The organism is Gammaproteobacteria bacterium, from assembly GCA_013151035.1.
Lineage (GTDB): Bacteria > Pseudomonadota > Gammaproteobacteria > JAADJB01 > JAADJB01 > JAADJB01.
Window position 1 is genome coordinate 1 of sequence record JAADJB010000036.1, and the last position, 57,671, is coordinate 57,671.

At 47.1% G+C, this 57,671-nt stretch carries 58 protein-coding genes and 1 pseudogene (1 of these 59 running past the window's edge); 13 read left to right on the top strand and 46 right to left on the bottom strand.

Annotated elements, in window-relative coordinates; genetic code table 11:
- From dsrH to tusD, 3 genes are all read right to left on the bottom strand, one after another.
- A partial coding sequence (dsrH, locus tag GXP22_08050; protein NOX09420.1) for a sulfurtransferase complex subunit TusB occupies positions 1–262 on the bottom strand: 262 nt, incomplete at its 3' end.
- Between the two features lie 10 nt (positions 263–272).
- Positions 273–674, bottom strand: a complete 402-nt coding sequence (locus tag GXP22_08055) for a sulfurtransferase TusC (protein ID NOX09421.1) — start codon at positions 672–674, stop codon at positions 273–275.
- 2 nt (positions 675–676) lie between these two features.
- Complete coding sequence (gene tusD, locus GXP22_08060) at positions 677–1,033, bottom strand: sulfurtransferase complex subunit TusD (protein ID NOX09422.1); 357 nt, start codon at positions 1,031–1,033, stop codon at positions 677–679.
- Between the two features lie 106 nt (positions 1,034–1,139).
- On the opposite strand from tusD, the gene GXP22_08065 reads away from it, so the two are divergent.
- A complete protein-coding gene (locus tag GXP22_08065) occupies positions 1,140–2,348 on the top strand; it encodes a YeeE/YedE family protein (GenBank protein ID NOX09423.1) in 1,209 nt (402 codons plus the stop codon).
- Between the two features lie 97 nt (positions 2,349–2,445).
- Here GXP22_08065 and serS read toward each other — a convergent pair whose 3' ends face one another.
- The 8 genes from serS to GXP22_08105 all read right to left on the bottom strand — a co-directional run bounded on the left by serS (position 2,446) and on the right by GXP22_08105 (position 11,230).
- Complete coding sequence (gene serS / locus GXP22_08070; GenBank protein ID NOX09424.1) at positions 2,446–3,729, bottom strand: serine--tRNA ligase; 1,284 nt, start codon at positions 3,727–3,729, stop codon at positions 2,446–2,448.
- Between the two features lie 51 nt (positions 3,730–3,780).
- Positions 3,781–4,083 carry a DUF190 domain-containing protein gene (locus tag GXP22_08075; GenBank protein NOX09425.1) on the bottom strand — a complete coding sequence of 101 codons (303 nt, stop codon included), beginning with the start codon at positions 4,081–4,083 and terminating at the stop codon, positions 3,781–3,783.
- On the bottom strand, positions 4,080–4,454 hold the full coding sequence (crcB, locus tag GXP22_08080; protein NOX09426.1) for a fluoride efflux transporter CrcB: 375 nt from the start codon (positions 4,452–4,454) through the stop codon (positions 4,080–4,082). Before crcB ends, GXP22_08075 begins: the two co-directional genes overlap by 4 nt.
- 182 nt (positions 4,455–4,636) lie before the next feature.
- Positions 4,637–5,965, bottom strand: coding sequence for a replication-associated recombination protein A (locus tag GXP22_08085; protein ID NOX09427.1), 1,329 nt, complete (start codon positions 5,963–5,965; stop codon positions 4,637–4,639).
- Complete coding sequence (lolA, locus tag GXP22_08090; protein NOX09428.1) at positions 5,965–6,606, bottom strand: outer membrane lipoprotein chaperone LolA; 642 nt, start codon at positions 6,604–6,606, stop codon at positions 5,965–5,967. Before lolA ends, GXP22_08085 begins: the two co-directional genes overlap by 1 nt.
- A gap of 2 nt (positions 6,607–6,608) precedes the next feature.
- Complete coding sequence (locus tag GXP22_08095) at positions 6,609–8,882, bottom strand: DUF87 domain-containing protein (GenBank protein ID NOX09429.1); 2,274 nt, start codon at positions 8,880–8,882, stop codon at positions 6,609–6,611.
- A gap of 701 nt (positions 8,883–9,583) precedes the next feature.
- The gene (locus GXP22_08100) at positions 9,584–10,639 is read right to left on the bottom strand and encodes an alanine dehydrogenase (protein NOX09430.1); all 1,056 of its coding nucleotides are present in this window, start codon (positions 10,637–10,639) and stop codon (positions 9,584–9,586) included.
- A 48-nt stretch (positions 10,640–10,687) separates the two neighbouring features.
- Positions 10,688–11,230: a DUF2058 domain-containing protein gene (locus tag GXP22_08105; GenBank protein NOX09431.1), complete on the bottom strand. Its 543-nt coding sequence runs from the start codon at positions 11,228–11,230 to the stop codon at positions 10,688–10,690.
- 380 nt (positions 11,231–11,610) lie between these two features.
- Here GXP22_08105 and GXP22_08110 point away from each other — a divergent pair, with 380 nt between their 5' ends.
- The gene (locus tag GXP22_08110) at positions 11,611–12,222 is read left to right on the top strand and encodes a PEP-CTERM sorting domain-containing protein (GenBank protein NOX09432.1); all 612 of its coding nucleotides are present in this window, start codon (positions 11,611–11,613) and stop codon (positions 12,220–12,222) included.
- A gap of 12 nt (positions 12,223–12,234) precedes the next feature.
- Here the strand turns inward: GXP22_08110 and tsaB are convergent, their stop codons facing one another.
- From tsaB to cysM, 6 genes are all read right to left on the bottom strand, one after another.
- Entirely contained in the window at positions 12,235–12,918 is a 684-nt protein-coding gene (gene tsaB / locus GXP22_08115) for a tRNA (adenosine(37)-N6)-threonylcarbamoyltransferase complex dimerization subunit type 1 TsaB (GenBank protein NOX09433.1), read from the bottom strand.
- Complete coding sequence (locus tag GXP22_08120; protein ID NOX09434.1) at positions 12,915–14,888, bottom strand: ATP-dependent DNA helicase; 1,974 nt, start codon at positions 14,886–14,888, stop codon at positions 12,915–12,917. Before GXP22_08120 ends, tsaB begins: the two co-directional genes overlap by 4 nt.
- Positions 14,889–15,398, bottom strand: coding sequence for a hypothetical protein (locus tag GXP22_08125; protein NOX09435.1), 510 nt, complete (start codon positions 15,396–15,398; stop codon positions 14,889–14,891).
- Between the two features lie 240 nt (positions 15,399–15,638).
- On the bottom strand, positions 15,639–16,967 hold the full coding sequence (gene rlmD / locus GXP22_08130; GenBank protein NOX09436.1) for a 23S rRNA (uracil(1939)-C(5))-methyltransferase RlmD: 1,329 nt from the start codon (positions 16,965–16,967) through the stop codon (positions 15,639–15,641).
- A gap of 159 nt (positions 16,968–17,126) precedes the next feature.
- Positions 17,127–17,903, bottom strand: coding sequence for a 3'-5' exonuclease (locus GXP22_08135; GenBank protein ID NOX09437.1), 777 nt, complete (start codon positions 17,901–17,903; stop codon positions 17,127–17,129).
- Positions 17,900–18,790, bottom strand: a complete 891-nt coding sequence (gene cysM / locus GXP22_08140) for a cysteine synthase CysM (protein ID NOX09438.1) — start codon at positions 18,788–18,790, stop codon at positions 17,900–17,902. The genes GXP22_08135 and cysM overlap by 4 nt, the downstream gene beginning before the upstream one ends.
- A gap of 105 nt (positions 18,791–18,895) precedes the next feature.
- Here cysM and GXP22_08145 point away from each other — a divergent pair, with 105 nt between their 5' ends.
- From GXP22_08145 to GXP22_08155, 3 genes are all read left to right on the top strand, one after another.
- Positions 18,896–21,004: a TonB-dependent receptor gene (locus tag GXP22_08145; GenBank protein NOX09439.1), complete on the top strand. Its 2,109-nt coding sequence runs from the start codon at positions 18,896–18,898 to the stop codon at positions 21,002–21,004.
- Between the two features lie 66 nt (positions 21,005–21,070).
- Entirely contained in the window at positions 21,071–22,009 is a 939-nt protein-coding gene (locus GXP22_08150) for a hypothetical protein (protein NOX09440.1), read from the top strand.
- Entirely contained in the window at positions 22,006–24,699 is a 2,694-nt protein-coding gene (locus tag GXP22_08155) for a response regulator (protein ID NOX09441.1), read from the top strand. Before GXP22_08150 ends, GXP22_08155 begins: the two co-directional genes overlap by 4 nt.
- A gap of 11 nt (positions 24,700–24,710) precedes the next feature.
- Here the strand turns inward: GXP22_08155 and GXP22_08160 are convergent, their stop codons facing one another.
- From GXP22_08160 to rpoE, 15 genes are all read right to left on the bottom strand, one after another.
- Positions 24,711–25,082 carry a holo-ACP synthase gene (locus GXP22_08160; protein NOX09442.1) on the bottom strand — a complete coding sequence of 124 codons (372 nt, stop codon included), beginning with the start codon at positions 25,080–25,082 and terminating at the stop codon, positions 24,711–24,713.
- A gap of 2 nt (positions 25,083–25,084) precedes the next feature.
- Positions 25,085–25,828, bottom strand: a complete 744-nt coding sequence (pdxJ, locus tag GXP22_08165; GenBank protein ID NOX09443.1) for a pyridoxine 5'-phosphate synthase — start codon at positions 25,826–25,828, stop codon at positions 25,085–25,087.
- Between the two features lie 19 nt (positions 25,829–25,847).
- A complete protein-coding gene (gene recO, locus GXP22_08170; GenBank protein ID NOX09444.1) occupies positions 25,848–26,588 on the bottom strand; it encodes a DNA repair protein RecO in 741 nt (246 codons plus the stop codon).
- A complete protein-coding gene (locus tag GXP22_08175) occupies positions 26,585–26,722 on the bottom strand; it encodes a hypothetical protein (protein NOX09445.1) in 138 nt (45 codons plus the stop codon). The genes recO and GXP22_08175 overlap by 4 nt, the downstream gene beginning before the upstream one ends.
- Positions 26,723–26,740: 18 nt before the next feature.
- A complete protein-coding gene (locus tag GXP22_08180) occupies positions 26,741–27,628 on the bottom strand; it encodes a GTPase Era (GenBank protein ID NOX09446.1) in 888 nt (295 codons plus the stop codon).
- A 39-nt stretch (positions 27,629–27,667) separates the two neighbouring features.
- On the bottom strand, positions 27,668–28,339 hold the full coding sequence (gene rnc / locus GXP22_08185) for a ribonuclease III (GenBank protein ID NOX09447.1): 672 nt from the start codon (positions 28,337–28,339) through the stop codon (positions 27,668–27,670).
- Between the two features lie 2 nt (positions 28,340–28,341).
- A complete protein-coding gene (locus GXP22_08190) occupies positions 28,342–28,707 on the bottom strand; it encodes a DUF4845 domain-containing protein (GenBank protein NOX09448.1) in 366 nt (121 codons plus the stop codon).
- A gap of 9 nt (positions 28,708–28,716) precedes the next feature.
- Positions 28,717–29,502: a signal peptidase I gene (gene lepB, locus GXP22_08195; GenBank protein ID NOX09449.1), complete on the bottom strand. Its 786-nt coding sequence runs from the start codon at positions 29,500–29,502 to the stop codon at positions 28,717–28,719.
- Positions 29,503–29,512: 10 nt separating this feature from the next.
- Entirely contained in the window at positions 29,513–31,315 is a 1,803-nt protein-coding gene (lepA, locus tag GXP22_08200) for an elongation factor 4 (protein NOX09450.1), read from the bottom strand.
- A gap of 230 nt (positions 31,316–31,545) precedes the next feature.
- Entirely contained in the window at positions 31,546–31,794 is a 249-nt protein-coding gene (locus GXP22_08205) for a glutaredoxin family protein (GenBank protein NOX09451.1), read from the bottom strand.
- Positions 31,794–33,209: a DegQ family serine endoprotease gene (locus tag GXP22_08210; protein ID NOX09452.1), complete on the bottom strand. Its 1,416-nt coding sequence runs from the start codon at positions 33,207–33,209 to the stop codon at positions 31,794–31,796. Before GXP22_08210 ends, GXP22_08205 begins: the two co-directional genes overlap by 1 nt.
- A gap of 100 nt (positions 33,210–33,309) precedes the next feature.
- Positions 33,310–33,825 (bottom strand): SoxR reducing system RseC family protein, encoded by a 516-nt coding sequence (locus tag GXP22_08215; protein ID NOX09453.1) that lies wholly within the window; start codon positions 33,823–33,825, stop codon positions 33,310–33,312.
- Between the two features lie 2 nt (positions 33,826–33,827).
- Positions 33,828–34,799, bottom strand: a complete 972-nt coding sequence (locus tag GXP22_08220; GenBank protein NOX09454.1) for a hypothetical protein — start codon at positions 34,797–34,799, stop codon at positions 33,828–33,830.
- Positions 34,800–34,805: 6 nt separating this feature from the next.
- A complete protein-coding gene (locus GXP22_08225) occupies positions 34,806–35,372 on the bottom strand; it encodes a sigma-E factor negative regulatory protein (GenBank protein NOX09455.1) in 567 nt (188 codons plus the stop codon).
- 24 nt (positions 35,373–35,396) lie between these two features.
- Positions 35,397–35,972 (bottom strand): RNA polymerase sigma factor RpoE, encoded by a 576-nt coding sequence (gene rpoE, locus GXP22_08230; protein NOX09456.1) that lies wholly within the window; start codon positions 35,970–35,972, stop codon positions 35,397–35,399.
- A 122-nt stretch (positions 35,973–36,094) separates the two neighbouring features.
- On the opposite strand from rpoE, the gene nadB reads away from it, so the two are divergent.
- The gene (gene nadB, locus GXP22_08235) at positions 36,095–37,669 is read left to right on the top strand and encodes an L-aspartate oxidase (protein ID NOX09457.1); all 1,575 of its coding nucleotides are present in this window, start codon (positions 36,095–36,097) and stop codon (positions 37,667–37,669) included.
- A gap of 32 nt (positions 37,670–37,701) precedes the next feature.
- Here the strand turns inward: nadB and GXP22_08240 are convergent, their stop codons facing one another.
- Positions 37,702–42,222, bottom strand: a complete 4,521-nt coding sequence (locus GXP22_08240) for a DUF3883 domain-containing protein (GenBank protein NOX09458.1) — start codon at positions 42,220–42,222, stop codon at positions 37,702–37,704.
- Positions 42,223–42,379: 157 nt separating this feature from the next.
- Between GXP22_08240 and GXP22_08245 the strand changes: the two genes are divergently transcribed.
- Positions 42,380–42,874 (top strand): ORF6N domain-containing protein, encoded by a 495-nt coding sequence (locus GXP22_08245; protein NOX09459.1) that lies wholly within the window; start codon positions 42,380–42,382, stop codon positions 42,872–42,874.
- A gap of 21 nt (positions 42,875–42,895) precedes the next feature.
- Here GXP22_08245 and GXP22_08250 read toward each other — a convergent pair whose 3' ends face one another.
- The 4 genes from GXP22_08250 to GXP22_08265 form a co-directional block, all read right to left on the bottom strand.
- Positions 42,896–43,657: an efflux RND transporter periplasmic adaptor subunit gene (locus tag GXP22_08250; protein NOX09460.1), complete on the bottom strand. Its 762-nt coding sequence runs from the start codon at positions 43,655–43,657 to the stop codon at positions 42,896–42,898.
- Complete coding sequence (locus GXP22_08255; protein NOX09461.1) at positions 43,657–45,120, bottom strand: TolC family protein; 1,464 nt, start codon at positions 45,118–45,120, stop codon at positions 43,657–43,659. Before GXP22_08255 ends, GXP22_08250 begins: the two co-directional genes overlap by 1 nt.
- Positions 45,121–45,171: 51 nt before the next feature.
- Complete coding sequence (locus tag GXP22_08260; GenBank protein ID NOX09462.1) at positions 45,172–45,708, bottom strand: thioredoxin fold domain-containing protein; 537 nt, start codon at positions 45,706–45,708, stop codon at positions 45,172–45,174.
- Between the two features lie 147 nt (positions 45,709–45,855).
- The gene (locus GXP22_08265; protein ID NOX09463.1) at positions 45,856–46,323 is read right to left on the bottom strand and encodes a TlpA family protein disulfide reductase; all 468 of its coding nucleotides are present in this window, start codon (positions 46,321–46,323) and stop codon (positions 45,856–45,858) included.
- A 95-nt stretch (positions 46,324–46,418) separates the two neighbouring features.
- Between GXP22_08265 and GXP22_08270 the strand changes: the two genes are divergently transcribed.
- Positions 46,419–47,930 carry a fumarate hydratase gene (locus GXP22_08270; protein NOX09464.1) on the top strand — a complete coding sequence of 504 codons (1,512 nt, stop codon included), beginning with the start codon at positions 46,419–46,421 and terminating at the stop codon, positions 47,928–47,930.
- Between the two features lie 137 nt (positions 47,931–48,067).
- Here GXP22_08270 and GXP22_08275 read toward each other — a convergent pair whose 3' ends face one another.
- Both GXP22_08275 and GXP22_08280 read right to left on the bottom strand, forming a co-directional pair.
- Positions 48,068–48,499 carry a LysM peptidoglycan-binding domain-containing protein gene (locus GXP22_08275; GenBank protein ID NOX09465.1) on the bottom strand — a complete coding sequence of 144 codons (432 nt, stop codon included), beginning with the start codon at positions 48,497–48,499 and terminating at the stop codon, positions 48,068–48,070.
- A gap of 576 nt (positions 48,500–49,075) precedes the next feature.
- Positions 49,076–49,384, bottom strand: coding sequence for a DUF4398 domain-containing protein (locus GXP22_08280; GenBank protein ID NOX09466.1), 309 nt, complete (start codon positions 49,382–49,384; stop codon positions 49,076–49,078).
- Between the two features lie 114 nt (positions 49,385–49,498).
- Between GXP22_08280 and wrbA the strand changes: the two genes are divergently transcribed.
- On the top strand, positions 49,499–50,116 hold the full coding sequence (gene wrbA / locus GXP22_08285; GenBank protein ID NOX09467.1) for an NAD(P)H:quinone oxidoreductase: 618 nt from the start codon (positions 49,499–49,501) through the stop codon (positions 50,114–50,116).
- Positions 50,113–50,478: a DUF2069 domain-containing protein gene (locus GXP22_08290; protein NOX09468.1), complete on the top strand. Its 366-nt coding sequence runs from the start codon at positions 50,113–50,115 to the stop codon at positions 50,476–50,478. The genes wrbA and GXP22_08290 overlap by 4 nt, the downstream gene beginning before the upstream one ends.
- 17 nt (positions 50,479–50,495) lie before the next feature.
- Here GXP22_08290 and GXP22_08295 read toward each other — a convergent pair whose 3' ends face one another.
- Genes GXP22_08295 through GXP22_08315 form a run of 5 tightly spaced genes read right to left on the bottom strand, consistent with a single transcriptional unit; the run spans position 50,496 to position 54,325 of the window.
- Positions 50,496–50,927, bottom strand: coding sequence for an HIT family protein (locus tag GXP22_08295; protein NOX09469.1), 432 nt, complete (start codon positions 50,925–50,927; stop codon positions 50,496–50,498).
- Positions 50,924–51,649 carry a DnaA regulatory inactivator Hda gene (gene hda / locus GXP22_08300; protein NOX09470.1) on the bottom strand — a complete coding sequence of 242 codons (726 nt, stop codon included), beginning with the start codon at positions 51,647–51,649 and terminating at the stop codon, positions 50,924–50,926. Before hda ends, GXP22_08295 begins: the two co-directional genes overlap by 4 nt.
- Complete coding sequence (locus GXP22_08305) at positions 51,646–52,701, bottom strand: AI-2E family transporter (protein ID NOX09471.1); 1,056 nt, start codon at positions 52,699–52,701, stop codon at positions 51,646–51,648. Before GXP22_08305 ends, hda begins: the two co-directional genes overlap by 4 nt.
- On the bottom strand, positions 52,701–53,267 hold the full coding sequence (locus GXP22_08310; protein ID NOX09472.1) for a CDP-alcohol phosphatidyltransferase family protein: 567 nt from the start codon (positions 53,265–53,267) through the stop codon (positions 52,701–52,703). The genes GXP22_08305 and GXP22_08310 overlap by 1 nt, the downstream gene beginning before the upstream one ends.
- Positions 53,264–54,325: a DUF2066 domain-containing protein gene (locus tag GXP22_08315; GenBank protein NOX09473.1), complete on the bottom strand. Its 1,062-nt coding sequence runs from the start codon at positions 54,323–54,325 to the stop codon at positions 53,264–53,266. Before GXP22_08315 ends, GXP22_08310 begins: the two co-directional genes overlap by 4 nt.
- A 128-nt stretch (positions 54,326–54,453) precedes the next feature.
- Here GXP22_08315 and purM point away from each other — a divergent pair, with 128 nt between their 5' ends.
- The 3 genes from purM to GXP22_08330 are packed head-to-tail and all read left to right on the top strand — an operon-like array spanning position 54,454 to position 57,058.
- Positions 54,454–55,506, top strand: a complete 1,053-nt coding sequence (gene purM, locus GXP22_08320; protein NOX09474.1) for a phosphoribosylformylglycinamidine cyclo-ligase — start codon at positions 54,454–54,456, stop codon at positions 55,504–55,506.
- Positions 55,466–56,275, top strand: a complete 810-nt coding sequence (locus GXP22_08325; GenBank protein ID NOX09475.1) for a phosphoribosylglycinamide formyltransferase — start codon at positions 55,466–55,468, stop codon at positions 56,273–56,275. The genes purM and GXP22_08325 overlap by 41 nt, the downstream gene beginning before the upstream one ends.
- A gap of 3 nt (positions 56,276–56,278) precedes the next feature.
- Positions 56,279–57,058 (top strand): DUF3108 domain-containing protein, encoded by a 780-nt coding sequence (locus GXP22_08330; GenBank protein ID NOX09476.1) that lies wholly within the window; start codon positions 56,279–56,281, stop codon positions 57,056–57,058.
- A gap of 77 nt (positions 57,059–57,135) precedes the next feature.
- On the opposite strand, the pseudogene GXP22_08335 reads toward GXP22_08330, so the two are convergent.
- Both GXP22_08335 and GXP22_08340 read right to left on the bottom strand, forming a co-directional pair.
- A pseudogene (locus GXP22_08335) lies at positions 57,136–57,472 on the bottom strand (IS256 family transposase).
- 26 nt (positions 57,473–57,498) lie between these two features.
- On the bottom strand, positions 57,499–57,671 hold the 3' end of the coding sequence (locus GXP22_08340) for a VPLPA-CTERM sorting domain-containing protein (protein ID NOX09477.1). Its footprint extends 3,103 nt past the window's final position; the window shows 173 of its 3,276 coding nt (coding positions 3,104–3,276); its start codon lies beyond the right edge, outside the window; it ends in the stop codon at positions 57,499–57,501.

A 57,671-nucleotide genomic window follows, 5' to 3' on the forward strand; every position in this document is an offset into this window, starting at 1 on the left:
TTAACGCAACAAACTGATCGTAATCGACCAGCTTAACCCCATCAATCAGCTTATTCAGACTACGCGCCTTACAATCAGCGGCAATCGCATAGACTTCATGGTTAGCCAATGCCTGTTCAATTAAATCAGCCTTTGTGGTTCCGCTAACAGCAGCATTAACACCATCTTCCAATAACAAAATCACGTCATCAGCCGCCAAAAAACGAAGACAACTCTCTAACGCACCATTTGAAAAAGGGGATTTATTTACGGTATGAAGCATAATCAGATTCCTAAAAAGAGATAATACTGTGTTGTTCGGCAAACATGGCAGTAATAGCATCGCTATCGATCACCTGTGGACTAAGTAACTCTTCAGTCTCTTCATCCTCACCAATATCCATCAACTCCGACTCATCAATATTACGATCCAGCAGGGACTGTTTATCAACATAGACCTTACTCACCTCAAAATCGGTCAAGGCTCCAATGGAGGCAGCAAAACCACGCATACCCAGATCTTTGGCATCCTGGCCTGACTTTAATGCCAGCACACCATCATCGATAAAGACCACCGATAGATCCATACCATAACTGGCAACAATAAATAACACCTCCAACGCCTCTTGCACATAGATACTACCATAGGGTGCGCGTCGAATAGTGACCATAATCTTTCTTGCTTCATTTGCCATCATCAATCTCCAAAGGTCACAAGTCGATCCGATTCCAGCGCCATCTTGGCCAACTGACCCAAACCGGAGATACGAGTATCGGGAACCAACGCGTCATCCTTGATACCTCGACGCTTGGCGGCAGCGATACAAACCACAATATCAATACCCTGGGCACCTAATTCCTGCCAGCGATTGGCAATATGACGATCACCCTGTGGTGGTTCGATATTCTTGTTTACATTATAAACACCATCGTTATACAGAAAAACCCCACGAATTTCATGACCACGCGCGATGGCTGCCTGTATATATTGCCAGGCACTATCCGAGGCCTGGTGATTATAAGGCCCCTCCTGGATCAAGATCGTTATCTTCATAAAAAACCCCTGCGTTATTCTGGTAAACCAGATCTATATCATAGTAAGCACATGATACAATGTTATACTCAACTGATTCTTAACACCAGAAAAAGCACCAACGACTATGGAATTTCAAGCAACCGATCACGTACTCCTGCTCAGCTTCATCCTCGCCTTTATCCTCGGTCTGACAGCCAATCTGACCAATTTCTGCACCATGGGTGCCATCTCGGATTGGGTCAACATGGGTAAAACTGGCCGCATGTGGGCATGGTTTGTTGCCATTGGCACCGCCATGCTCGCCACCATGCTCATTGAAGGCAGTGATGTTGTCTCCCTGAACAGTACCATCCCCCCTTATCGCACGGCTAATTTTGCCTGGTTACGCTATCTAGTCGGCGGTTTGATGTTCGGCATTGGTATGACCTTTGCTGGCGGTTGTGCCAACAAGAACCTACTCAGCTTAGGGTCAGGCAATATGAAATCCCTGCTGGTCTTTATTATCACTGGCTATTTCGCCTATCTGATGACCAAGACGGATTTCTACGCCACCCTGTTCTACCCCTGGGTCAGCGCCACCACCATTGATCTCGGACAATATGATATACAAGGACAGGGGATCTCCCACATCCTGGCTGCAATGTTGGGGATTGAGGATGCCAATAGCTTCCACTATGCACTGGCATTGATATTGGGTAGCACACTGATCATCATGGGTCTGGCAAGCAAGGCATTCACTCATAATCCAAAACACGTCATCAGTGGTTTTGTCATTGGACTGGTGATTACCGGCGGTTGGTATATCAGCGGTGGCCCACTGGGACAAGAGGCACTGGATCTGGTGGAATGGATGGATGATCGTCCATTTGGCGTTGGCGTACAATCCTACACCTTTATTAACCCAATGGGCGAGACCCTGTATTATCTGGCTCAGCCTGAAAACTTTTTATTAATCACCTTTGGTATGGTCGCGATTGCCGGTGTACTGGTCGGTTCATTTACCGCCGCCATGACGACAGGAAAACTACACCTGACATGGTTCACTTCAAAGAGTGACTTCTTCAAGCATGTCATCGGTGCCATACTCATGGGTATCGGCGGTGTGCTCGCCATGGGTTGTACCATCGGACAGGGTATCACCGGCGTATCCACCTTGGCATTAGGCTCCATTATCGTATTAGCCAGTATCATCTACGGTTCCGCTCTAACCATGAAGATCATGTTCTACCAGATGATGTATGAAGGTGAATGTGGTTTTATGGATTGCTTGTTGAGCTCGCTGGTGGATCTCAAGACCTTGCCTGAGGGTATGCGCCGACTGGAACAACCTTAGAGAATAAAGAAGGTCTGTGGTACGTGCTTGAGGGGACAGAGCCAAAAACCGGCTCTGTCCCCGGCAAAGTGCAAAACCGTGGTGCGTGGTACGCACCCTACCGCTTGATTAATACATCTATGCCATTCATATAGGGTTGTAATACCTTGGGCACACGCACACTGCCATCGGCCTGCTGATAATTTTCCATCACTGCGACCAGAGTCCGTCCGACTGCCAGACCTGATCCGTTAACGGTATGCACCAGTTCCGGCTTTTTACACTCCGGGTTACGCCAGCGTGCCGACATGCGTCTGGCCTGAAATGCCTCGAAGTTACTACAGGATGAGATTTCTCGATAGGTATTCTGTGCGGGTAGCCAGACTTCAAGATCATAGGTCTTGGCAGCGGAGAAACCGATATCACCGGCACAAAGATTAACCACTCGATAAGGTAGCTCCAGTAATTGCAGGATCTTTTCTGCGTGTCCGGTCAACTCCTCCAGAGCCTCATAGGATTTTTCTGGGTGAACAATCTGCACCATCTCCACCTTCTCAAACTGATGCTGACGAATCATGCCGCGCGTATCACGTCCATAGGAACCGGCCTCGGAACGAAAACAAGGGGTATGGGCGGTATAACGCAGCGGCAAGGTATCAGCCGATAAAATCTGATCGCGTGCTGCCATATTCGTCACCGGCACCTCAGCGGTTGGAATCAGGTACAGCCCCATATCCTTACCGGTAAAAAACAAATCCTCCTCAAACTTGGGGAGTTGACCGGTTCCACGCAGGGCATCGGCATTGACCAGGTAAGGCACATAGACTTCTTCATAACCATGTTCGGCGGTATGTGTATCCAGCATAAACTGAGTCAGGGCACGATGCATACGCGCTAGCGGTCCCTTCATCACAGCAAAGCGGGAACGAGCAATCGTTGCCGCAGTATCAAAATCAAGCTGTCCCAGACCCTCACCCAGATCCACATGGTCCTTCACCTCAAACTTGAACACAAGGGGGTTACCCCAGCGTCGAATCTCGACATTATCTTCTTCGTTCTTGCCATCCGGCACACTGTCATGAGGCAGATTAGGAATCCCCATCACAATCTCATCAATCGCTAACTGAATCTTGTCCAGCTCAAGCTTGGCCTGATTCAGGTCCTCACCTAGACCTGCCACCGCATCCAGCAGGGGTTGAATATCCTCACCCGCCGCCTTCGCCTTGCCAATCGATTTTGAACGTGTATTGCGTTCAGCCTGTAATTCTTCCGTGCTCACCTGCACCAATTTACGTTTGGTTTCTAACTGCTTTAGTCCATCCGTATCCAGTTCATAACCACGACGTAATAATTGTGTCGCAACCTCAGTTAATTTGGTGCGTAATTGTTTTGAATCCAGCATGTTTGATAATTCAACCTTTATTTTATAAATTGTTGGTGCGTGGTACGCACCCTACCCATCAATATTTAATTCAGCCGCCCAACTCACGATATGGCCGGGGGCAATAAAACTATTCAGGTGTTCAATGATGGCTGCCACCTTGCCCGGGCTATCAAAGAACTCCACCACTACCGGCAGATCCAGTGACATATCCAACAGAGTTGAGGAATGAATGTCGCCAGACTTACCAAAACCACTGATCCCGCGAAAGACGGTAACCCCTTGCACTTTTTCCCAATCATGCAGACGCTTTAACAAGGTCTGTAAATGCGCCTCGGTCTCAGTAAGATAAACCCTTACTATAGTCACCTTCATAACTGTCTCCCTAATCCCATGCCTACCCAGGTTGCCAACAAGCAAACCAGAACCGTAATCAGGACATTCGCCACTGCCTTGATTCCTTCACCCTGTTCAAGCAGCATCAAGGTCTCTATCGAAAAGGTCGAAAAGGTGGTAAATGCACCCAATACTCCAATCAGCAAACCCGCACGCCAGATAACATCCAGTGCCATACGTTCAATCAACAAAATATACAACACACCCATTAATAAACTCCCGACAACATTAACCACCAGGGTGCCATAGGGAAAGCCGCGACCCAGCATAGAATAAACCCCGGTCGACAACCAGAAACGCAACATCGCACCAATCGCTCCACCAACCGCTATGGCAAATACTTGCGTCATTACATCCTATCCTCGAAAAAAAACATCTTGTATCATTCGACTATCTCGCTATTAGAGGCATGACGTGCCTATCATTAGCAGAGACCGTCAGCCGCATGGACGCGGCTGTCGAGCCACCATGGATGGTTTCACGGCGTGTCTCTGATAATGATAGGCACTTCATGCCTCGGATTATACCCACATCACCCCCGGTTTCGATCCAGCTCTCGCAAACGCGCCAGTTTCTCAGCAATCCTGATCTCCAGCCCACGTTGTACCGGGCAATAATACTGCACCTGTTTCATGTTTTCAGGGAAATAATTTTCACCCGCAGCATAGGCATCCGGCTCATCATGGGCATAACGGTATTCACGCCCATAGTTCAACTCTTTCATCAGACTTGTCGGTGCATTACGCAAATGCACCGGCACCTCCAGTGAACCGCTGGAACGGGCATCGACCATCGCCTGATTAAATGCCTTGTATACGGCATTACTCTTTGCCGCCGATGCCAGATACAACACCGCCTGCGCCAGCGTTAGATGGCCTTCCGGGCTACCTAAACGTTCCTGTGTCTGCCATGCATCCAGCGCAATGGTCAACGCGCGTGGATCGGCATTACCGATATCCTCCGAGGCAATGCGTACAATACGTCGTGCCAGATACAAGGGATCACAGCCCCCATCCAGCATACGACATAACCAATACAGTGCCGCATCCGGTGCCGAACCACGCACCGCCTTATGCAGCGCCGAGATCTGATCATAAAAGGCATCACCCCCCTTATCAAAACGGCGCACACCACCTGAGATGACCTCACTGATAACGGACTCATTAATGCGTTCCTGACCATCAATAGATTCAGCCAAATCAGCGGATATTTCAATTAAGTTCAAGGCACAGCGTGCATCACCATCAGCCGCCTCCACCAGAAGATCCAGCAGTTTTTCCTCAATCTGAATATCACGTTGCCCCAAACCTTGTTCGGTGTCCGTTAATGCGCGCTCAACAATACTACGCAGCACCGTATTATCCAGCCGTTTCAGCACATAGGTACGCGCCCGCGATAACAAGGCATTATTTAATTCAAAGGAGGGGTTCTCAGTGGTGGCACCGACAAATATGACAGTACCATCCTCGATATAAGGCAAAAAAGCATCCTGCTGCGCCTTGTTAAAGCGATGCACCTCATCCACAAACAGGATACTGCCACGACCACTCTGATCGCGGATCATACGTGCTTGTTCCACCGCCTGACGAATGTCCTTCACTCCGGATAATACCGCCGACAGACTCAGAAACTCAGCATCCGATTGTCTTGCCAATAGACGGGCGAGTGTCGTTTTACCGGTACCCGGCCCACCCCACAGGATCATTGAATGTAAGCGTCCCGCCTCTATCGCCAGACGCAGGGGTTTATCTTTTCCCAGTAAATGTTGCTGACCAGCAAAATCACCCAGGGTGCGCGGACGCATACGATCTGCCAACGGACGACAGGGATCAGCAGTAAAGGCCTCCTGTTGCACCTGCATCAGGGTAACTCACCAATCACATCCACCCCGGCAGGCACTTCAAAATCAAACACCTTACTATCAATTGCACGGTTAATTTGTACATCGCTAAAACTCACCAGAATACGTTGCGACATACCGTCCACCAGTTCCATTTCGATCAGGTTACCCGCATCATCCAGAGCCATACGAAAGGTCTCAAATGAAGCCTCTGCCGAGCGAGCGATTAGTTCATACCAGTGATAAGCCCCTTCATGACGAATAGAGACAATCTTGAACAACTGCTCAATAGCAACATCGCTACTCAACATTAACAGCGGACTGGATGCCATGGCCTGATCGATCTTGCGTATTGTCAGCTGCTCAAGATCCTCATCGTATAACCAGAAAGAACCCTCTTTCCCCAGCATCATCTGGGCAAAAGGCTGTTTATAATCCCAACGGAAACGACCGGGGCGTTGCACCCACAACTCCCCTTCCGAGCGCTGCGAGACTTCACCATATTCATCAAACTGAATTTGTATAAACTCCGCTTGAAAGGTCTTTAACTGATCAAAAAACTCACCCAATCGGGTACCCGACTGCGCCATCAATAATGGGCTATTCAAGCTCATCAGTAACAGACAGAAAAAAGACAAAAATTTAATCAAAAGTTTCTGCATATTTAATCCTGCACCGGTGGTGGCGCCAACACCTCACGGCTACCATTACTTTGTAGCGGGCTCACAATACCCACCTCTTCCATGTGTTCAACCATACGTGCAGCACGGTTGTAACCAATCTTCAAACGCCGTTGCACCCCGGAGATCGAGGCCTTGCGGGTCTCGGTTACAATACGCACCGCCTCATCATACAAGGCATCTGCCTCGGCATCGGAACCATCACCAACGCCCCTGCTGGCATCCAGATTAGTTGTCGTGGTCTGCAACACTTCTTCAATATAATCAGGGCTGGCATTCTTCTTCAAATGTGAAGCCACCTTGTTGACCTCCTGATCCGAGACAAAGGCACCATGCACACGCATTGGCAGCCCTGTACCCGGTGCCAGATATAACATATCACCATGCCCGAGTAATTGTTCAGCACCACTTTGATCGAGAATAGTCCGCGAATCAATCTTCGACGATACCTGAAAAGCAATACGGGTAGGGATATTCGCCTTAATCAGGCCGGTAATGACATCCACCGAGGGACGCTGAGTTGCCAGAATCAGGTGTATACCAGCAGCACGCGCCTTCTGCGCCAGACGCGCAATCAACTCCTCCACCTTCTTGCCCACCACCATCATCATATCGGCCAGTTCATCAATCACAATAACGATATGCGGCAAAGGCATTAATATCGGTGGCTCTGCATCCGGGTCAATCGCCTCTTCACGTTTATATAAGGGATCCTTGATGGGTTCACCCTGTTGCTCCGCTTCTCTCACCTTGCGATTATAATTAGCAATGCTTCGCACACCCATAGAAGCCATCAATTTATAGCGCCGTTCCATCTCCACCACACACCAACGTAAAGCACTGGCCGCCTCATTCATATCGGTCACAACCGGTGTCAATAGATGTGGAATCCCCTCATAAACCGATAGTTCCAGCATCTTGGGATCAATCAGGATCATCCGTACATCCTTGGGCAAAGTCTTGTATAACAGACTCAGAATCATGGCATTAACCGCCACCGATTTACCTGAACCCGTGGTGCCCGCAACCAGCAGATGTGGCATCTTTGCCAGATCAGCAACCACCGGTTGACCGCCAATATCTTTACCCAGGGTCAAGGTCAACGGTGATGGCGAGGCATCATAGGCCTGTGACTTGAGGATCTCACTCAAGGCAATCAATTCCCGTTGTTCATTCGGGATCTCAATACCAATAACCGACTTGCCCGGAATCACCTCCACCACGCGCACACTACTAACTGACAATGAACGCGCCAGATCCTTGGCCAGATTACTAATCCGGCTCGCCTTGACCCCCTGCCCTGGTTGTAACTCAAAGCGGGTAATAATCGGCCCCGGTTGTACCTCGACCACCTCCGCCTCAACGCCAAAGTCCTGTAGTTTAATCTCCAGCAGACGTGACATCGCCTCCAGTGCCGCCGCACTGTAACCCGTCTCGGCAGGCGGGGCATCATCCAACAACATCAAGGGTGGCAATTCACTGTTCGCCGGGGCATCGAATAAAGGCACCTGTCGTTCTTTATCAATACGCGCACTCACCGCCACCTTCTTGACCAGTGGTTCAATCTTGATCGGTTTACGTTTAGAGACCCGCTTCTTTTCCGCATTAACCACGACCTCACGCCGCTTACGCGATTGATAACCCTTCCACCAGGCATAAGCCTGTAGTGCATATAGGCGCGACTGATAACTTGAGTTTAATACCGCCTTACCAATCAGATCCATCACCAGCAACCAGGACAGCCCCGTAAACAGGGTCACACCAGTCAGGGACAAAGCCAGCAGGAAGAGGGCCGCACCAATAAAACTGAAACGACTTTCCAGTGCGCCACTGACCAGATCACCCAGCACGCCACCGGCATTAAGCGGGAGTTGTTCAACAGAGACATTAAATATCAGGCCAAACAAACCACAACCAGCTATTACAGTAAGAAAGAAACCAAACCAGCGAATAGATAAGGTATGGATATCAATATCACCCGTGTTATCCCTGCCACGAAACAGGATCCAGCCACTATAGGCCACCATCGCCGGAAACAGATAAGCCAGGTAACCGAATAGATAGAGAAACACATCAGCAAACCAGGCCCCAGCCGCCCCGCCCAGATTAAACACCCGCTCACTGGTGCCACTCTGTGACCAGCCCGGATCTTGTGCGTTATAACTTAACAAGGAGATCAATAGATAAAGAGCAATAGTGCTCAGAATCAACAAAGAGCCTTCACGCACACCACGACTCACATGATGGGTCAGGGGCATAACCGATGGGTTTTTACGACGCGCTTGAGACAAGAGATTCCTTTGCTTCTAATGAGTTACAACAACAAGCTAAGTTTACACATAAGAATCACGAGAAGCAAACCCGATTATGTCATTCATAATAACAATATCATTCGCGAGGATGACATAAACGTTAGTGGTCTTGCTTTACATCCGAGGCTGAGTGGTTACAGACAGACAGCAGGGTGTTGGCCACAGGGATGGGTTCACGGCGACCCTGCACGGAGCATTAATTAGGGTTCGTGGAACTCTTCGAGGGGACACAGCAGATAAAGCCTGCTATGTCCCCGGCCTGTGCCGGCCTAAAATCACACACCCACCCGCATCATACCGAACTGGGGACATAGCAAGGCTTTATCTGCTGTGTCCCCTTAAGCGCGTACCGGTACCGCACTGACATCGCCCAAGCGCATAGCCCAAGCATAGTTGTTATTGGTTTTATTGTTGTTGTTCTGGTTGTAGAACAATATCAAGCCAATCGGTAGGGTGCGCACTGCGCACCAATAGGAGCTTTGGTGCGTGATACGCACCCTACCGATAAGCTCGGAGTGATGCCGGTAGAGTGCTTTAAAAACCGTGGTCTGTCCCCAGTTTACACTTCGCACCCACCCGCATCATACCGAATCGGGGACATAGCAAGGCTTTATCTGCTGTGTCCCCTTAAGCACGTACCACAGGCTCTAATCCTCCAACCCCGGATAAACAACATCACCCGCACAGACATTAAGTGCCGAACCCACAATTGAATCCGCCTGCCAGTCCTCCTGACTAATATTCTTCACATAAGGCATAATAACTGCCGATAGAGCCTGAGATGCCGTACGAGGCACCGCCCCCGGCATATTCGTTACCCCGAAGTGAATTACACCGGATTCAACATAGGTCGGGCTACGATAATCGGTCGCATGGATGGTCTCAATGCAGCCACCCTGATCCACCGAAATATCGACAATAACACTTCCCTCCTGCATCGCGGCCACCTGTTCAGAAGAGACCAGATGCGGTGTCCTGGCACCTGCCAACAAGACGGCACCAATCAGAAGATCCGCCACAACCACCTGTTCAGCAAGCTGATCCGCATAAGGATACAAAGCCGTTACATTAGCCGCCAGATCACGCATTGCCTGTAGGCGATCAGCACGTTTATCAAACACCACCACCTCAGCCCCCATACTTGCCGCCATGCGTACCGCATTACCTCCAGCATTACCGGCACCCAGCACCACCACACGCCCACGACCAACCCCAGGCAAACCGCCCAGTAAAATCCCCTTGCCACCTTGAGAACGATGGAGATAATGCGCACCCGCCTGCACCGCAATACGCCCGGCAATATTACTCATGGGTGCTAACAGAGGTAAGTCACCATTATCCGTCAATGTCTCAAAGGCAAATGCCATCAGACCAATCGACTGTAATTGCCGCAACAACGCTTCATTCGCCGCCAGATGCAGAAAACAAAATAAACGATGGTGCGCTTGAAGGTATTGCAGATCACCCGCAATCGGTTCCTTGACTTTAATAACCAGTTCCGCACGCTGATAGAGCGTCGCTGCATCGACTGCTATTTCAACACCCCGTTGCTGATACGCCTGATCAGGGTAACCAGAAAGCACCCCCGCGCCAGCTTGCACGACAAGTTGATGCCCCTGCCGCTGTAATTCAGCACAAGCATCCGGGATCAACGCGACCCTGCCCTCCTCAGGCTTAATTTCCAGTGGTATACCAATAATCATAATGCACTCTACCTCGTCAACTCAAGAGCCATGAATCATGGCTCGAACTCACCACATTAAATCATCAGGAATTTGATAATCAGCATACAGGTCATCCTTATCATCGGCTACTACAGAATCCTCATTGAATAACACAACACGCATCTCATCACGTTGTTGGATCTTTTCCGCAACCAACAGAGGTACAAGCTCGTAACGCTGCTCGATCTGTGCAATACCCAGTTTACCTTGTATCAATTGCTGCCTCATATCTTCATTGATATAGAGCCTCTTCACCGTTCCAGCATGAGTAAAATTATAGACAACTTCACAGCCTTTCTTCCGATCAAGCGCGTTATTCTTAATCAGTTGATTGATCTCTGCGGCAATGGATTTATTACGCGTTTCCTGCTCTTTCTTTTGATTAAGTTCACGATCACGATTGGCCTTTTCCACTGCCGCCTGCCGCGCCTGGATCTGAGCCTCATTAGCCCCTGTTTGTTTCTGATTACGTTGCTTGTTCTTTTTGCTACGCGCCTGCTTTGCCTTTTGAACCTGTTTTTTACTCGCCAGACCCGCCTTGAGCAATTGTTCCTGAAATGGGTTATTCACAAAAAAATTATTCCTTCCAATTAAAATTCTTGCGTCTGATTATACCAAACAAACCGATCAGACAGGAACCGAATAACCACACTGCAGCAGGTACAGGCACAGCGGCAGGAGCCAGTGAAAAGGCAAGATTATCGGTGGGAACCCAATTCAAAGATCCCCGCATGCGCGAGGATGACGGACTTGGTGGCACGAGGATCGCGAACTGGGTAGAGCGCGCATCGCTGATGTGTAAAAAAACACGATGCTTTTCTGTTTTTTTTTACACTTTAAGTGAGAAACATATCAAATAGAGCCCTATATTAGGGACTGCTGTAAGTGGCATATAAATTGCTACATATATTTGATAACAGCAAAAAATGTGACACTAAGGGAAATGACGTATGTCTATTAATCGTTCTATAAAAGCACTAGCAGTACTCAGCAGCCTCTTATTTTCAACGGTTATCAATGCCTCATTGGTAACATTTGATGTTTATGCAAAAGCAAATAGTTCATCGAGTAATAATGGGGTGAATACCGGTTTAAGTTTTAATTCTGGCGACCTCATTAACGGATCAGTTGACCCGAATGATTTGTGGAATGCCGGGCCATTACCCCGCTGGTCAAATGCCGATGGTCTTATCACTAATGTGTATGCGACAGGCAGCGATGATTCAGGTGAAACAGCAGGCACACAAATCGGGATGCTTTTTGGTAATATGACTCAAAGTGGTTTATCGGCCCCTTATGGTTCTCTTGTGGGCGAAATAAATAATATATTCTTCGTGTTGGGCACTAGCTTTAATGTGGCTGCACCTGATTCCGGAGTATTGTCTCTTTATTACTGGGACTCTAATGCCTATGATAACGCTGAATTTATCTCTGTATCCATTGATAATGGATTATCGGCCGTTCCAGTGCCAGCTGCTATCTGGTTATTAAGCTCTGGTTTAATCGGTCTTATTGGAATGGGAAGAAAGCCCTCTAAAAGAGGTTCGACATCTGTCAAGTAATAACAACCTTTATCAACGACTATGAACCACCTGATTCCGCAGATAGACCGGAATTGCCTGGTCAGCCGCATCTATCTCCTGTCTTGCTGCCTTATCCAATGCCAGCGTAGCCACATCGCAGGCATGAGGGTGGGCATCGGCATAACACTCAGACACCTCAAAACCCAGACGCTGTTGCAGTGGGTCGGTATATTCCAACCAGCCACTGCCTGCCCCACACCATACAGATCCCGAATTACCCGGTACAAAAACTTGTTCAGGACGACAGACCTGCTCCTCACTCTGTCGCTCAACCAATCCCGCATCATTAGCAACATAACAGCCCCAGTAGACCTCATTCATACGCGCATCAAATGCCGCCAATACCTGTCCAGCCTTATATTGTCGAACAATACCCTGTGCTAATGCTGCCAGTGACGAGACCCGGATCAAGGGTAAGTCCAGTCCCAATGCAACCCCCTGTGCCACCCCGGCAGCAATACGCAGCCCGGTAAAGCCACCCGGCCCCTGAGCAAAGGCAAGGGCATCCAGTGCGGATTTATTAATCCCGGCATCGCTCAACAATTCATCAATCATGGGTAACACAAGATGGGTATGTTCACGCGGCGCAATGCGAAACAGCTCTTTGATTTCACCATTGATACTCAGTGCTACCGAGCAGGCATCTGCCGAGGTATCCAGTGCCAGTAGATTCATTGAATACACTCCCGTTCAATTCCGGGGTCTGCCCCTGCTTTTATTTGGGGTCTGACCCCGGTTTTATCAAAAAAGGCAGCCACCTCTTGCAGATTATTACAACGTGGCATCTTTGGAATACTGTTCAGGAAGGTCTTGCCATAAAATTTTGAACGCAGTCGAGGATCACACAATACCAACAGGCCTCGATCACTTACATCACGAATCAATCGTCCAACACCCTGCTTCAAGGTAATCACCGCATTGGGCAACTGGTATTGCATAAAAGGATTCACACCACTGGCTCGAATATGTTCGATACGTGCCTGCAACACTGGATCACCTGGCGAGGCAAAAGGTAGCTTGTCGATAATCACACAAGACAGTGCCTCACCTCGTACATCGACACCTTCCCAAAAGCTACTGGTACCCAACAACACGGCATTACCGGCCTGACGAAAACGTTCCAGCATCTCACCACGGGAAAATTCACCCTGTACCAACAAGGGGTAATTCAGATCATCATTCTGTAACGCCTCTGCCGCCTCACGTAAGGCGCGGTGACTGGTAAACAAGACAAAAGTGCGCCCCTGACTCAATGGCAACAAATCCCGAATCAGCTGAATCACCGCTGTATTATAACCCGGTGTATTAGGCTCAGGCAGCCCCTCGGGTAGATACAAACGTGCATTTTCCTCATACGAAAAGGGACTATCCAGTTTCAGGGTATGCACGTCATCCAGCCCCATCGCCTGAGAGAAGTGAGTGAAACTATTGCCTACCGCCAGGGTTGCCGAGGTAAATATCCAGGCACTATCCACGGCCGCCATGTGCCTTTTGAACACCGGCCCTGAATCCAGCGGCGTAAAGATCAAACGGAAATAGCGACCACTGGTCTCATACCAATGGATATAACCCTCGGGAGTCACATCGGTCAACCGTGCCAGACCAACTAATAGAACCTCACTGCGTTGATAACAATTATCCAACCCCCGGCTTCGCGTGCTGGCAATCTGTAGATAATCATACAGACCCTGTAGCCCTCCATGCAGGCGCGTCAGACTATCACGCAGATAAGCAGAGCCACTAATATCTTTCCAGAAACCCTTATTATTTCCTCGACCCATAGCAAGCCGAAAATCAGCCACATCGGTCTCCAGATGATGCGCAGCATCCAGTAACTCACGCATATCTGCCGCATATTGCAGACATTCCAGGGTGACATCGCGTGCCAGGGTTTGTAACTGACGACTACTGATCTGCTCACCAAAAAACCGCGTCGCCAACTCCGGCAACTGATGTGCCTCATCCAGAATCAGGGCATCCACACCCGGCAATAACTCACCAAAGCCCTCGTCCTTTAACGCCATATCGGCTAATAATAAATGATGATTAATCACCAGCAGATCTGCATCCATCGCTTCCTTGCGCGCATTGGCAACATAGCAATCGGAAAACACCGGACACTCCATACCCAGGCAATTATCCAGGGTTGATGTCACCTGCCGCCAGACCATCGCATCCTCAGGGACATCGACCAGCTCAGCAATATCACCAAAACGAGTCACAGCGGCCCATTGTTGTATCTTTTTGATCTCAACCAATGCCGCTGTATTAGTATGCCCTATCTCATCAATCTGCTGTTGCAGACGGTAGGAACAAAGATAATTGGAACGTCCTTTCAACAAGGCCGTTTTGATACCCGACTTTAGTGCTTTTTTTATAAGCGGCAGATCACGATGATAGAGCTGATCCTGTAGATGACGCGTACCGGTAGAGATAATAACCTTGCGCCCGGATAACAGGGCAGGCAACAGATAGGCATAGGTCTTACCAGTACCGGTACCCGCCTCAATAACACTGATGGATCGTTGATCCAGAACCTGTTCAACACACTCCGCCATCTGCTGTTGAGCACAACGCGGCAAGAAGCCATCCAGGGTATTCGCCAGAATGCCATCCGCACCCAACATTTCGTATGATGTTGCCATTTAATCCGCCTGGTTACTCCAGACCTCATCATCCTCGACCTCACCCTCACCCCTGATCCAGACCAGCCGGGAGATCTTTTTAAAACGAGCAACCGACATCGCTCCACGGCGCTTGCGACTACTGCCCTCATCCTCATTCAGGGTAAAGATAATATCGTTGCGTTGAGCCTCATAGATTTCAAAGGTCTCAAAGTCATCATCCATCAACACCAGCACAATACTATCCCATTTTTGTTCCACCTTGATCTGACCAATGCGTTGCCCTCCCTTCTTTTCATCGAAGATGGCGCGACCCTTAATCTGTATATGCTTACCCTCTCGCTTACCCCGACCAATCGCATCATAGCCACCCGGCTTAGGATTACAAAGTTCAAGATTAAGCAGACGCGCCGCATCATGTTCCGCAATCTCACCACTGATCCCCGGCAAGGGCTTACCCATCATCTTGCGATAGGATGCCGCCAGATTTCTAGCCTCACTCATCAATTTATCAATGGAATAAACGCTCATACCCACCCTATTCTAAGGAACAAGTCACGATTGTACATGATTTTTTTCCAATACCGCCCACTCAAGAGGCAGGGATTGCTCCTCTTGACCAGAGACCCTTGCCCGCAAGGACGCGGGCACGGAGCCACCATGGATGGTTTCACGGCGCGTCTCTGATCAAGAGGAGCAATCCCTGCCTCGAACTAACCAGGCATATTTTTACAATTCACATCCTGAATTACAGCCACAAAAACCTTACCGTTAAAGCTCAAACAAGGCAATCGACTCCACATGCGCCGTATGCGGAAACATATCCATAACCCCGGCAGATACCAGACGATAGCCATAATCATTCACCAGCATACCCGCATCCCGCGCCAGAGATCCCGGATGACAAGAGACATAGACAATCCGTTTAACACCCAGTTTAACCAGTTGCGGAATTACCTCTTTCGCACCACTACGCGGAGGATCAAGCAATACCTTATTGTATGGGCCACTCAACCAGGACTCAGCATTAACATCCGCCATCAGATCTGCCAGGTGAAATTCAGCATTTTCAATACCATTAGAAATGGCATTCTCGCGCGCCCTTTTCACCAGATCAAGACTACCCTCTACCCCAACCACATGCCCCGCATGTCGCGCCATCGGCAGGGTAAAATTACCCAGGCCACAAAACAGATCCAGTACCCGATCATCCTTATTCAGGTCCAGCATCTTAATCACTTGCGCAATCATATCCCGATTAATGGCGGGATTAATCTGGGTAAAGTCCGTCGGTTGAAACTGAATCAAGATATCTTCATCAGCAATGGCGTAACTCAAACCCGCCTGATCAGGATAGAGCAGATGAATACTATCCGGCCCCTCCGGTTGCAGATAAATTTGCATATCATGCTGTTGTCCAAAGGCCATCAGTGAGGCATGATCCTGTTCAGTCAGTGCCTCCAGGTGCCGGAAGATCAATGCCACCGCATCATCACCAATCGCCACCTCGATCTGCGGCATACGCATTGGAATAGATAAGTCCGAGATCAGATCCGCCAATGCCCGCAGCTTCATACCCACCGCCGGATGCAACACCTCACATTGATCCAGTTCCGCTAGAAAACCACTGCGTTTCTCACGAAACCCCACCAGCATCTTTTCCTTCTTGATGACATAACGCGCACCCATCCGCGCCTTATGACGATAACCCCACACCGGCCCGGTCAACGGTTCTAATTGCGTCTCCGGTATCACCTGACCAATACGTTGGAGATTATCCATCAATATCTCATGCTTCGCCTTGATCTGCGCCTCAGCACTCATGTGTTGTAGACTACATCCCCCACAGATCGCCGCATGCCGACAACGCGGTTCAACACGATCTTCCGAGGCAGTAATCACCTCACACACACGCCCCTCATCAAAACTCTTTCGTTTTGAAGTATAGAGAAATTCAATTTCTTCACCCGGTAAGGCACCATCAATGAAGATCGTCTTACCCTCGATATGCGTCACACCCTTGCCATCATGGGACAGGGATTCAATAGTGGTTCTAACCGGGTCAACCGGAAGGCGTGCTTTTCTGGATCGTCTGGACATACTTTTTATCACTCTATTATTAGGTATAACTAGAACAAGGGGTATGGGTTAAAGATCTTTAGTAAAGACCGTTGCCCGCATGGACGCGGGCATCGAGCCTACATGGATGTATTCACGGCGTGTCTTTACTAAAGATCTTTAACCCATACCCCGACTTCATTACGAAGCACCCCAGGCCTCAAGAAACTCAGTAAAATGAGGCGCATCACTAGCATGTAATAATTCTTTCAACAAATCACATTCTCGATCATAACCATCCTGATCCAGATTACCGCGTATCATCTCAAAACGCAGATAAACCAGATAGGTATTCAATACATCGGTTTCACAATAATCACGAATTTCATCAATCATCCCATCCTGATAATAATCCCACACCTTAGCCCCACTCATCCCCATCTTGCCAGGGAATCCCAACATGCTAGCAATCTCATCCAGGCGCACATTGGCACGCGGCTGATAGCCTGCCAGCACCTCCATCAAATCGGTATGACGAGCATGGTAACGACTAAGATAATTATTCCACTTAAAATCCCGATCATTCTCACCCTGATCCCAGTAACGAGGACAAGATACCCCGTGTAACAAGGCACGATAATGAATCACCGGCAAATCAAAACCACTGCCATTCCATGACACCAGGGTCGGTACATAACGATCCAGCCCTTTAAAAAAGCGTTCCAGCAATTCCTTTTCCGAGGAATCCGCATCACCCAATGACCAGACCTTAACACCATCATCCGAACGCAACACCGCCGAGATAGCCACAATACGTTGCAAGTGATGGCGCAGAAAATCACTGCCCCCGGTCTCTTCACGTCGCTTATGAAACATAATTTCAGCGACATCCTTATCCGCCAACCCCTCAAGTTCATGCAAACGACAACCCGATGCCACATCCGGCACCGTCTCAATATCAAACACTAAAGTATTCATTCTGGAAACACACCTGTTGATAGATAACGATCACCACGATCACAGATAATCACCACGATAACCGCATCCGGTTCTCGCCTCGCCACACGCAGAGCTGCTACCACCGCGCCACCCGACGAGATACCAGCAAAAATACCTTCCTTCTGTGCCAGTGCCCGCGTGGTATCCTCAGCCTCCTGCTGCCCCACATCAATCTGCTCATCCACCCGTTCATCCTGATAGATGCTCGGTAGATATTCCTTAGGCCAACGACGAATACCGGGGATTGCAGCACCCTCTTCCGGTTGTACACCGATGACCTGTATTTTATTATTTTGTTCTTTCAGGTAACGTGAGACCCCCATGATGGTGCCGGTGGTTCCCATTGCACTAACAAAATGCGTAATCTCACCCTCGGTATCACGCCAGATCTCAGGCCCGGTACTTTCATAATGCGCCAGCGGATTATCCGGGTTGGAAAATTGATCCAGTACCAAACCCTTGCCCTCACGCGCATATTGATCCGCCAGATCACGCGCACCCTCCATGCTCGCCTGTTGACTCACTAGCACAATCTCGGCACCAAAGGCACGCATTACCGCACGTCGTTCCACGCTCATGTGTTCCGGCATAATCAGAATCAACTTGTAGCCACGAATCGCCGCCGCCATCGCCAGTGCAATCCCGGTGTTACCACTGGTTGCCTCGATCAGGGTATCACCCGGATGAATATCACCGCGTAATTCAGCATGATGAATCATGCTCAATGCCGGTCGATCCTTGACCGAACCGGCTGGATTATTACCTTCAAGCTTAACCAACACCGTTCCCATATCGTCAGTAACCAGACGTTGTAAGGCAACCAATGGGGTATTACCGACAAAATGATCCAGATGATGTATTTTCATAGGGTGCAGTTTACTGCATTAACCTGTTAATTTCATGGAAAAATGACACATTTACCCTTCCGATAAGATAGAATCATATCTACTTGATATTGTAGAAAATAGATAATGAAAGAACCTATGTATAACAAACACCTACTATCTGCTATCACCCTGTTGCTGTCACAAAACGCCTTCAGCAACGAGCATGTTGATGACTTCGAAGATTACCTGATGGATGAAATGCCCATCGTGCTTTCGGCTACCCGCCTGGCACAACCCAAAAGCGAGGCACCCGCAGCCATGACCATTATTGATCGTCGTATGATTGAATCCAGTGGTGCTATCGAGATTGCAGAGTTATTTCGTCTGGTACCCGGCTTTCAGGTTGCCTATGCCAGTGGAGCCAATACTGGATATACCATGACCGTCACCTATCATGGTTTTAGTGGTGAGCGTTCCAGTCGCACCCAGGTGCTGATTGATGGTCGTTCAGCTTATAGTGCAGCCGATGGTACTGTGGACTGGTTCAACCTGCCGATCACCATTGATGATATCGAACGCATTGAAATAGTACGCGGACCCAATGGTGCCACCTTCGGTGCCAATGCCTTTATTGGCACTATCAACATCATTACCAAGGATCCAAATGAATATAGCGGAACCGACTACATCGCCACTTATGGTAATAAAGGCATACGCGAGGGTACCATACGCAATCATTATCAATCAGAAAAACTTAATCTCCGTATTACCGCCAGAAGATCCATGGATACTGGTTTTGATAACACTCGCTTTCTAAAAAACCGCAACAACCCTGCATCTGGCTACGAAACCTTTATCGCAAATGACCAGAAACGCACAACACTAATCAATACTCGTGGTGATTATGAGATTAATATAAACAACAAGATTGATTTTGGTATTAGCTATGTAGAGGGTTATCGCGCACAAGGCGCTAATGGTGATGCGAACTATATTCCAAATGACATGATTGCTCTACCCCATGACAGCAATACAATATTTCAACATGAACATATACGCTGGACACACACTCGAGGGGATGAAGAAGAGATTAGCGTTCAATTTTTTCACTCCTATAATAACCGTAAGGAAATCGCCTATGATGTCTTTGCCAACTCGGGAAACCCAGGCTATATCGCAGCCTTTGGTAGTGATGCCATGCTTGATTATGGCAAAAAGGAACAACGTTACGAAGTTGAACTCCAACATAGTAAACGAATCAATGAAGACTACCGCCTGATATGGGGAACAAGCGCACGATTAGATCGTGTCAGCAGCCCCACATGGTTTGATCGTACAAGTGACATCAGAACATATCTGTATCGCATATATACTAATCAGGAATGGCATGCCAGTGACAAGATCCTGATCAATGCTGGTATCATGCTGGAACATAGCAGCCTTAGTGGTACCGAGACGGCACCCAGGCTCGCCATCAACTATGCTGTTACCCCTAACCATAATATCCGGCTCGGTGCATCCAGGGCGGTTCGCCTGCCGAATATCTACGAGGCCTATGCTGCAGTACAACCACAGACTTATAACGGCATCATCATTACCCAGTTCCAAAAAAGCACAGGTAATATTCGTACAGAAAAGGTATCGTCTATTGAACTGGGTTACCTATGGAATCAACCGTCCATTCATACCGAACTGGATGTCAGGATATTCCGTGACAAGATTACTGATTACATCAAACAGGGGGTCAAGGACAAAGGCCCCGCTGCAACCTGGGAATCCTATATCATGAATAGTCCCGGTATAATTATCAAAGGAATCGAATTCAGCCTGAATTATAAACCAAGCCGATATAGCTTAATCAATCTCAACCATGCCTACCTCAATGCCCGTGGTGCCTCAATTGATCGCTTTACCGATATTAATGACCCAGCAACCTATGCCTATGAAACCGGTGATTACAGAAATGTCCCCACCCAGACCACCAGCCTGTTTGTCAGTCATCGACTAGCCAATCAATGGGATGTCAGTGCCATCTATTATCGTGTTAGTAATATGCGCTGGCAGGGTAATGGCGATGATATCCCGGGACAAGATCGACTGGATCTAAGGATATCCAAAAAATTTAAGCTGGCAGGTAACGATACCAGTGTCGCCATTACCGCTCAAAACATCCTGGGAGAATATGTAGGATTTGCAGATGGTTTCATCATGGATACCAAGGTTTTATTAAACCTTAAGTTACACTTGAACTAACCGATAGTATGAAGCATTAATTAATATGTTTTTAACACATGGAATTATTTGTCTTGCAGGATGCTCATGTTAACGTCTATTAGTCGGCTATTACTCCTCTCAATCGGGCTGTTATTGGCAACCATGGCTCAGGGTAGCGAGGCAATAAAAACCTGTGCTATTACCATCATCTTCAACCCGCAAAACGAGACCCATCAAAGCGTACAGCAGGCCTTAAACAATGGACTGCAACAAGAACAGAACACACGATGTCTCATCACAGCCATTGATTACACCCACAATCAAAAACAAACAATAACCCGAAATCAGGACCTGGTTGTTAGCATTGGCTCAAAGGCATCCGAATGGGCTATTAACAAAGTCAACCAGTCCCCGTTACTGGCAATCATGGTATCGAGTGAAAAATACAAGTCCCTCAGCACGCGTTTTCCCGGTCAATTATCAGCCATTGTTATTGACCAGCCCATTGCTCGTTACTACCAGCTTATCAAGGCAAGCATGCCCGATATTCAACATGTCAATACGGTATTCGGATCACATTCCAGAAAACGCAAACCAGAGATGGTCGAACAAGCAAAAAACTATGCCATAAAACTTCATTCCTATACATTATCGACACATGATACGGTGCTGGATGCCTTAAACCGCATTATGACGAAATATAATAGTGTGTTACTGACCCTGCCGGATCCTGCTGTAATCAATAGGCGTAGCATACGTTCCATATTGTTACACGCCTATCACAAAAATACCCCGGTATTCGGTTTCTCCAGTAATTATGTCCGTGCCGGTGCCATTGCCGCTGTATTCACTACCCCAGATCAATTTGGACGGGAGGCCGCAGATGAAATTATCCTGCGTGCAGATAACAAACAGTTTTCCAGTACACAAATGAAATACCCATCACGATACGACATCAAAACCAACACACGCGTAATTAAATCCATGAATCTGGTTCTCCCTTCCTTAGCCGAAATTCGTAAACGAATGCGAGCACAACCATGATTAAGGGCATACGTGAACGGGTACTTATCCTCACCCTTATCCCTACCATCGTAGCCTCGATGGTGCTTTCTGTATTCTTTGTTTATGCACAGATCGAGGATTTCAATCAATCATTACACTTTCATGGACAGGCGATTGCCAACCAACTCGCACCCGCCAGTGAATACGGCGTATTTTCCGGCAATCTAAAGGTACTACAATCATTGGCGAATAATGCAGTAAAAGAAGCCGATGTTTACTCCATCATCATCAAGGACATTGATAATAATATCCTGGCAAAAACCATCAATCCTCAGAGCAAAAACAACCTTGAGTTACGCAAGAAACTACTCTTTAGTGCCTCAATATTACAAAGCGAGATTGTTATAAATGATCTCGGCCAGGACTCCACGCCCCGGACAGAGCCAGCTAGAAATATACTCGGCACCGTCAATGTGCAACTGGACCATAGTCGTGCCAGCCAAGAGGTTCAGGAAATCATTATCAACAGCATCATAATCATTATTATTGCACTGCTGATCAGCACACTGATTGGTCTCAGATTTGGTCACCACATTATTCAGCCAATCCTGGACATGACACACGGCATTGAAAAAATCGGCAAGGGTAAGCTATCAACCCGAATTAATGCCATTTCCAAAGGAGAACTTGGCAGACTGGAAAAAGGCATCAATGCCATGGCCGACAGCATGGAGTCATCACGACGACAACTCATGGACGAAGTCTCTGAGGCAACATCAGATCTACGAGAGACACTAGAAGCGGTAGAGATACAAAATGTTGAACTCTCGTTAACCCGCAAACAGGCACGACTGGCCAATAAAACAAAATCCGAATTTGTTGCTAATGTTAGTCATGAACTAAGAACCCCGATGAATGGCATCATTGGTTTTGGAAAATTGTTATTACATAGTCCTTTAAACAAAGAACAAAAAGATTACGTCGAAACCATCCTGAAATCATCGACCAACCTGTTAAGTATCGTTAACAACCTGCTGGATTTTTCAAGGATTGAATCCGGGAAAATAGCCGTGGATATCCAAGCTTTTGATTTAAGGGAATGTCTGGAAGAAGGGATTAAATTACTGGCTCCCGAGGCGCATAAAAAGAATCTTGAACTGAGCCTCCTCATCTACAACGATGTCAACACCATGGTGTTCGGTGATGCCTTGCAGCTACAACAGGTGATTATTAATCTAGTTTCAAATGCCATTAAATTCACAGATCAAGGTTCTGTCATCATCCGCGTCATGCTGGAGGATGAAGACAAGAAATATATCTCATTACGCATTACCGTCACCGATACCGGAATCGGTCTGAACAATGAAAAAAAGGATCTTTTATTTGAAGCCTTTAGCCAGGAAGACACCTCAATCACCCGAAAATACGGTGGTACTGGATTAGGTCTATCCATCTCACGCAAACTTATGCAATTAATGGGTGGTCAAATCGGTATCAATAGTGACCAGGACAAGGGTGCAAGTTTCTGGGTTACACTAAAATTACAGAAAAACCCCGCTGGACATACACCGTCCACACATCCGTTAGACGGCATGAATGCCCTACTCTACGAATCGATGAACATATCACAGCTCGCCACGCAACATCTGCTTGATATGTTTGGCCTCAAGACCACTATTGCCAATAGTCCCGAACAATTAGCCAGGCTACTGGAAAACAATCAATATGATATTCTGTTAATCGATATTAATCATCATGAACGCATGGAATCCCATGATAAATATTACCGCTATAACAGTGGCAGAATTATACCTGCTATCATTATCAGCAATCATATTGAAGACCCGCAACAGTCTATATTACGAAATAAAGCCTTCACTCAATTAATCACCCGACCAGCCAGCAAAAACAATCTGATTACCGCCTTATATAAATTACTAGGCATCAATAGTAACGAGATAAAAACGCAGAATAGCCATAAAGACATTGATCATGAAGAACAAAAACATATACTCCACGGTATTAATATATTACTGGTTGACGACAATGAGATTAATCGCAAACTAATCACTATACAACTGAAACAAATGGATGCCCATATAGATATTGCCAGCAGTGGTGAAGAGGCTATTCAGCAATGCAACAAAAACCAATATCATCTTATCCTGATGGATATTCACATGCCCGGAATGAGCGGCCCGGATACAACTAAGGTGATTCGTAGTCATAGCTCAATAAACAGCAAGACTCCTGTTATCGCCCTGACCGCCAATGCCATCCCTGAGAAACGAGCAGAATGGTTCTCCGTCGGGATGATTGATTGCCTGATAAAGCCAGTATCGAATGAAGACATGGTGGATACGATCCTAAGTCATATTAATATTAATATTAATACTGATACTGATACTGATACTGATAATCAACCCGTCACTAAAATAATAGATAAAAATAACGCAGAAAAACCAACAACACTGGATCTGAAAAAAATGTTGTTCGATGAGGTTAAAAGGCTATTCCCCCTGATCGAGAAAAGCTATCAATCAAGAGACTATGATGAGATGCAGTCGCTAGCACACACACTCAATGGTGCAGCAGCCTATTGCCAGGCAGAGCAATTAAGAGTAGTCGCAAAACAACTGGAAAACGATATTCATTCAGCAGACCAACAAGCCATCAAACGATCCTTTGATGCCCTTGCTAACCTGGTTAACTCGTCATTCCGGATGTAACGAAGCTGTAATCACTCACAGACAACAAAAGCTAATGCGTATTCTCTTTCATCGCTGATACTCAAATGAATTTTATTCACCTCCAGATGATTGGATATATCCTCGGCCACTCCGCTTAATCGCAGTTCCGGCTTACCCTTAGCATCATGGATAATACTGATATCCGCATAATGTATTCCTTGTGAAAAACCAGTACCCAGAGCCTTAACTGTGGCCTCTTTAGCGGCAAAGCGTTTAGCCAGGAAATGAACCGGGTGTTGCATTTGATAATATTCAGACAGCTCATGCTGTGACAGTATCTTTTGTGCGAAGCGTTGTTGAAAACGTTGGTGTATCTGACGAATCCGCTCGACACTCACAATATCGGTACCGATACCAATCAAGGCTACACCTGTCTCGCTGTCTGTATCAGGGTCTTCATCTCACTCACGGCCGATTGCAGCCCCGTAAACAGGGCGCGCGCAATAATAGCATGCCCAATATTCAGCTCACGCACCTCATCAATAACTGCAATCGCCTGAACATTCTGATAATTCAAACCATGTCCGGCATGAACCCGGATACCTTCATTGTGGGCATAGCTGATATTTTCAATAATCACACCCAGTAAATGCTCCTGCTCCATTGAACTAGTGGCATCAGCAAAGTGACCGGTATGAATCTCGATACAGGGTGCCCCACATTCCAGCACCGCATCAATCTGTTTCCTGTCGGCATCAATAAATGGAGACACACGAATACCGGCATCCGCCAGACGCTGGCAAGCCGTTTTAATCGTCGCCCGTTGACCTGCAACATCCAGACCACCCTCTGTTGTCAATTCTTCACGACGCTCTGGCACCAGACAGCAATCTTCAGGTTTTAAGTTCTCGGCAATCGACAACATCTCATCGGTTACCGCCATCTCCAGATTCATACGTGTCAACAACACCTGTTTAATCAACGTAACATCACGTTCCTGAATATGTCGCCTGTCCTCGCGCAAATGCAAGGTCACGCTATCGGCACCCGCCTGCTCAACCTCAATCGCAGCCTGTACCGGGTCGGGATAACGGGTTCCCCGTGCCTGTCGCAAGGTTGCCACATGATCAATGTTGACACCTAACAAGATGGGTACGCTTTGATTCATTGTTCTACGCTCTCTCTAATCACACACTATCTACATTCAGATGATTATTCATATCCCTGCATACTGCACGAGTCTTCATTGCCGACACACCCACATGATGCGCTAACACAAATCGCATCAAGCGTTTCGCCTCAAGCTGACTGCGTGGTGTTTCAAACACCTCATTATGCAATGATAACAAACACTCACCGGATACCTTTACCCCGGATAGCACACCGGCTTGATAGACCCTCGGACCTGTCTCGGGGATATATTCATATTCTGATTCTTCTTTAACCTGTAAGCCGGTATTTTCTTCCACATCAAGCAACAAGGCATAACCCAATTGTTGTAACAGTTTTTTTTCAAATAGCCTCAGCGTTAATTGCTCATCGCCATCAGAAAAAAGATCCTCTATTGTCGCTGCATAATGTTCAAACAATTCACTATGTGGATCATGTCGATGCAACAACTTCAGAATAAGTTCATTAATATAAAAACCACTGAGCACACGTTTACCACTAATTATAAAACCGGTCGATGCCGCTTCAATATCCGTTAGTGTACCCAGATCCCCTCGCTCCAGCCATGAAATCAACAGTGGTTGAAACGGTTGAAATAGTGCCTTGTTACGCGAACGGGATGAACGTGCGCCTCTTGCCACCAACCCCACACGCCCATACTCATGACTAAACACCTCCAGCAACAAACTGGTATCACGATACGGTCTGTGATGCAGAATATACGCCGGTTGCAGGACAATTTTATTACGTTTACTCACAGCCAAACTGTTAATGTTAACTCAAGAGACAGGGATTGTTCCTCTCTAACAGAGACCGTCAACCGCAGGGATGCGGCTGTCGAGCCACCATGGATGGTTTCACGGTGTGTCTCTGTTAGAGAGGAACAATTCATGTCTCGAACTCAAATAACTTACTTATCAACATAGGCATCCCAATCATACCCCAAACTACGCAATGCCCGCTCATCATCCGCCCAACCCTCTTTCACCTTAACCCAGAGTTGCAGAAAGACCTTTTTCTCCAGTTGTCGTTCCAGATCCTTACGTGCGTCACGCCCAACCTGCTTCAATACTGAACCCGACTTACCAATAACAATCGCCTTTTGAGAATCACGTTCCACCCAGATCAAACCATGAATACGAGTGATTTTCTCCTGCTCCTCGAACTTCTCAATTTCAACCGTCAGACCGTAGGGCAATTCCTGCCCCAAGCGTCTGAATAACTTTTCGCGAATAAATTCGGATGCCAGAAAACGTACACTGCGATCCGTAATCTGATCCTCATCAAAGAGTGGTGGTGCCACCGGAATCATATCCCTTAGCAAGCCTTCCAGTGCATCGACATGCTCTCCGGTAATAGCCGAGATAGGCAATATATGGGCAAATTCATAACGCGTAGTAAGTTTTTTCAGATAAGGTAAGAGATCCGACTTGTCTTTCATACGATCAATCTTATTGATCGCAACAATAACCGGTACCTTGAGATGCTCGAACTTATCCAATACCAGTTGATCCTCATCGGTCCAACGTCCTGCATCCACCAGCATGACCACCACATCGACATCATAAAGGGCATCAGATGCCGCCTTATTGAGAAAACGATTAATCGCCTTTTTAGCATGTCGATGCAGACCCGGCGTATCCACATAGATCATTTGTGCACCATCATCTGTTTTGATACCCAGGATACGATGGCGAGTCGTCTGTGGCCGTCTAGAGGTAATACTCAGCTTTTGGCCCAGAATCCGGTTCATCAATGTTGACTTACCCACATTCGGTCTGCCAATTAATGCAATCATTCCACAACGATAATCTTCTTGCTCTTTTAACACGTTTATTTATTCCTGCATCAGTACAGCAAACATCTTGCCTGCTGCATCCTGTTCGGCCTTACGTCGACTCCCACCCTGCCCGGAGACCTCACCAACAATAGAACCGACAACACAATGCACCGTGAATATTTGTGCATGTGCCGGTCCTTTGGTACTCATCACCTTATACTCCGGCAGAGGTTGTCCCCTTGCCTGAAGATATTCCTGTAATTGAGTCTTTGGATCCTTACCCACATCCGCGCTTTGCATCTTATCCAGACGACCTTTATACAAGGACAGGATAATATCGCGTACGCTGGAAAAACCAGAATCCAGGTAGATCGCACCAAGAATGGCCTCAACAGCATCTGCCAGGATAGAAGCGCGACGAAAACCACCACTTTTTAACTCACCGGAACCCAATTCAAGATACTGTCCAAGATCCAGTTCCAGACCGATCTCACTCAAGGTTTCTTTTTTAACCAGACTCGCACGCAAACGACTCATCTCACCTTCAGTAGCCTGAGGAAACTTCTGGTACAAGGCATCCGCAATGACCATACCCAGTATCGAATCACCCAGAAACTCAAGACGTTCATTATTACTGGCACTGGCACTACGATGTGTCAATGCCTGTTGCAGAATCGCATCATCTGAGAAATGATAGGCTAATAATTTACATAGTTTAGCAAGGGACATAATTATCGATGTTTAATAAATACTTCTTTACTAAAACTGACAACCGCATCAATATTGCTGATCATCTTGACCCTGACCTCATAATCAATCCAGATCCGCATCTTCTCACCGCGTGCATCAATCTTCACATCAGCAGAATTAATGGTATCAACATTATCCACATTAAAGCGTTTAGTTAATGCTTTGCGTACAGCCAACGGGGTCTTTATCTTGCTCCCAGGATCCGATATGGCATTAAAGGCTCGTTCTACTGACATGAACTCCATATAAGCAGGCACCAGTCGCATACCCATGAGAACAAAAGTCGACAGCACACCTAACAATAACAACCAACCCGCTGTAGAAACGCCTTTTTGTCTATGCATCATTACCATCCCCTACTCTATTTTTTCGCCAATTCGATCCCAACCAACACCATCACCGGCTGAATCCCAATTCATCCATATTAAAAAGGCCTTACCCACCAGATTCCCCTCAGGAACCGTGCCCCAATAGCGGCTATCATTACTATTATCTCGATTATCCCCCATCATAAAATACTGACCTTCAGGCACCACAAATTCACCTTCAACACCAGGTGTTCGTCTACGGATCAGAATACTATGATTATTGCCTGTCAGATTTTCGACCCTGATTTCAGCACCGGACATAGAGGCATTGGAACCCTGACCAATATATTGTCCTATCGGCATCTGAGGCATGGGTTTTCCATTCACATAGACTATCTTGTCGTAATAGCCTATCCGATCACCCGGTTCACCAATGACACGTTTGATGTAATCTGTAGAAGGGTCCTTAGGATAACGAAACACAACCACATCACCTCGTTTGGGTGAATCAACCTCAAGCAACTTGGTATGAAGAACAGGCAGGCGCACACCATAGGCATATTTATTCACCAGGATAAAATCACCCACCAGAAGAGTCGGCATCATTGACCCTGACGGGATGCGAAAGGGTTCAGCAATAAAGGATCGTAATATCAATACAATCAGAATAACCGGGAAAAAAGATTTCGCATACTCAACAACAACCGGTTCAGTTGCATCACCATCAACCGCATTCAAATTTCTTTTTTTAGCAAAAAAAAGCACATCAATCAGCCATATCAATCCAGTTAAAAATGTGGCTAATACCAATATTGCAGGGAAGGTTAAACTCATAAAAGATTCCTTAATTTTTACCAACTTTGAGTACGGCCAAAAATGCCTCCTGAGGGATTTCGACCTTGCCAAAGCGTTTCATACGTTTCTTACCCGCTTTCTGTTTTTCCAACAGCTTGCGTTTGCGTGATACATCACCACCATAACACTTAGCGGTTACATTTTTACGCAGCGCCTTAACCGTGGTACGGGCAATAACCTGGGTACCAATCGCAGACTGAATGGCAACATCAAACATTTGTCTGGGAATTAAATCCTTCATCTTTGAAGCCAGATCACGACCACGGTATTGTGCCTGATCACTATGAACAATCATAGACAAGGCATCCACTCGTTCACCATTGATCAACACATCCAGTTTCACCAATGGTGCCGCCTGAAAACGATCAAAATGATAATCAAAAGAGGCATAACCGCGACTCACTGACTTCAAACGATCAAAGAAGTCCAGTACCACCTCACTCATGGGTAATTCATAGGTCACCGAAACCTGATTACCCATATATTGCATATTTTTTTGCACACCCCGTTTTTCAATACAGAGGGTAATCACTGCACCCAGATAATCCTGTGGTACCAGTATATTCGCAACAATAATGGGTTCGCGAATTTCTTCAACCTGATTACCCTCGGGTAGATCTGCCGGGTTATCAATCTGAACCGCATTATCTTTATTATCCAGAATTTCATAGATAACTGTTGGTGCTGTCGAGATCAGATCAAGGTCATATTCACGTTCCAGACGTTCCTGAATAATCTCCAAATGCAACATACCCAGGAAACCACAACGGAAACCAAAGCCCAATGCCTGCGAGGTCTCCGGTTCAAAGTGCAAGGCCGCATCGTTCAGACGCAATTTTCGCAGCGCCTCACGCAGGTCTTCATAATCATCCGAAGAAATCGGAAACAAACCGGCAAACACCCTCGGTTGCACCTTCTTGAAACCAGGTAAGGCTTTACTGGCAGGTCGATCTACGTGAGTCAGGGTATCACCCACTGGTGCCCCATCAATATCCTTGACCCCGGCAATAATATAACCCACTTCACCCGCAGCAAGCGTGTCCTGGTTCTCACGTTTAGGGGTAAAAATACCGACCTTATCAACCAGAAAGTTACGCCCGGTCGACATCACTTGTATCTTCTGACGTGGCTTCAGCGTGCCTTGCATCACTCGAACCAACGAGATAACACCCACATAGCTGTCAAACCAGGAATCGATAATCAGCGCCTCCAATGGCGCATCTCTATCCCCTGCAGGTGCAGGAATCTTGTGCACCAGATCTTCCAGCAGATCATGTATGCCAACCCCGGTCTTGGCGCTGACCCGGATGGCATGCTCGGCTTCAATACCAATAATTTCTTCAATCTCGGTAATAACCCGTTCCGGTTCAGCCGATGGCAGATCAATCTTGTTAAGAACCGCCAACACCTCCAGACCCTGCTCAATCGCGGTATAACAGTTAGCCACACTCTGTGCTTCTACACCCTGAGCGGCATCAACCACCAACAAGGCACCCTCACAGGCTGCCAGTGATCTTGAGACTTCGTAGGAGAAATCCACATGCCCGGGGGTATCAATAAAGTTCAACTGATAGACTTGACCATCATCCGCTTTGTAATCAAGAGAGACGCTCTGCGCCTTGATGGTAATGCCACGCTCGCGTTCAAGATCCATCGAATCCAGCACCTGAGAATCCATCTCACGATCAGTCAAACCACCACAGGTCTGAATAAAACGGTCAGCAATGGTTGATTTGCCATGATCAATATGGGCAATAATTGAAAAATTCCGGATATGCTTAAGATCGGCCATTAATACCTGCAATTACACCCGTCACTCACAGGCGCATTTTATTATAAAAAACCACCAGCCTCATTAACCTCAAGAGGCGGGGATTGCTCCTATTTAACAGAGACCGTTGCCCGCATGGACGCGGGCATCGAGCCACCATGGATGGTTTCACGGCGTGTCTCTGATAAACAGGAGCGATTCATGCCTCAAACTCACCGGGCACACTGCTTTCAAACCCTGCCGATTATACATCAGAAACCCGTTGGGAAATGCAAATAATCACGCAGAGCCACCTCATCAAGAAAATGATGACATATCTCCCCTGATTGCCCCATCAGAACAGGAACCCATTCATTATATTGTTGCCGTAAACTTTCATCGGCATCAATATCAACACAGACCCAGACCAAATCCAACTCTTGCTTAAGCCTCATGAGTTGCTGTTCCATATCTTCACATAAATGACACCCATGACGGGTATACAGGGTCAGAACTGGCATTACTCAGTTACGCGCAATGGAATAAACGTCGACATATCGCCACGTTGAACCAAAACAGGCACCACATCACCCGCTTTTAACTCAGCCTCCAGCATCCTGAAATGCTTAACATTCCTGATCTTGCGATTACTCATCCGCAGAATGACATCACCCCGGCGAATACCACTATCCATTGCATCACCCGGCTCTAGCCCTTGCACATAAACACCCGTACGCGCCTTACCGAGCTGTTTTTTCTGTTCACGCGTCAAATCTCCCAGACTCAAACCAAGGCGATAGCCATCGGCAGCATCGGGTTGCAGCGATGATTCATCACCTTCTATCTGTGCAGGAAGATCACCAATTTTGACCTTTAACCTACGCTGTTTGGCATCACGCAATAATTTAACCAGCACCGTCTTGCCCGCCTGGGTCGAACCCACCACTGGCGGCAAATCCGATGAGGTATCAATGTTATTACCTGCAAATTGTAGAATAACATCACCCACTTGCAACCCTGCCTCAGCTGCAGGACCGCCATCAACCACACCCGCTATCAAAGCTCCTTGCGGTTTTTTCATACCAAATGATTCAGCCAGATCTCTAGTCACATCCTGAATCGCCACACCCAGCCAACCACGACTAACATGCCCGCTTTTTTTCAACTGCTTCGCCACATCCATCGCCACATCAATCGGGATCGAAAAAGACAACCCCATGTAGCCCCCGGTACGACTATAAATCTGTGAATTAATACCCACAACCTCACCCGCCATATTAAACAGCGGGCCACCCGAATTACCCGGATTAATCGCGACATCAGTTTGAATAAAGGGGATATAATTTTCATTCGGCAAGGCACGACGTTTGGCACTTACAATACCCGCCGTTGCCGATGCCTCAAAACCAAATGGGGAACCAATCGCCAACACCCATTCACCCACTTCAAGCTCAGATGAATGACCAATACTTGCAACCGGCAGATTATCGGCATCAATCTTTAATAAGGCCAGATCACTACGCGCATCCGTACCAATAACCGTTGCTTCCAGTTCACTACGGTCATACAGACGTACCAACACCTCACTGGCATCCTTGATGACATGATTATTGGTCAGGATATAACCATCGGCTGAGATGATAAAACCAGAGCCCAGTGAACGCGCCTTACGTTGTCTCGGTGCTGCACCGCCTGGTTCAAGAAATCGTTTAAATAGTTCACCAAATGGACTGCCTTCAGGAAACTCAGGGAGACCTAGACCAGGGGGCAGCCCATTCATACTCGGTTTTATATTTTGCACCGTACTGATATTAACTACCGCATTGCGGTTGTTTTTTACCAGATCGGTAAAATCAGGGAGTGTCGCTGCCTGCGACGAAAAAGAGACCAGACAGACTAAAAAAAAAGAGGATAAAAATACCTTGGGTGAACTCATATTCATTTAAAAAAACCTCTCATTACTATCCCATTAATTAGTTATTCCTACCACTGCCATCCTCGCAGCACTATCTTGTCATCCTAGCCACACCATTTTGTCATCCTCGCGCAGGCGGGGATCCATCGTTTTTATATTTAAGATAGATTCCCGCCTGCGCGGGAATGACAGTTTTCTGCCTGCGCAACAACACCGGTTTACTGATCCTGTTACCATCTGATCGCGCAGAAAAATTTCGAACCAGTGATAAACCCGCAACAAGCCCGGCAATCCCACCCGTCACCACCAACCATTCACCTTGAATACCCAGACCTTGCGCAAGATACTGTCCTGCTAATGCAACAATAAACAGCAACACCAGTGGTAATAAATAAATCAGCAATGAACCTAATAATAAGGTCTGTTCTTCCAGCCCAATAATTACCTTATCACCCACCATAACCCGCAAATGATTATCGACATCAAGCCGTATCGGCTTACGTCCTAATACACGGGATAATGAACCTGTCCCACAGCCACTTTTTGCCTCACATGAAGAACAAGCAGATTGACTTTGAACCTCAACGGTAACGACATCTACCGTTGCTGAAATAACCAGTGCCTCTTGTTCCAACACAATCAATCACCCTTTCTGACCAGAGAACGAACAATTTCTTCCACCGTCCGTAACGGAACCTCACCAACCGCTGTAACCGGATAACCGGATATTAACAGAGCATAAATATTCACCACACCCATACTCATACCGCCGGTAAATACCTCATCTTCATCCTGACCCTCCTGCGGATGATCGATATAGACAGAGACACTGGCAAGACCATCACTAAAGACCAGGTGTTCAACCCAGTCCTTGCGCATGGGCATGACATGGCGATAATGATGTGTCTTGATAAAACCAGCGGGTAAATTAACTGAATGCCAGACAGAATCTGGCATAAGCTCACTAAACTTCGGTTGATGCTTTACATCATGCAAGGCAAAGGTATTCTGGTCTTCATTAACCTCAAAATAGCTATCATCGATATGATCCAGCACCTCAATACGAGTAAACATAATCTGCTCAAGGATATTGCCACCCACATCCAGTATATCTGAACGTAATAATAACCCCGTATCCTTATCCAGCCATAACTTGTAACCATAGCGATAATCATCTTTCGACTGAATACTAAGAACTGTACTCATCTGACCTGCCATTCGATTATCCGCTAATATTTGCAAGCGATAATAAGGTTTTAGATCGTCCAGTTGACGTCCAAATACAGTGGGCAATGGTGAACGCGGTTGACTTTCATCAATCATCACCGACTTTTCTTTAGGTAGCACACAGATAACAGAATGGTTACGCCGTATTACCTCCCGCGCCTCGCCCGTTAAGGAAATCAAGCGCTCCTTTTCACCCTTCTCATTAGCCTGATGAATAATACGCATGGCCTGAATCGCACCATCACCATGATAGATAAATTCTCCGATATAATTCATATTGCGCGTTGCATCCGACATCCTGTCCAACCACTGTTGTGGCGTATCAGCGGCCCATGAAATCTGCGTGACCAATGCCAACGAAATAATAATTAAACGAATCAACATATAAAGTTAAGGCTTGCCATCAGAGGAAACCACACGAACATAAGGCAACATACCTCGCACACGATTGGATGAGGCATATTCGCTATGATTCACCAGATACTGATTTAACCGGGTGTTCTGCTGCAAACGAATCACATCCATACTTTGTCTGTCACTCACTTGCACATAGGCAGGAGATGGTACCGGCAAGGCATCCATACGCGCCATAGCCGGGGCATTATAGCTCTTTTCCTGTGTCATCATGTTCTGTACCAGCGCAATAGATACCATTGCGACTGATGCCGCCACTGCCAGACCCAACACAGGCTTTAAGAGCGATTGCAGGAAAGCAGACTTATGCTTATCCTGATAAGAAGGCTCACTTGATATCGCCTGTGCGACCTGTGACGCAATGGAATCATCCTCATGCATTACCCGTTGTTTTCTCATCACGTCACCAATCATGTGATAACGCGCCCACTGTTGACGCAAGGCAGGATCTCTCTGCATACGCGACATTAGCAGTTCCTGTTCCTGTGATGAAAGTTCATCATCCACCATTGAGGATATTTGTTGTTTGATCGTATCAGACATCACACCATCTCCAGATAACTACACTCACCCTGCCAGGGCCTGTAATTTATTATCAATCTCATTACGCGCTCGAAAAATCCGGGATCTCACCGTCCCCACTGGACAGTCCATCGTCTCGGCAATTTCTTCATAACTCAGCCCTTCAAACTCACGCAGACTAATGGCGGTACGCAATTCCTCGGAAAGGCCTTCAATCGCCTTACCGATAACCTCCGCAACTTCATCTTCAAGCATGATATTTTCAGGTGTTGAAATATCATAAAGTGCACTGGCACCTTCATAAAACTCAGCATCATTCACATCAATATCTCCAGCAGGTGGTCGTCTTTTCCGCGCAAGCAGATGATTCTTTGCCGTATTAATGGCAATTCGATAAAGCCAGGTATAAAACGCACTATCGCCTCTAAAACCCGGCAAGGCCTTATATGCCTTGATAAAGGCATCCTGTGTAACATCCAGAGCATCACTGTGGTTATGAACATAACGCATCACAAGCTGCACAATTCGATTCTGATATTTTAATACCAGCATATCAAATGCCTGCTTATTACCTTGTTGTACCTGTTCCACCAGCATTTGATCAGAACCGCTAACAGCCATCCACCTCTTTCCTTTACATCTTGCATTAAAAGACAGTCATCCCGTTAAATAGTTCGCCTTTGAAGTTAAAAAAGCGATACTATGTAAAGGAACCTGATTACATTACTAGCAATGATACACCTATGCAACAAGCTCAACATGATGTTCTTATTATAGGCAGTGGTGCAGCCGGTCTGGGACTGGCACTGCAACTGGCTGACGATGCCAACATAGCCATTCTGTCCAAGGGCGCGGCATCCGTTGGTAGCACCTTCTATGCCCAGGGTGGCATTGCTGCCGTACAAGACATCAATGACTCGATCGAATCCCACGTCAAGGATACCCTCAATGCTGGTGCCGGACTTTGCAATGAAGAAATCGTTCGTTTCACTGTTAGCAAGGGCCCCGAGGTCATCAAATGGCTAGAATCCCAACACGTCCCCTTTACGGTTGAGGGTGACTCCGGTCATTACCACCTCACCCGTGAAGGTGGGCATAGTCACCGCAGAGTTATTCACGCCACCGATGCCACCGGAAAAGCAATAGAAACCTCACTACTCGATCAGGTACAACAACATGAAAACATTCATCTGTTCGAACACCATATTGCCATTGACTTGATCACCAGCGATGATTCAGATAAACGCTGTCAGGGGGCCTATGTGCTCAATAAAAACCTGGATCAGATTGAGGTATTTAGGGCTAAATTCGTTATTCTTGCCACCGGTGGTGCGAGCAAGGTCTATCTTTACACCAGCAACCCGGACACTTCCTCCGGTGACGGGATTGCCATGGCATGGCGCGCAGGTTGCCAAATAAGTAACCTCGAATTCATCCAGTTCCATCCTACCTGTATGTACCATCCCAGGGCCAAGTCTTTTTTAATCAGTGAAGCCGTGCGCGGTGAAGGCGGTCGACTATTGTTACCCGACGGTAGCACCTTCATGGAACAGTTTGATCCACGCGCCGAACTCGCCCCCAGGGATATTGTCGCGCGCGCCATTGACCATGAAATGAAACGCCTGGGTGCCGAATCCTTATTCCTCGATATCAGTCATCGCCCGCGTGATTTTATTATCGAACATTTCCCCAACATCTATGCCAAGTGTATTGAATTTGGCTATGACATGAGTAAGGAACCCATTCCTATTGTACCCGCCGCACACTATACCTGCGGCGGGGTCAAGGTTGATCAGCACAGTCATACCGACCTAAACGGACTCTATGCTATTGGTGAAACAGCGCATACCGGTCTGCATGGTGCCAACCGCATGGCAAGCAACTCCCTGCTGGAATGTCTGGTCTTTGCCCACTCGGCAGCCGAAGATATCCGTTCAAAACTCAAACAGGTCGAATTCCCACCGCCCCTGCCGGAATGGGATGAATCGCGCGTCACTGACTCCGATGAAGAAGTTGTCGTCAGCCATAACTGGGAAGAGTTACGCCATTTTATGTGGGATTATGTCGGTATTGTGCGCAGCAACAAGCGCCTGGAACGCGCCCTGCGTCGGGTACAATTACTGCAACATGAGATTGCCGAATATTATAGCAACTTCAGAGTCACCAACGACCTGATTGAACTGCGTAACCTGGTGCAGGTTGCCGAACTGATTATCCGTTCCGCCCAGGCGCGAAAAGAGAGTCGGGGGTTACACTACAACCTGGATTATCCTGATGTGGATGATAGCCAACCCGCCAGAGACACATGTTTGAAGTAGGGTGCGTAATACGCACCCTACGGGATGCGTGTTTAAGAGGACAGACTTGAAGTTGGTGCCATCACTCCCAATGCTATCCAGTTACTGTCAAAGCGATATTCCGTTATAGCCCCCGCCGGATTGTTAATACGATGTACTTGAGGTCTCTCGGTTCGTGCACATTCAACGACATATAACCAATACGATCCTTTTTTTTCACGTGCCATTTTGTATTGTGGAGAACTAACCCCAACACCACGATCACCCCACAACCCATCAATGCCTTTAACTTCAATAAACCGGATATCGCCTGTTTTTGGATCAGTAGATTCAATGTCATAACCTTCATGTTTTGGAGGCATTCGCATTGCCTTACGACCGTTCTTCTCTTCCTGGATACATACATATTTTTCTGCTGCATCACCAATAGCATCACGCTCGGCCTGCCTTTCCTTGGAGTACGAATCAGATGCTTCATCCTCACCCTGCCGAGAATAAACATAAACAGGAATTCGACTCTGATTCTGCCGGTTAATTCTATCTGTGGTATTTCTTGATCGAGATCTATTCCATGATTCTTGTGTACCTGAATTGTTACCTGTTGCATTCGCTTCAGTTCGCCGAGGCGCACTAGACACCCCTCCTGAACTAGCTCGACTCCCCGACTGCCCTTGCCGATGTCCGGCCTCCTTCTGCCCTCCAGCATCGCGATTCGTCTGGCCAGAGTGACCTGTTGCAGATGCCGAACCGCCACCGCCATTATTTCCACCCGCTGATTTCCCTTCTTCACCTATTGCGGTATCCGGCCTCTGATCTGCCTCGCCCGGAGACTCACTATCCTCATTTATCTCTTGCTGGCCAGATCCACTAATTAACCTGCTGACTTCCTTGCCAACATCCGTTGGTAAATGCCATCCCTTCTTGTCCCTTAACTTTTTGAATCGGCCTTCTGTTGTAATTGCGAGAGTGGTTCTCAGATGATCTTCATACTTTTTATAGGCCGCACCCCAGAGTGCCCTTGCTATAACCTCAACAGTATCATCCAGCAGATCTTCTTGTTCTGCACCACTACGAAGATAAAGCAAACGCCGGGAAGGTTCCCAGAATGCATGATGATCACTAACCGTTTTATGAATCAATGAATCAGTAACATCATATCGAATGGCAAGCATATCTGTTTCAGCTTCTACAGATTTTAGTAATTCTTTCAGCACACCTGAATTTATGAGTTCTTGATATTTTTCCTGGGAATCATTGTAGATCATGTAACAAAGAAGCCGTTTGGAATGTTCCGTTAAGAGAACCGGTGATTCAAGTTCTTTAGTTTTACCAGGATTTTCTAAAGATGCTTCGACACCCTCAGACAACAGAGCAACACCAAGCTCGTCGTATAAGGCTCTCAGATTGTTGTGAGTCAGGCTCTCTGGTTTCCAGACAAATGCAAGGTTTTCACTAAACAGATTACGGAGATAATAATCATCAGGTACATAAACTTTGTCTTTGCCGACAAACTCATCATCCTGCGTCCACAGCATGACCTCATCTATAAACACTTTCCACCATGCAGGATAGTCATCCAAGGATTTAGCTTCTGCAAGTAAACGAGGGTAAATCTTGCTTAATGACGCCTCAATTTCTTCAGACCTCAAATTATTTCGCTCTGGCAACTGTAACCATGCTCTGGCCAAATCCTCATTCTGTACTGTTTCACTGATGCTGATTTTGTCCAAAAAGAACCGTCTCAGGCCACTTGCTTCGTAAACAGAGGAGAGCCAGCCATACAGTTCGCCCAGCACCTGGGACGCATCATCCCAGATAACCTCGCTCGAGATATACCAGCGTTTCCCTGATCCAGGGATATATATCAATGCCTCCTTGTGGAAATATTCAGCGTACTCATCTCCATAATCATCAAGGTACTTGTACAATTGCTTAATCAATTTGATATCGACTTCTTGCTGCTTCGATAGCTCACGCAAATAGTCCAGTACAGTTTCAGTTGTAACTTCTGTTTTTATCCCAAGAAGCTCACAAAGTTCAGGCGATATATCGTCCTTGAGATAGGCGAGCCTGCTCCCGAACATTTCATTGATTTGTCTGGTTCTTACAAAAACCTCGCCTGGTCTTTTCAAGCCTTTGCTAGTTCTAATCCATGGAATATTTGTAAGATAGAAATACAAGCCGGAATCTACCTTGCGGGATTTTCCAGAGTAGTAGAACCAGTCAATTTTCCCATGCCTCAAGGGCTCTGATCGATTTTCCAGCATCCCCTCCAGCCAATACAAAAACGCAATACGGTTCTTCTTGTTCTTTCGCTGCCCCACATCAAGAAAGAATGACGGAGTCATCCAGCTTGTTAATTTTGGAATTTCAGAATAGTCCTCATTAAATGCATCAAATATCACAGACACATACTCACTATAGGGACTATCGTTATAGGAATACCTGCTACCAGAGTATTGCCTAAAGTCGGGGTAACGTTGCGCATTAATCACAGACAAGAATTCATCAAGCGGCTCCCGGTTTTCCTCGATCATTTTGAGATACTTGTCTGACAGGACATCTTCATGTCCGTAGTCTTCTTCTGTTTTAAGAATTAATTGCCATCCCTTGTCCTTGTCGAGGGTTCGGGGCACAAGGAGTTCCATGCCTTTCAGCTTATCTGGGCGAACGACCGATCCATTATCGAGCAATACCGGCATCTTCTCACCGATGACCTTCCTGGCTTCTTCCATTATCTCTCGCCAATATTCAATAATGATCTGCACTGAAGCCAGCAAATCCTTTTCATTCATCTGATCGACATGCTCATACAACCAAGGCACAAGCGTATTCCCAACATACGCAGAGAATGAAAAATCAGTTATCTCAAGATTTTCCCTGACCCACGCCAATAACTCCTTGTTTTCTACCAGACGATGGGACAGTTGCTCATCAATAAATGCAATTTCGGGAAAATTTGCAGTGGACAACCTTTTACCCAGCTTCTTGACCAGCCCATGACCTGTCGGGAAATAGACCTGATGCTGACTGATTGAAACTCGCTTGCCGTCCTGAATCGGGGCAATTGATAGTTTCTTTAAATCCTTTCCAAATCCCTTTACTGATTCGCGCAGAAAATTATAGAGGTCGTAGAACCAGTCACAATTTCTGGTAGATAGCCACTGTTCATCTAAAAGGCACTGTTTAAGGTCATTGGTATTAAAGCTTTTGACCCCAATCGACTTTAAGCGCCTGGCATGTTTCTCCAGCCCCACATCAACAAAATTGAAATCATTGAAGGCAACCGATCTGGAATCACCGCCAAAGAGCTTTCTAGCTTCCTTTGATGCCAGTCGTGACTTAGAAGGTGAAATCAAATTGCCGTTATCTGCAAGAACGATATCCATGGTGGAAAGACGAGTTGTTACTTCCTTGCAAACTGGCGTGAAGTACTCTTTCAGAGACTTAACTTCGTCTGTGAGGGGAATAAAGCCGTATAAGGATTTGCGATGTTCCTGACTCTTCGATACCGCCTCTAATCCCTGAACAACAAGATCAGATAGCGCATCACGTAGCCAGATGTTCCATGCACGACCAGACTGAATGGATTCCCGGTTCGCCGTAAGAATAAAATCGGCGTTGATCAGGAACGGAAAGCCACTGTCCACTTCGGTTGGCAAAAACGCATAAATAGTTCCCGTGTGACTGTTCTTATCCAAAGGGAATGCAACCGTGATTTCTCGATCTATAACATCCCTACGTTTTTCTTCTTTTATATCATCCGGCACAACAACCGTATCTGTATGCAACCAATACCGGTTAATTACCGCTTCTTTGTCTTTTTGCTGTATCAGCAAGTCAATGATGGGTGCATGGGTCTTGTCCCGGACAAGATCGATCGCCGTTGCCTCACTCCTTATATCAACTGACAACCCCTCCAGCTTCGATAGAAACAGAATGGTTTCGGGTTTAATCCGCTTAAGTTCAGTAACAATATCCGTCTTCTTACCTGGCTTTAAGGGAAGCAGTATGGCCGTATTGGCCTTATCTTCTCTAACGATGCTGGGTCTGCTGTCAAGCCAATAGGGTACAATATAGGAAAGCTCAATATCCGAATCTTTTTCCTTGAACTGGAAACAAAAACCGTTTGAATAAATATGGGGCGCGGCGGACACAATGAAAACGGACTTAAAACCGATGCCCTTCTCACCAATATATCCCTGTATTTTTTCTTTGGTCGATTCGCCAATCTGGCAGATGCTTTCTACATGTTTTTTCTCAAACCCAGCCTCATTGTTGAACACACACAGGCAACCATCGCTGTCAGGAGTATGGGTTGGATCTTCATCCAGCACGACAAAGCGTAAATCGGGTGGTTTATTCTGGTACTCGTTATCCTCTGCGTTTTGAATGAGCTCCAGAATGAAATGGACCTCTTTTTCATAAAGGCCGGTGGATAATTGCTCAATGGCATTTTTGTAGCCACGAGAGATAAAGGCAAAATCCTCGGCCTGGGTGCCATTATCCTTGATACCGTATTGATGACGGATATTTGCAATGACATGCTGTGCTGTTTCCATCACTTTATCCATCAGTAAGTTCTTTTCCTTTCATATTGGACAAGGCTGTTATTTCATTGTAACAAAATAACATGTTAGACTCCTAGTAATACCCACATGGGCAAGGAGCCTAATCGGGATGAGAGATTATTGTTGCCGCATAGCGGTTTCATTCAACAAGGAGGTTAAAATGAAAGATAAAATATCATCCAGCATTCTATTGATACGCAACCAACGAGTTATGCTCGATTTTGTATTGGCTTCACTTTATGGTGTGGAAACAAAAGCATTGAATAGAGCGGTAAAAAGAAATATAGAAAGATTTCCTGAAGACTTCATGTTTATTCTTACGAAACAAGAGCTTAACAACTTGAAGTACCAATTTGGCACCTCAAGTTCATGGGGTGGTCGCCGTTCCTTTCCTTATGCTTTTACAGAACATGGTGTTGCTATGTTGTCAGGAATTTTGAATAGCGAGTTAGCCATTAAAGTAAATATAGATATTATTCGCATATTTATTCGTTACAGACATATTTCCTCTATTGAAGGAATCGAAAAAAGATTAAATGAATTAGAGAAAAAATATGATGCTGATTTTGAATTTATTTTTAATGCAGTACGTCAGTTGGTAAGTGAACCCAAAAAAGAGAAGAAATCTATTGGATTTATTTGGGACAAAAAATAAATCTATTTTGAAACAACCTTCCTATGGAATAGAAACGCTGACCTTGTAACCGGCGCGTACAGGTACATCACCCGCCTTAATCTCCATAGTCACCCTGTAATAAGGGTCTTTTAATACATCAGGCACCACTTCAAACTGTATCACCCTCGCCTTCAATGACTGTTTTTTCAGCATAACATCAAGTGTTTGATCAAGACGCAGACCATCCAGCACGTCTCCGCGCACGGGTATCTCGATCCACATCCGTTCTGCATTCACTAACTGTATCAGTGTCCGAGGCTGTTCAAGGTGACTCACAACCTCGCCTGCCCTTGCCTGCACTTCTGTAATCAGACCCTTCATCGGCGCCCTGATAACAGCATATTTCAATGTCTGTCTGGCCTGCACACAATCACTATTAACGCGCTGATAACGTGCCTCTGCTGCTAACTTGTCGATAAGGGCTAGCTGGAGTTTACGTTCAGATAACAAGGTCTGCTCATACATCTCCTGAGCACGCACATATTCCCGCTGAACTTCCTTACGCAATTCAGTCTGTGCCACAATGCCCGCTTCACAGGCCACCACCCTGGCGTTAAATGTAGCAAGATCCAGCGTTAGCAATGCCTGCCCCTGTTTTACCAACTGCCCCTTACGCACATTAACCTGTTGGATAACACCTGAGACCGGGGTCGTTAAATCAATAACCGGGGTCAATCGAGTGTAGCCCGTATATTCAACCGCCTGTACCGATCCCTGCCATAATAAAACAAGTCCGATCAGGAAAACAATATTACGTCGCATTAACCACCACCCTTTGTCATTCTATTCTGGAAAGAAAAACCCTCAATTACAGGCATATACTTCTTGTCTCCGGTATACCAGGCCAACCGCGCCCAGGTCAGGGCCTGTTGATAGCGATTCAGCGCCAGCTTCATCCTCACTTCAGCCAGACGAATCATGGAGTCACCAAGGTCTGCCTGCACCTCCATCTCATACAACGAGCGATTCTTATCCAGATCAAGATCACGAAAATCCTGCTCAATTATCAATGCACGACTTTGTGCCGACAGGGTATTTAATTGCTGCCACAGACTCAATAATGCTGCTCGAACCTTCATTATCCCGTTTTTTTTCTCTGCCTGTAAACGGGAAACACTCGCATGTGCCGCAACCAGGCGGGCATCCTGCCCCCTCTTCATCAAGGGCACATTCATCACCAACCCTGCCGTCCATTTCTTGTCATAGGCTACCAGACCGGCATATTTATTTGCCGTCAATTCCAGATCAAGACGCGGGTTACTACTCCGTCGGATAGCACGCAACTGCGCCTGCATCGCCTCCAGTTTATAATCAATCGCCAATAATCCAGGATTACTTTGCGATGCCTCATAATACAATTCATCCAGTTGTGGCGGTCGTTGTGCAAAAAAACCAAAACCGGGGTCGCGTAAAGAAGCCGCCAGGCTGTTCGGACGTCCCATTGCCTCCGCCAGTGCAACACGGGTATTCTTCTGTTGTGCTTGGGCAATGACGCGTTGCAACATCGCCTGTTGATAAATGGATTCCTTTTCAAGCAGAACAATATCACTGATCTGCCCCATTCGATGTGCCTCCTGAGCTCGTTCATAACGCACATAGGCAACTGCCATTACCTCATCCAGGGTACGAAAATTCATATCCGCCAACAGAATATCGGTGTATTGCGTTATTAATTGTATCAGATGCCCCTGATAGACAAGATGGTATTGTTGCTCCTCACCCTTCACCAGAAGATCAGAACGTTCCCTTTGCGCCTGACTATAACCAAAATCATAGAGCCTACGCTCGGCAATCAGGGATAGCTTTGAATTATCATACTCAGCACCCGTTGTTGAATAGATAGACGCATAGCGCGGCCATTCACCATAACCTTCCAGATAGATATCCCAATCCTGCTCAGAATCCACCTGTGTGCCTAGTGCCTGGGCAACGGCTATATCACTCTGCGCCAGTGCCAACACCGGATGACTACCCCGCACCTGCTGTAATACATAGGCCAGGGTTAACGGTTCAGGCAAGGCATCATCCGCCGCTTGCACCGATACACAAAGGCTAAGCAGTGATAAAAGAATTAGTAAAATAACTCTGTTAACCCATTGCTGTCCCGTTAACTCAAGAGACAGGGATTGCGCTTCTCTATCAGAGACCCTTGCCCGCATGGACGCGGGCGTGGAGCCTACAGGGATGTATTCACGGCGTGTCTCGGGTAGAGAAGCGCAATTCATGTCTCGAACTTACCCAGCATATTTTTTTCTATCAATATCATCTAGCAAGACTTAACGCCGACGCTGCCGTTTATAAACCACAAAAGGCATCTCCTTATAAGCCCCACTCACCACATATTCACCCAACCACATAAATTCTTCAACCCCGGATGTAGCACCGGTAAACCTTACCACCCGCTTACCCTGTAAATCATAGATCTGTATCACCGGTGTCGCCCGTACACGATTCTGACGTTGAGCAAAGTCCTGCTGTGTCATTTCCTTGCCAGAAAAATCCGTAATATCCAGACCACCCTCAATATCCACTATAAAGCTCAGAAAGTGTTTTTTAAAATATTGCTGAACCTGTAGCTGATTTAACACTGTCTCCTTCATACGATGACAAAAGGGACAGTCCTTCATTTCAAAAAACAACAAGATTCCTTTTTTACCTTCTTCCCTGGCACGCACTAATTCCTCAGAATAATCACCAAAGCTGGTGTCAAAGAAGGCATCATAACCCGCAGCCTCCGCAGAACCCACGCGCATAAATAATAACAGGCTACACGCCCACAATATTTTCCAATATTGAGTCACACAATTCTCCATTCACACAAATAACAGCAAGAGACAGGTGGTTTGTCTGCGTCTATCAGAGACCTTTGCCCGCATGGACGCGAGCATCGAACCTACACGGATGTATTTACGATGTGTCTCCGATAGACGCAGGCGACCCACCCGTCTCGAATTAAACCATCACTTCTTAGTCTTACGCTGAATAAATTTCTCCAACGCCTCAGCCGTAATAGGCCCCACCTGCCGAGCAACCACATGACCCTCCGGAGAAACCATATATGTTGTTGGCAAGCCCGGTACCGGCCCCAACTCAGACAGATATTCAGAACCCTCACCAATTAGCACCGGATAGGAAATCATACTATCATCAACAAACTCACGCAGCGAATTAACATCAATATCTTCAAGATCCACCCCCAAAACCACCGCCAGATCATCTTTATGTTCATCATGGAACTGGATCAACTCCGGTATCTCTTCCTTACAAGGTGGGCACCAGGTTGCCCAGTAATTCACGATGACCCATTTTCCCCGATAATCAGAGAGCGAGACAGCCTTACCATTCACATCCTGTAGGGTAAATTCCTCAGCAGCCGATAGAGCCATGCTCCATAAGGCAAATATGACAACAAATATATACTTCTTCATTCACAAACCCCTGTTAATAGACAATGACTTTCCGCTACAATAAAAGACTCCAGGAAGCTTGAAAGGTTTCCCTCGACCTCAAAACAGGATTTATTATGGTCACCATCTCGCAACAGGATTTCATTGCCAGCATTCGTGATGCCCTGCGCTACATCGCCTACTATCACTCAGTCGATTTCATTCAGGCCATGCATCAGGCCTACGAGAAAGAAGAATCAATTGCAGCCAAGGATGCCATTGCCCAAATCCTGATTAATTCCCGCATGTGTGCCGAGGGTCAACGTCCCATCTGTCAAGACACCGGTATCATCAATATCTTCCTCAAGGTGGGTATGAATATACACTGGAATACCCGTAATAGTATAGAAGAAATGGTCAACCAGGCGGTTCACGATGTCTATACCGACAAGGATCATCCGCTACGCGCATCCATCGTCAATGACCCGGATGGTGCCCGCAACAATACCGGCGATAATACCCCTGCCGTTATTCACACCGAATTAGTACCCGGTGATCATATTGATATTACCGTCGCCGCCAAGGGCGGTGGATCAGAAAATAAGGCCCGTTTTGCAGTATTAAATCCGCGCGATGATGTCGTCTCCTGGGTACTGGAACAGGTCTCCGACATGGGGGCTGGATGGTGTCCGCCAGGAATATTAGGCATTGGTATTGGTGGTACCGCTGAAAAGGCCCTGTTAATGGCCAAGGAATCCCTGATGCAACCCATAGATATCCAGGCACTGCGTCAACGCGGTGCCAATAACCGTGCCGAAGAACTACGCCTGGAGATCTATGACAAAGTCAATGCACTCGGTATCGGTGCCCAGGGACTCGGTGGACTGACCACGGTACTGGATGTCAAGGTGATGGATTATCCCACTCATGCCGCTTCCAAACCGATTGCCATCATCCCCAATTGTGCCGCCAGCCGACACATTCATTTTCGACTCGATGGCACCGGCCCGGTAAACCTATCACCTCCCGTATTATCCGACTGGCCCGAGATCAGCCGGACGGGAGAAACCCCATCGACTCGAATAGACCTGAATACTATAGATAAGCAACAGATCAGCCAATGGCAGGCCGGTGACTGCCTACTGGTTAGCGGCAAGATACTGACCGCAAGAGATGCTGCACACAAACGTATTGTTGATCTATTAACAAAGGGAGAAGCACTCCCCAAAGGTCTTAACTTCAATAATCGCTTTGTCTATTACGTCGGCCCAGTTAACCCGGCTGCCGGTGAGGTTATCGGCCCCGCCGGACCCACAACCGCCTCCCGCATGGATGAATTCACCGAGCCCATGCTCAACACCGGACTATTAGGCATGATCGGCAAGGCAGAACGCGGTGATGCCACCATAGAGAGCATCAAACAACACCAATCCGTTTATCTAATCGCCACCGGCGGAGCCGCCTATCTAATATCCAAGGCCATCAAGGGAATGCGCATTGTAGCATTCCCCGAATTAGGCATGGAAGCGGTTTATGAATTCGAGGTTGAGGATATGCCCGTCACCGTGGCTGTTGATAGCCAGGGGCATTCCATCCACAAGAGCGGGCCACAGGAATGGCGCGTGCGGATTGCAGATATACCCCGCTAGGGTGCGTACACGGTGCTACGATGATGGGGCTAATCGAACAAAAGCATTGCGAGAACAAAAACACAAAAAACCCCACTCAAACGAGCAGGGTTTTTCACATTTCATTGGTGCGCAGTGCGCACCCTACACAAACTCATTTACTTCACATGCAAGGTTCCACTCAGATAATCATCATCAGATGACTCGGTATCACCCAGTGTCCAGGCTCCGCGGGTCTTGGCATGCTCAACCGCAGCATTCACATCATCAGAGGAAGGATTCATGTTGACTGAAAGATCCTGTCCTGGATAAATCAGATCAGCATCCTTGATCTTATCGCTGTTTGCCTTATAAATCAGCGGCCACTGATAAGGATTACCGTAGATACCGGACTGACCGGAGATACTCCACAGACTATCACCACTGTTCACCGTGTACTGAGCTGTCTTGTTATTCAATTCTGCATTCAGACGACTCAGAACATCATAAGCAGACTTACCCTGTGCGCCGGCAATATCCTTATTGGCTTGTCCGTAAGCGCCCTGTTGATTGGTGCTCATATCGACACCATTCAGACCTGAACTTAGCATTTTAGCCTTTTCCAGATAATACTGGTTAACGGCATCTTCAGCTTGCTTACGCGCTTTACTCGCTAGTTTGATCGCCTTGGCGTCATCGCCACCTTTCGCGGCAGCCTCGGCCTTTTTCAGGAATTTTTCGGTATCACGCCAGATCCAGTCCAGATCTTTGGCTTGTTTAATTGCCGCCTTAGCCGCTGCAATCGCCCGGGATGACATCATACTCTGCTTAGGATCATGCATTGCCTTTTTATCAGCGTGCTTATCATCATGTTTAGCCTTATGCGTTGGCGTAGACTTATGTGCGGCAGCATGATGCGCATCCATAGAATGTGCGGTCTTAACCATTGGTTGCTCACCATGGGTGGCAAGATGACAGCCTGTCGTTACACTGGCAACAAGGATTGTTGTAGCAATCAGTTTAAATGGAAGCTTAACGCTCATACGGTTGGTCTCCAAGATTTGAATTAGTTTATTTTTTCTTACCAGTTATAGCATTCTGAATAACGTCATCTAAACAATTTTTTGTTCAGAAATCGCATATAGATACCATCACTTTGGCTCACTATAACCTTAATGGGCGATATGTCAATCCAGATCAACTGAATTTACAAACTTACTTCCCGACTCCCGCGCCTGTTGCATTGCCTCAACAGCTCTTTTTTGAGCTAATTCAGCACTTTCCCTGGCTGCACGATAGGATCCCATCTCCAGTTTTTGTTGTGCTCTTTCTAAAAACACCTGTGCCTGACGCATGGATTCCTGCGCATAGGTCTCAGCACCGATCTGTCGCGCCCTCTCAATGGCCTGCCGCGCATCACTCATCTGCTGCACCGGTGCCGCCGCACAGGAAAACAGAAAAAAAGCGAGCATAAGAGTAATCAATCCACGATTCATGGGGCTTAAGCTAGCATTCTTAACCTTATAAGTCGAGGGTTTGCCCAATTAAGATGTTGTGATATTACCTTGGTGCGTAGTACGCACCCTACCCTGGCGTGGTATCATTTGATTATGAATCCAGAGCAAGACCTTAATATACTCATCCTTTTTTACAGTCATCATGGTTCTACCGAAAAAATGGCGCGTCGCATTGCCCGTGGCATCGATTCGGTTAACGGCACCCAGGCTGTATTACGCACCGTACCCAATATCTCCACCCACTGTGAAAGCACAGCCGACAGCATACCCGCACAAGGGGCACCTTATGCGGGTCTTGACGACCTAAGAGATTGTTCAGCCCTCGCACTGGGTAGCCCGACCTATTTTGCCGGTATGGCAGCCCCACTCAAACATTTTATTGATTCAACCGGCGGTCTATGGATGGAACGCACATTAATGGGTAAACCCGCTGCGGTATTTACTTCAACCGGCAGTATGCACGGCGGACATGAATCCACCCTGTTAGCGATGATGCTGCCGCTATTACATCATGGCATGTTAATGATGGGGCTACCCTACAGTGAAACTGAATTACTGGAAACCACATCCGGTGGCACACCCTATGGCCCCAGCCATACTGCGGATGCCGAGAATAAGGCCCCTCTAACAGATGCTGAAAAGGTATTGTGCCAGGCTATCGGCAAGCGACTCGCCGAGACCACGCTTGAACTGCATCGAGGCCGACAATGAGCGCAATCCGCGTCTGGCAGTCATTATGTCTGCTTGGTTATGCCGGAGTCTTTATCCTGCTCATTAGCTGGTATACCTTACTGGCACCCTCTAACGCGTTACCCACTGCCCTCATCCTGTTGCTCCTGGTAGGCCCCTTGTTATTCCCGCTACGCGGTCTATTGCATGGTCGTCGATATACCTATGCCTGGAGCCTGTTCCTGTCATTACTGTATTTTACCCATGGTGCAGTCGAGGCCTATAGTAATACCGAGGCTCAACTATATGGCTTACTGGAGGTTATCTTTAGTGTGATCTGGTTTATTGCCGGGGTATTGTATGTGCGCGCCGCCCGCCGTGAGGAACAGCAAGGAAATAGATGATCAACGCGTAGGTTGGGTTAGCGATTTATCGCGTAACCCAACAAACCAGGCAAAATCCGCTCCACCTGAGCCAACAATATATCCCGTTCCTGCAACGTATAAGGCTCACGCTCAGGCCGCCCCCAAACCACGTCCGGCCAGCAGAAATCACCCTCATGACGGCCAATAATATGGATATGAAGCTGGCTCACCACGTTACCAATCATTCCGATATTCATTTTTTCCACCCCATCCAGTCCCTTGATCATCCTGGAAATAGCGTTTACCTCATCCATTAAAGTTGTCCGCAGTGGCGGAGACAGATCGACAAACTCAGTTTCTGTAACTTCTGGAACCAGAATAAACCAGGGTAGTAGTGCATTATCCATGAGTAACAGCCAGCCCGATGCGGTCTTGCCAATAACAATACAGTCTTGTTGCAAACGTTCATCCAACTGAAAATCATTCATGTCTCAGGCTTCTCCCAGGGATCTCGGTTAATCAATACATCACGCACAAAGGGCAAGGTTAAGCGCCGCTGTTCCACCATAGAAGCATGATCCAGCGCATCCAGAAAACCAAACAATGCCCGTAGGTCGCGCGCATGATGCCTGAGCAAATAACGTCCTGCATCCTCGGCTAATTCCAGACCACGTTGTTGTGCGCGTAGCGTCAGGGCAGCGAGACGATCTTCATCATCCATACGATTAAGCCCGTAAACCAGCCCCCAGGATAATCTTGATGTTAGATCGGCCAGTTGCAAACCCAATGCATCCGGCGCCTTCGATGCCGCAACCACTAACAAGGCTGAACGCTCCAGCAAACGATTATAAAGATGAAATACCGCCTCTTCCCATTCCGGATCACCGACAATTAATTGTAGATCATCGAGACACAACAAATCGGCCTCATCATAGCCCTGCAATATTCCAGGAGAGCAACCCTTGAGTTGTTGTAGTGAGAGATAGTTTGCATTCTGACCCTGTTGCCGCGCCGCCACACAACTCGCCTGTAACAGATGCGATTTACCCTGCCCCGTCCCTCCCCACAAGTAGAGCGACTCTTTACCATCACCCACACTTATTTTTTTTAATTGAGACAATAATTCACTATTTGATCCCGCATAAAAATTATCAAAACGCGCATAATCCGGGATTGCTATCGCCAGAGGTAATTGAGTATTGATTGTCATCCGGATTCCGAGGAATCATAAACGGCACTCTGTAGATAATGTCGTTTTATCGAGCGCAACAAGACCAGAATAACCGCAGCCACCGGCAAGGCGAGTAAGATACCCATAAAACCCAATAATTCACCTCCGGCCATAATCGAAAAGATCACCACAACCGGATGCAGCCCCACACGATCACCGACAAAATACGGGGTCAACACGACCATCTCAATAATCTGAGCCAGCCCAAAAATAGCCAATACCTGTATCACTGGCAGCATTGTTTCATACTGCATATAAGCGGCTATTCCTGCAAATACCACCCCGACCAGCAAGCCCAGATAAGGCACAAAACTCACCACCCCGGAAACCACAGCTAATAATAAAAAGGAATCCAGACCGATCCAGTACAAGCCGAGCGCATAGAGCATGGTTAACACCAACATAACCAATAACTGCCCCCGCATGAAGGCACCTAATACGCCATGAGATTCCATAACCAGACTGGAAATCAAGGCCTCTTTATCCCTTGGCAACAGACCATGAACCCGGTTAATCAATACATCCCAATCCCTGAGTAGATAAAAACTCACCACCGGCACCAACAACATATTCACCATCCAGGCAATCAGGTGTGCACCCGACTGTGTGACTTGCTGTATTAATTGCAGCATCACATCACCCGCCTGTTGCCAGTGTTGTTGTATCGATGCCAATACATCAATCTGTGCAATCTCATTAATCACCTGTTCACCCAGATAAGGTCTGAGTAGCGGGATAACTTGTCCCTGCAACCAGGCAATATGATCGGGAACCTGCGCTAATTGACGACCCAGCAATGGCAATAAAATCAATAACGAAAACAATAAGAGAATCAACACCACAACAAAGATAATAATCACCGCAAGCGTACGCGAGGCCCCGCTTGATTCAATCCAGCTCACCACCGGGTCTGCAATATAGGCCAACAATGCGGCTAATAAAAAAGGCGCTAATACAGGTGATAATAATTTGAACAGCACCAGGCTCAAGGCAAACAGCATCAGCCAGAACCAACGTTGTGAATCATTTATCATGGAAATCTCCCACTACCCGCCTTGTTATTCCAGGCACGCCAACCCCAGATCCAGATATATTCACTGCCACTTAATGCCGTTGTTGCAAAAACAGCATAAATCAATTCTTGCACCCAATCTAACGCGATGGGAAAAATACTGTTACCTGCCAGAACAGCCAACACCAACACAATCTGTAACAGGGTATTAATTTTGCTAAGAATGGTCGGTTCTGCCTCAATCCTGGCAATAAAGTGATAATACAATGTTGCGCCCAGCAGGATAATAAGATCACGGGCAATAATGACCAGCACCAGCCAGACCGGAACCCTGGATATTTCAGCCAGCGCAAGATAGGAGGTCACCAGCAAAAGTTTATCCGCCAACGGGTCCAATATGGCACCCAGGCGGCTTACCCAGGCAAAACGTTTGGCCAGAAAACCATCCAGCGCATCCGAAACACCCGCTAGCAAAAAAAGGACAAAGGCCAACAGATAATGTTGTTGCAGGATAGCCCAGGCCACTGGCACTACCAGCACGATACGCAACAGCGTAATCAGATTAGGGATATCACGTGCCCTCATGGTCGTAAACGATACCAGAGTGCTTCCTGTCCACTCACCACATCCAGCAGGGTGCCTAAGGCAATCTCTTCCTCTAATGAATTAATCCCCTCCTGCAATATCAAAATCAGTTCCAGACGATCACCGATCAATGCATTAATCTGCACATCCTGAACCGACTGTAGACCGGTTAGATACTGGATAACACGGGCATAGTTGGCCACCTGATTGATGCCTTCAATACGCATACGAACAGACATATCCGTTATTTCGCCAGCCACCGACAAGGTCTGTTGACGCATACGGGTAACCAACTCATCAATCACCTGTTCCAGCACCGGCAGCAATGCTCCCTTGCCACCCTCCATAGTAGAATAATCGTCCTCAATCTGCATCGACCAGGGCCCACCAACCCAGTCATTATCCAGACGATTTTTATAAATTCTACCGGCAAGGATTACAGTATCGGCATAGCGTGCTGATGCCGTCTTCAGATAATCAAAAAAACCACCCCAGACATCCATAAACTGAATATCTTTTTGTTCCTGCAGGTCATATAAGGGAAACAACAAGGAAATACCGCGTGATTGAGCAATACGATCCATTAATTCCCGTACCTCTCGATGCGTATTATTAGCAATCAGATAACGCGCATCACCCTCATCAACTGCCATCCATACCAGGATATTTGCCCGTGCACCGGACCATAGGGGTAATTGTGCCTCCTGCAAGACTCGGCTTATTGCCTGCACATCAAAGACCATCAAAATTTGCAGGACTTCATCACCACCCTGATCAGCCAGAGCAGAATGGTACTGATATTGCTGAATAAATCGTTCGGGTTTACGCAACATATCCCGTACCGCTGGATATTGACCCGGCTCACGCACCCCCATAAGACGCACAATAACCTCTTGCAAACCACGACGCATACTGGTGCCTCGCGTGGCCTCACTACGATCCGCTATCTCATAGCTCACCTTACTGTAGTCCGCAGCAAGCGCAGATTCAGCCGAGCCAAAGACAATGACTAGTAACAACAGCAACAAGCTGCCCGATGCTTTAAATATATGCCTCATAAATTATTTTCTTTTACGCCTTTCCGATTCACGTTAAAATAACGCACACGAATTAATTATAACGAAGTAGAGACCTTTTCACGAATTGGATTTATCTTTCGTTATCTCACTCAGCAACAGGGCATTCAATGAACGATCAATCAAGCAGTCATAATCCAGATTCTCTCAGTTACAAGGATGCCGGAGTGGATATCGAGGCAGGTAATGCCCTGATTGAGCGCATTAAACCGGCTGTTGCCCGCACTCAACGCCCCGGACAACTGGGTGGATTGGGTGGTTTTGGTGCCCTGTTTGAGATCCCGCTGGATCGTTATAAGGCCCCGGTACTGGTATCCGGCACCGATGGTGTCGGCACCAAACTAAAACTCGCTATGGATATGGGCAAACATGACACCATTGGTATTGATCTGGTTGCCATGTGCGTCAATGACATCCTGGTACAGGGTGCAGAACCCCTATTCTTCCTCGATTACTATGCCAGTGGCCAACTGGATCTTGATGTTGCCACCGATGTGATCAATGGTATCGCCCAAGGCTGCGAAATCTCAGGTGCTGCCCTGGTCGGTGGCGAAACCGCCGAGATGCCAGGCATGTATAACGCGGGGGACTATGACCTCGCCGGATTCTGTGTCGGCATCGTCGAAAAAACCAACATCATCGATGGCAGTGCGGTAAAGGATGGCGATGTACTGATCGGACTTGCCTCCTCCGGTCCACACTCCAATGGTTATTCCCTGATCCGCAAGGTCATTGAGGTGACACAGGCCGACCTCCAGCAGGATCTGGCTGGCAGTCCACTAGGTGAACAACTGCTGGCACCGACCCGCATCTACGTTAAATCCTTGCTCGCCCTGTTCAACGATATCAAGGTTCATGCGCTATCACATATCACCGGTGGTGGTCTGCTGGAAAATATCCCACGTGTACTACCCACCGGTCTCAGAGCAAATATCAAGGCGGATTCATGGACAATACCCGCCATATTTCAGTGGCTACAACAACAGGGCAACATCGAACAAAGCGAGATGTACCGCACCTTTAATTGCGGTGTCGGCATGGTGATCTGTGTTGCTGCCGAGGATGCTGATCATACTATCCAACATCTCAATGCCGCAGGAGAACAGGCCTGGCAGATGGGTCATGTTGAAAGCGGTGAGACCAGTGAAGTCATCATTGCCTGAGATCAATACAACAATATTACCGATAGTGATACTGATCTCAGGTCGAGGCAGTAACCTGCATGCCATCATGGATCATATCGAACAGCAACAGCTACCGGTAAAGATCCGTGCCGTTATCAGCGACCGCGCCAATGCGCCCGGTCTGCAACGCCCACAACAGGCCGGGATACCCGTTCACATCCTTGGATACCAGCACGACAATCGTGAACAGTATGATCAGGCACTGATTGAATTGATCGACCAGTCCAATCCCGATATTATCTGTCTGGCCGGTTTCATGCGTATCCTGAGCCCGTTATTTGTACGCCACTACCACGGTCGACTGATCAATATCCACCCATCCCTGTTACCGAATCTCAAAGGTTTGCATACCCATCAACGCGCATTGGATGCCGGCTATAGTGAACATGGTGCCAGCGTGCATTATGTCAATGAAGAACTGGATGGCGGCCCCATTATTATGCAGGCGACTGTACCCGTCTATGCCAATGACAAGGAAGACACCCTCGCCAGCCGGGTGCTACAACAAGAGCATCAACTGTATGCCAGGGTTCTGCGGATGATTGCCGATGGTCAGATCCATTATCAAGCGGATGGTGTCTACTATAACGGGAAAAGGCTACTGTCAGCTTTAAAGCTAAATAACCACCATCCTATTCACTCAAGAGACAGGGATAACGCCTCTTTAACAGAGACCGTCAGCCGCATGGACGCGGCTGTCGAGCCACCAGGGATGGTTTCACTGCGTGTCTCTGATAAAGAGGAGTAATTCGTGTCTCGAACTTACCAGACATATTTTTTTACAAAGATAATCAACATTAAGTTAATCACACAACTAATTGTTATAACTGTACTTTTATTAAAACAAACTATTGTATTAGCAGGCGAAGATGGCATAATATCCATCCCCTCCTTCAAGGCCACCTACAGCGCCAGCATGGCCTCAGTCAGTGTTGGAGAAGCCAGCGTCAGTTATCAATACAACCCTCAAACACAGGATTACTATTACCAGCGAGAGGCCTGGCCAACCGGCCTCGCCGCCCTGTTTATCGCCACCCGGATCAAAGAGACTAGCAGCGGAAGTATTATTGATAACCGCGCCAGACCGGTAGAATATCACTATGAACGCAGCAATAAACCGGACAAAAACCGTAGCATCCATTTTGATTATCAAGCCACTGCAATTAAAGTCACAGACAGTAAAATCGACCAGCCCATCAGCGTTGATAGTGGCACAACGGATAGCCTGGTGATGACCTTGAATATGATGTTTGATCTCGAGGCAGGAGATAGGGAACTTAGCTACACCTTTATCAAACGTGGCAAGATCAAGACCTACACCTTCAACGTCGAAGGCAAGGAACAGATCAAGACCCAGAATCATACCTATGAAACCGTGCGCGTGCGCCGTATTCGAGAAAACAGCAAACGCAGCACGACATTATGGTGTGCCCCTGAACTGCATTACCTGCCGGTAAAGATTGAAGAACGTTCCGAGGATGGTGGCATTGAGCGTTTTTTGCTGAAGACGGTTAGTATTGAAGGATCATAATCCAGGATAGGAAAAACACCTGCCTTTTACAATTAACGAAAGAGTTATTGTCAAATCTGGTGTTTCGGAGAATTGAATCAAACGGCGACCTGATTACCTTCTGTTACTTCAATGCCGTCTTTAAATGGCACTCCGGTAATGACCTTGGCCAGATGATTAAATCCACGTAATCGGCGCCATTTTTTCTCGGCGCACATCCCCAGCTTAAACATCATGTGCAGCATACCATCACGGGTTAAACATCCCTTTGAACGCTTAGTGCGATGACGAATAGTACCAAAGGTCGATTCAATTGGATTACTAGTTCGAATACTCTGTCTTTGGATATTTGGCTTCATACATTGTCACAAAAAGGTCGAAATATTTTTCCGCATCAGCCTTCGTCTCCGCTTGCCAGATAATGTAACAGGCTTTCCCATTTTGGGAAGTAACTCTTTGATTTAAGCTTTCTTACGTCTGGCAAATCCAGCTAAACCAATTAAACCACTGCCAAATAACCAGACTGCTGCTGGCACGGGTACAGCGTTGACTACACTTAAACGCAATACATCAGTTGTACCGATTTCATCAATCAGGTAATCCAGTTGCCAGCCCAAACCTTCACCCAATATTG

Coding starts and splice junctions, on each gene's coding strand:
- GXP22_08295 (NOX09469.1), bottom strand. CDS start 50,927: ATGAATGATTTTCAGTTGGATGAACGTTTGCAACAAGACTGTATTGTT.
- GXP22_08120 (NOX09434.1), bottom strand. CDS start 14,888: ATGGCAACATCATACGAAATGTTGGGTGCGGATGGCATTCTGGCGAAT.
- GXP22_08245 (NOX09459.1), top strand. CDS start 42,380: ATGAAAGATAAAATATCATCCAGCATTCTATTGATACGCAACCAACGA.
- GXP22_08315 (NOX09473.1), bottom strand. CDS start 54,325: ATGAGGCATATATTTAAAGCATCGGGCAGCTTGTTGCTGTTGTTACTA.
- lepB (NOX09449.1), bottom strand. CDS start 29,502: ATGAGTTTAACCTTCCCTGCAATATTGGTATTAGCCACATTTTTAACT.
- rpoE (NOX09456.1), bottom strand. CDS start 35,972: ATGGCTGTTAGCGGTTCTGATCAAATGCTGGTGGAACAGGTACAACAA.
- GXP22_08085 (NOX09427.1), bottom strand. CDS start 5,965: ATGCAGGTGCAACAGGAGGCCTTTACTGCTGATCCCTGTCGTCCGTTG.
- GXP22_08100 (NOX09430.1), bottom strand. CDS start 10,639: ATGATTATTGGTATACCACTGGAAATTAAGCCTGAGGAGGGCAGGGTC.
- purM (NOX09474.1), top strand. CDS start 54,454: ATGAACGATCAATCAAGCAGTCATAATCCAGATTCTCTCAGTTACAAG.
- GXP22_08220 (NOX09454.1), bottom strand. CDS start 34,799: ATGTTGATTCGTTTAATTATTATTTCGTTGGCATTGGTCACGCAGATT.
- hda (NOX09470.1), bottom strand. CDS start 51,649: ATGACAATCAATACTCAATTACCTCTGGCGATAGCAATCCCGGATTAT.
- GXP22_08145 (NOX09439.1), top strand. CDS start 18,896: ATGAAAGAACCTATGTATAACAAACACCTACTATCTGCTATCACCCTG.
- GXP22_08155 (NOX09441.1), top strand. CDS start 22,006: ATGATTAAGGGCATACGTGAACGGGTACTTATCCTCACCCTTATCCCT.
- lolA (NOX09428.1), bottom strand. CDS start 6,606: ATGCAGAAACTTTTGATTAAATTTTTGTCTTTTTTCTGTCTGTTACTG.
- rlmD (NOX09436.1), bottom strand. CDS start 16,967: ATGTCCAGACGATCCAGAAAAGCACGCCTTCCGGTTGACCCGGTTAGA.
- GXP22_08175 (NOX09445.1), bottom strand. CDS start 26,722: ATGAATTGTTCCTCTCTAACAGAGACACACCGTGAAACCATCCATGGT.
- wrbA (NOX09467.1), top strand. CDS start 49,499: ATGAATCCAGAGCAAGACCTTAATATACTCATCCTTTTTTACAGTCAT.
- GXP22_08180 (NOX09446.1), bottom strand. CDS start 27,628: ATGATTGCATTAATTGGCAGACCGAATGTGGGTAAGTCAACATTGATG.
- GXP22_08240 (NOX09458.1), bottom strand. CDS start 42,222: ATGGATAAAGTGATGGAAACAGCACAGCATGTCATTGCAAATATCCGT.
- GXP22_08270 (NOX09464.1), top strand. CDS start 46,419: ATGGTCACCATCTCGCAACAGGATTTCATTGCCAGCATTCGTGATGCC.
- GXP22_08250 (NOX09460.1), bottom strand. CDS start 43,657: ATGCGACGTAATATTGTTTTCCTGATCGGACTTGTTTTATTATGGCAG.
- GXP22_08125 (NOX09435.1), bottom strand. CDS start 15,398: ATGAGCGTTTATTCCATTGATAAATTGATGAGTGAGGCTAGAAATCTG.
- GXP22_08150 (NOX09440.1), top strand. CDS start 21,071: ATGTTAACGTCTATTAGTCGGCTATTACTCCTCTCAATCGGGCTGTTA.
- tsaB (NOX09433.1), bottom strand. CDS start 12,918: ATGAATCTACTGGCACTGGATACCTCGGCAGATGCCTGCTCGGTAGCA.
- GXP22_08255 (NOX09461.1), bottom strand. CDS start 45,120: ATGAATTGCGCTTCTCTACCCGAGACACGCCGTGAATACATCCCTGTA.
- GXP22_08210 (NOX09452.1), bottom strand. CDS start 33,209: ATGAGTTCACCCAAGGTATTTTTATCCTCTTTTTTTTTAGTCTGTCTG.
- crcB (NOX09426.1), bottom strand. CDS start 4,454: ATGACGCAAGTATTTGCCATAGCGGTTGGTGGAGCGATTGGTGCGATG.
- GXP22_08110 (NOX09432.1), top strand. CDS start 11,611: ATGTCTATTAATCGTTCTATAAAAGCACTAGCAGTACTCAGCAGCCTC.
- GXP22_08225 (NOX09455.1), bottom strand. CDS start 35,372: ATGTCTGATACGATCAAACAACAAATATCCTCAATGGTGGATGATGAA.
- GXP22_08190 (NOX09448.1), bottom strand. CDS start 28,707: ATGATGCATAGACAAAAAGGCGTTTCTACAGCGGGTTGGTTGTTATTG.
- GXP22_08310 (NOX09472.1), bottom strand. CDS start 53,267: ATGAGGGCACGTGATATCCCTAATCTGATTACGCTGTTGCGTATCGTG.
- GXP22_08325 (NOX09475.1), top strand. CDS start 55,466: ATGTTGAAAGCGGTGAGACCAGTGAAGTCATCATTGCCTGAGATCAAT.
- GXP22_08280 (NOX09466.1), bottom strand. CDS start 49,384: ATGAATCGTGGATTGATTACTCTTATGCTCGCTTTTTTTCTGTTTTCC.
- lepA (NOX09450.1), bottom strand. CDS start 31,315: ATGGCCGATCTTAAGCATATCCGGAATTTTTCAATTATTGCCCATATT.
- serS (NOX09424.1), bottom strand. CDS start 3,729: ATGCTGGATTCAAAACAATTACGCACCAAATTAACTGAGGTTGCGACA.
- GXP22_08075 (NOX09425.1), bottom strand. CDS start 4,083: ATGAAGGTGACTATAGTAAGGGTTTATCTTACTGAGACCGAGGCGCAT.
- nadB (NOX09457.1), top strand. CDS start 36,095: ATGCAACAAGCTCAACATGATGTTCTTATTATAGGCAGTGGTGCAGCC.
- GXP22_08135 (NOX09437.1), bottom strand. CDS start 17,903: ATGAATACTTTAGTGTTTGATATTGAGACGGTGCCGGATGTGGCATCG.
- GXP22_08055 (NOX09421.1), bottom strand. CDS start 674: ATGGCAAATGAAGCAAGAAAGATTATGGTCACTATTCGACGCGCACCC.
- GXP22_08260 (NOX09462.1), bottom strand. CDS start 45,708: ATGGAGAATTGTGTGACTCAATATTGGAAAATATTGTGGGCGTGTAGC.
- GXP22_08065 (NOX09423.1), top strand. CDS start 1,140: ATGGAATTTCAAGCAACCGATCACGTACTCCTGCTCAGCTTCATCCTC.
- rnc (NOX09447.1), bottom strand. CDS start 28,339: ATGTCCCTTGCTAAACTATGTAAATTATTAGCCTATCATTTCTCAGAT.
- GXP22_08275 (NOX09465.1), bottom strand. CDS start 48,499: ATGCTAAGTTCAGGTCTGAATGGTGTCGATATGAGCACCAATCAACAG.
- cysM (NOX09438.1), bottom strand. CDS start 18,790: ATGAAAATACATCATCTGGATCATTTTGTCGGTAATACCCCATTGGTT.
- GXP22_08205 (NOX09451.1), bottom strand. CDS start 31,794: ATGCCAGTTCTGACCCTGTATACCCGTCATGGGTGTCATTTATGTGAA.
- GXP22_08265 (NOX09463.1), bottom strand. CDS start 46,323: ATGAAGAAGTATATATTTGTTGTCATATTTGCCTTATGGAGCATGGCT.
- GXP22_08290 (NOX09468.1), top strand. CDS start 50,113: ATGAGCGCAATCCGCGTCTGGCAGTCATTATGTCTGCTTGGTTATGCC.
- tusD (NOX09422.1), bottom strand. CDS start 1,033: ATGAAGATAACGATCTTGATCCAGGAGGGGCCTTATAATCACCAGGCC.
- pdxJ (NOX09443.1), bottom strand. CDS start 25,828: ATGAATCAAAGCGTACCCATCTTGTTAGGTGTCAACATTGATCATGTG.
- GXP22_08095 (NOX09429.1), bottom strand. CDS start 8,882: ATGCCCCTGACCCATCATGTGAGTCGTGGTGTGCGTGAAGGCTCTTTG.